The sequence below is a fragment of the Streptomyces pallidus (ex Mingjun et al. 2026) genome (assembly GCF_051550185.1).
Lineage (GTDB): Bacteria > Actinomycetota > Actinomycetes > Streptomycetales > Streptomycetaceae > Streptomyces.
The window spans coordinates 2206925-2264595 of record NZ_CP196181.1 but is presented as its reverse complement, the minus strand read 5'-3'; the positions used below and the strand labels follow the sequence as shown (position 1 = coordinate 2264595).

40 protein-coding genes (2 of these 40 running past the window's edge) are annotated in these 57671 nt (G+C 73.0%); 28 read left to right on the top strand and 12 right to left on the bottom strand.

Features of this window, described 5'->3' with window-relative positions:
- From ACSHWO_RS09560 to ACSHWO_RS09550, 3 genes are all read right to left on the bottom strand, one after another.
- Positions 1-792 carry the 5' portion of a TAXI family TRAP transporter solute-binding subunit gene (locus tag ACSHWO_RS09560; protein ID WP_438311159.1) on the bottom strand. The gene continues 204 nt to the left of window position 1, outside the view, so 792 of the gene's 996 nt are visible here — the first part of the coding sequence; its start codon is at positions 790-792; its stop codon lies off the left edge, out of view.
- Positions 793-967: 175 nt separating this feature from the next.
- Positions 968-1252, bottom strand: coding sequence for a DUF5132 domain-containing protein (locus tag ACSHWO_RS09555; RefSeq protein WP_438311157.1), 285 nt, complete (start codon positions 1250-1252; stop codon positions 968-970).
- A 189-nt stretch (positions 1253-1441) separates the two neighbouring features.
- Positions 1442-1684, bottom strand: coding sequence for a DUF5132 domain-containing protein (locus ACSHWO_RS09550; protein WP_385848760.1), 243 nt, complete (start codon positions 1682-1684; stop codon positions 1442-1444).
- A 448-nt stretch (positions 1685-2132) separates the two neighbouring features.
- Here ACSHWO_RS09550 and ACSHWO_RS09545 point away from each other — a divergent pair, with 448 nt between their 5' ends.
- From ACSHWO_RS09545 to ACSHWO_RS09535, 3 genes are read left to right on the top strand one after another with little or no spacing between them, the layout of a single operon-like run.
- Positions 2133-9893 (top strand): amino acid adenylation domain-containing protein, encoded by a 7761-nt coding sequence (locus ACSHWO_RS09545; protein ID WP_438311155.1) that lies wholly within the window; start codon positions 2133-2135, stop codon positions 9891-9893.
- An 8-nt stretch (positions 9894-9901) separates the two neighbouring features.
- A complete protein-coding gene (locus ACSHWO_RS09540) occupies positions 9902-12262 on the top strand; it encodes an ATP-binding cassette domain-containing protein (RefSeq protein ID WP_438311152.1) in 2361 nt (786 codons plus the stop codon).
- 33 nt (positions 12263-12295) lie between these two features.
- Positions 12296-13123 carry a methyltransferase domain-containing protein gene (locus ACSHWO_RS09535; RefSeq protein ID WP_438311150.1) on the top strand — a complete coding sequence of 276 codons (828 nt, stop codon included), beginning with the start codon at positions 12296-12298 and terminating at the stop codon, positions 13121-13123.
- Here ACSHWO_RS09535 and ACSHWO_RS09530 read toward each other — a convergent pair.
- Genes ACSHWO_RS09530 through ACSHWO_RS09520 form a run of 3 tightly spaced genes read right to left on the bottom strand, consistent with a single transcriptional unit; the run spans position 13117 to position 16908 of the window.
- On the bottom strand, positions 13117-14931 hold the full coding sequence (locus tag ACSHWO_RS09530; RefSeq protein WP_438311148.1) for a pyridoxal phosphate-dependent decarboxylase family protein: 1815 nt from the start codon (positions 14929-14931) through the stop codon (positions 13117-13119). The genes ACSHWO_RS09535 and ACSHWO_RS09530 overlap by 7 nt on opposite strands.
- A gap of 27 nt (positions 14932-14958) precedes the next feature.
- Complete coding sequence (locus tag ACSHWO_RS09525) at positions 14959-16041, bottom strand: cupin domain-containing protein (RefSeq protein ID WP_438311146.1); 1083 nt, start codon at positions 16039-16041, stop codon at positions 14959-14961.
- A 36-nt stretch (positions 16042-16077) separates the two neighbouring features.
- Complete coding sequence (locus tag ACSHWO_RS09520) at positions 16078-16908, bottom strand: pyridoxal phosphate-dependent aminotransferase (RefSeq protein WP_438311144.1); 831 nt, start codon at positions 16906-16908, stop codon at positions 16078-16080.
- Between the two features lie 675 nt (positions 16909-17583).
- Between ACSHWO_RS09520 and miaB the strand changes: the two genes are divergently transcribed.
- On the top strand, positions 17584-19104 hold the full coding sequence (gene miaB, locus ACSHWO_RS09515; protein ID WP_385844061.1) for a tRNA (N6-isopentenyl adenosine(37)-C2)-methylthiotransferase MiaB: 1521 nt from the start codon (positions 17584-17586) through the stop codon (positions 19102-19104).
- 128 nt (positions 19105-19232) lie between these two features.
- Entirely contained in the window at positions 19233-19952 is a 720-nt protein-coding gene (locus tag ACSHWO_RS09510; RefSeq protein ID WP_438311141.1) for a hypothetical protein, read from the top strand.
- Positions 19953-20018: 66 nt separating this feature from the next.
- Here the strand turns inward: ACSHWO_RS09510 and ACSHWO_RS09505 are convergent, their stop codons facing one another.
- Entirely contained in the window at positions 20019-20264 is a 246-nt protein-coding gene (locus tag ACSHWO_RS09505; protein ID WP_385844051.1) for an antitoxin, read from the bottom strand.
- Positions 20265-20402: 138 nt separating this feature from the next.
- Between ACSHWO_RS09505 and miaA the strand changes: the two genes are divergently transcribed.
- From miaA to hflX, 6 genes are all read left to right on the top strand, one after another.
- Entirely contained in the window at positions 20403-21341 is a 939-nt protein-coding gene (gene miaA, locus ACSHWO_RS09500) for a tRNA (adenosine(37)-N6)-dimethylallyltransferase MiaA (RefSeq protein ID WP_361093952.1), read from the top strand.
- Between the two features lie 131 nt (positions 21342-21472).
- Positions 21473-21985, top strand: a complete 513-nt coding sequence (locus ACSHWO_RS09495; RefSeq protein ID WP_438319028.1) for a hypothetical protein — start codon at positions 21473-21475, stop codon at positions 21983-21985.
- A gap of 82 nt (positions 21986-22067) precedes the next feature.
- Positions 22068-22943: a diaminopimelate epimerase gene (gene dapF, locus ACSHWO_RS09490; protein ID WP_385844045.1), complete on the top strand. Its 876-nt coding sequence runs from the start codon at positions 22068-22070 to the stop codon at positions 22941-22943.
- A gap of 140 nt (positions 22944-23083) precedes the next feature.
- On the top strand, positions 23084-25180 hold the full coding sequence (locus ACSHWO_RS09485) for a RelA/SpoT family protein (protein ID WP_438311138.1): 2097 nt from the start codon (positions 23084-23086) through the stop codon (positions 25178-25180).
- A 213-nt stretch (positions 25181-25393) separates the two neighbouring features.
- Positions 25394-26836, top strand: coding sequence for a M1 family metallopeptidase (locus ACSHWO_RS09480; RefSeq protein ID WP_438311136.1), 1443 nt, complete (start codon positions 25394-25396; stop codon positions 26834-26836).
- A gap of 212 nt (positions 26837-27048) precedes the next feature.
- Positions 27049-28557: a GTPase HflX gene (hflX, locus tag ACSHWO_RS09475; protein ID WP_361093940.1), complete on the top strand. Its 1509-nt coding sequence runs from the start codon at positions 27049-27051 to the stop codon at positions 28555-28557.
- Between the two features lie 130 nt (positions 28558-28687).
- On the opposite strand, the gene ACSHWO_RS09470 is transcribed toward hflX, so the two are convergent.
- Positions 28688-29863 (bottom strand): trypsin-like serine peptidase, encoded by a 1176-nt coding sequence (locus ACSHWO_RS09470; protein WP_361093937.1) that lies wholly within the window; start codon positions 29861-29863, stop codon positions 28688-28690.
- 451 nt (positions 29864-30314) lie between these two features.
- Between ACSHWO_RS09470 and ACSHWO_RS09465 the strand changes: the two genes are divergently transcribed.
- From ACSHWO_RS09465 to ACSHWO_RS09455, 3 genes are all read left to right on the top strand, one after another.
- Positions 30315-31574: a diaminobutyrate--2-oxoglutarate transaminase family protein gene (locus ACSHWO_RS09465; protein ID WP_438319026.1), complete on the top strand. Its 1260-nt coding sequence runs from the start codon at positions 30315-30317 to the stop codon at positions 31572-31574.
- Positions 31575-31589: 15 nt separating this feature from the next.
- A complete protein-coding gene (locus tag ACSHWO_RS09460; RefSeq protein WP_438311133.1) occupies positions 31590-32399 on the top strand; it encodes a GNAT family N-acetyltransferase in 810 nt (269 codons plus the stop codon).
- A gap of 271 nt (positions 32400-32670) precedes the next feature.
- Complete coding sequence (locus ACSHWO_RS09455; protein ID WP_438311130.1) at positions 32671-34641, top strand: ATP-dependent DNA helicase; 1971 nt, start codon at positions 32671-32673, stop codon at positions 34639-34641.
- 278 nt (positions 34642-34919) lie between these two features.
- Here the strand turns inward: ACSHWO_RS09455 and lexA are convergent, their stop codons facing one another.
- Positions 34920-35711 (bottom strand): transcriptional repressor LexA, encoded by a 792-nt coding sequence (lexA, locus tag ACSHWO_RS09450; RefSeq protein WP_179174036.1) that lies wholly within the window; start codon positions 35709-35711, stop codon positions 34920-34922.
- A gap of 483 nt (positions 35712-36194) precedes the next feature.
- Here lexA and nrdR point away from each other — a divergent pair, with 483 nt between their 5' ends.
- Both nrdR and ACSHWO_RS09440 read left to right on the top strand, forming a co-directional pair.
- Entirely contained in the window at positions 36195-36707 is a 513-nt protein-coding gene (gene nrdR, locus ACSHWO_RS09445) for a transcriptional regulator NrdR (protein WP_361093928.1), read from the top strand.
- A gap of 177 nt (positions 36708-36884) precedes the next feature.
- The gene (locus ACSHWO_RS09440; protein WP_361093925.1) at positions 36885-39770 is read left to right on the top strand and encodes a vitamin B12-dependent ribonucleotide reductase; all 2886 of its coding nucleotides are present in this window, start codon (positions 36885-36887) and stop codon (positions 39768-39770) included.
- Positions 39771-39880: 110 nt separating this feature from the next.
- Here ACSHWO_RS09440 and ACSHWO_RS09435 read toward each other — a convergent pair whose 3' ends face one another.
- Complete coding sequence (locus ACSHWO_RS09435; RefSeq protein WP_385844008.1) at positions 39881-40840, bottom strand: DUF1152 domain-containing protein; 960 nt, start codon at positions 40838-40840, stop codon at positions 39881-39883.
- 76 nt (positions 40841-40916) lie between these two features.
- Between ACSHWO_RS09435 and ACSHWO_RS09430 the strand changes: the two genes are divergently transcribed.
- From ACSHWO_RS09430 to ACSHWO_RS09400, 7 genes are all read left to right on the top strand, one after another.
- Positions 40917-41756, top strand: a complete 840-nt coding sequence (locus ACSHWO_RS09430; protein ID WP_438311127.1) for an arylamine N-acetyltransferase family protein — start codon at positions 40917-40919, stop codon at positions 41754-41756.
- 32 nt (positions 41757-41788) lie between these two features.
- A complete protein-coding gene (locus tag ACSHWO_RS09425) occupies positions 41789-42394 on the top strand; it encodes a YdbC family protein (protein WP_361093919.1) in 606 nt (201 codons plus the stop codon).
- A gap of 73 nt (positions 42395-42467) precedes the next feature.
- Positions 42468-43127 (top strand): histidine phosphatase family protein, encoded by a 660-nt coding sequence (locus tag ACSHWO_RS09420; protein ID WP_361093916.1) that lies wholly within the window; start codon positions 42468-42470, stop codon positions 43125-43127.
- A gap of 11 nt (positions 43128-43138) precedes the next feature.
- Entirely contained in the window at positions 43139-44056 is a 918-nt protein-coding gene (locus ACSHWO_RS09415; RefSeq protein WP_438311125.1) for an ADP-ribosylglycohydrolase family protein, read from the top strand.
- Positions 44057-44468: 412 nt separating this feature from the next.
- Positions 44469-46154, top strand: coding sequence for a DUF4153 domain-containing protein (locus ACSHWO_RS09410; RefSeq protein ID WP_438311122.1), 1686 nt, complete (start codon positions 44469-44471; stop codon positions 46152-46154).
- 435 nt (positions 46155-46589) lie between these two features.
- Entirely contained in the window at positions 46590-47300 is a 711-nt protein-coding gene (locus tag ACSHWO_RS09405; RefSeq protein WP_361093910.1) for a ribonuclease HII, read from the top strand.
- 38 nt (positions 47301-47338) lie between these two features.
- Positions 47339-47995: a hypothetical protein gene (locus tag ACSHWO_RS09400; protein WP_361093907.1), complete on the top strand. Its 657-nt coding sequence runs from the start codon at positions 47339-47341 to the stop codon at positions 47993-47995.
- A 209-nt stretch (positions 47996-48204) separates the two neighbouring features.
- On the opposite strand, the gene ACSHWO_RS09395 is transcribed toward ACSHWO_RS09400, so the two are convergent.
- Both ACSHWO_RS09395 and ACSHWO_RS09390 read right to left on the bottom strand, forming a co-directional pair.
- Positions 48205-48834, bottom strand: a complete 630-nt coding sequence (locus ACSHWO_RS09395; RefSeq protein WP_438311120.1) for a hypothetical protein — start codon at positions 48832-48834, stop codon at positions 48205-48207.
- Between the two features lie 214 nt (positions 48835-49048).
- Positions 49049-51208 carry a RecQ family ATP-dependent DNA helicase gene (locus ACSHWO_RS09390; protein WP_361093901.1) on the bottom strand — a complete coding sequence of 720 codons (2160 nt, stop codon included), beginning with the start codon at positions 51206-51208 and terminating at the stop codon, positions 49049-49051.
- A 122-nt stretch (positions 51209-51330) separates the two neighbouring features.
- On the opposite strand from ACSHWO_RS09390, the gene ACSHWO_RS09385 reads away from it, so the two are divergent.
- From ACSHWO_RS09385 to ACSHWO_RS09365, 5 genes are all read left to right on the top strand, one after another.
- Positions 51331-52593 carry a DUF4192 domain-containing protein gene (locus tag ACSHWO_RS09385; protein WP_385843988.1) on the top strand — a complete coding sequence of 421 codons (1263 nt, stop codon included), beginning with the start codon at positions 51331-51333 and terminating at the stop codon, positions 52591-52593.
- Between the two features lie 131 nt (positions 52594-52724).
- Positions 52725-54692, top strand: coding sequence for a glycogen debranching N-terminal domain-containing protein (locus ACSHWO_RS09380; protein WP_438311117.1), 1968 nt, complete (start codon positions 52725-52727; stop codon positions 54690-54692).
- A 69-nt stretch (positions 54693-54761) separates the two neighbouring features.
- Positions 54762-55508, top strand: a complete 747-nt coding sequence (locus tag ACSHWO_RS09375) for an NUDIX hydrolase (protein WP_361093892.1) — start codon at positions 54762-54764, stop codon at positions 55506-55508.
- A 143-nt stretch (positions 55509-55651) separates the two neighbouring features.
- Positions 55652-57475, top strand: a complete 1824-nt coding sequence (locus ACSHWO_RS09370) for an ATP-binding cassette domain-containing protein (protein WP_438311115.1) — start codon at positions 55652-55654, stop codon at positions 57473-57475.
- 137 nt (positions 57476-57612) lie between these two features.
- A protein-coding gene (locus ACSHWO_RS09365) for a FadR/GntR family transcriptional regulator (protein ID WP_385843978.1) crosses the window boundary here: on the top strand, positions 57613-57671 show its 5' portion. Its footprint extends 883 nt past the window's final position; only the first 59 of its 942 coding nucleotides appear in the window; it begins with the start codon at positions 57613-57615; the stop codon falls past the right edge of the window.

Below are 57671 nucleotides of genomic sequence, written 5' to 3'. Positions count from 1 at the left end.
CAGCGTCGCCACCGCCGAGGTGTTGCGTGCCCGCGTGTACGCGTCCTGCGGCATCACCGCCGCCCGGTAGTAGCGCGCCGGGCTGCCGCTGCCCTGCAGCGTCTCCACGAGGTCGCCGAGCTGCACCAGCCGGATGTCGTACCGCTCCGACAGCTCCCGCACCGCGTTGGTGGGCAGACCGCCGGACCAGAAGAACGCGTCGATCCGCCCGGCCTCCAGCTCCGCCGGCATCGTGTCGATGCCGATCGAGACCGGGGTGACGTCCCGCGACGGGTCCAGCCTGGCCGCCGCCAGCAGCCGCTCCGAGACCAGCCGCACACCCGACCCGGGCTGGCCGATCGCCACCCGCTTGCCGCGCAGGTCCCGCGCGGACTGCACCGGCGAGCCCGCCGGCACCACCAGCTGCACGTAGTCGTCGTACAGCCGTGCGACCCCGCGCAGCCGGTCCGCGCCCGGCTTCCCGTCGGCCCGGTACTTAGAGACCGCGTCCGCCGTCGCGACGGTGAAGTCCGCCTGACCGGTCGCCACCCGCGCCAGGTTCTCCTGCGAGCCCTGACTGGTCTCCAGCCGGACCCTGACCCTGGGGACGTCCTGCGCCAGCGCCTGTTCCAGCAGCTGGCCGTACCGGTGGTAGACACCCGTGCGCACGCCCGTGCTGAAGGTCAGCTCCCCCTTCAGCTCCGGCTCGCCGAAGGGGCGCAGCCACCACACCAGCAGGCCGAGCACGGCGAACACGGCCACCAGCCCCCACAGGGCGGTGCGCCTGCCGAAACGGGGCGGAACGTGAGCCATGGGCGCGATCCTGCCACCGTGGCGGCGCCCTGTCACGGCGCGCCCGGTCCGCGACGGCGGACTCGGGCGGAAAGGGACGCACGGCGTGACCGAGGTCACGCCGCGCCCTGCCCCGCGGGGCCACCGGGTGCCCGGCGCCGGTTCCCGACGGCAGGTCGGTGCCGGGTCGGTTGGGTCAGTGCTTTCCGGAGGGGCCGTGGGCGCGTGCGCCGTCGGGCCCGGCCTCATCGGTGTTGCCCGATGCGGCCAGCTCACGAGAGCCCTTGTACCGGGCTGCCTGGGTCGCCGCGTCCTTCACCTCGTCGCGTGCTTTGAGGGAAGCCTGTTTGGCGTCGTAGACGAGTCCTACGGAGGTCTTGACCGTACCGCGTGCGATCGGCTTGACGATCCTCTTCACGAGCGGTGCCGTGAGCAGTCCTGCGATGAAGGGGGCGCAGAACGGGGCGACGAAGGGTGCCATGGGGGTCTCTCCTGGTCCGGCTGCAGGTAAGCGGCTGTAAGAACGCCTACCCGTACCGAACGCGGGGCGGCGGGAAATTCCTTCGGACAAGCCGCACGGCTTCGTACCGTCACCCCGACGGGCGCGTACCGGCCCAGGTTCCGCACGGTCGGTGCGTTCGTTCCGATTCCGCCCCGTTCGCCTGCGAGGTCAGGCCTTGGCCGCCTTGACCCGGGACCGCTCGCCGTCCCGCAGTTCCGCGCCGATCCGTTCGGCGGTCACTTCGGCGGTGATGTCCTGGAATTCCTCGCCGACCTGGTGGGCGGCCTGCTTCATGTCTGCGGCGAGATTGACGGAAGCCGAGATGGTGCCGCGCACCATAGGCTTCACGATCCTCTTCACCAGCGGTGCCGCGATGATACCCAGCAGAAAAGGAAGGAAAACAGGGGGCATGGTCCGCGCCCTCTCTCTTTAGTGTCGCCAGCGGGATGGGATGCGGCCACTTGTGCAAAAAAGAAGGGGGTGTTTGGGTACGGCCCCTGTGCTGAGATTGCGCAGCCGGCGTGCGGCACGCTAGCCGATAAGCGCGTACCCCGGCCATGGCGTCCGGCCAACTTCCACCGCGGAGACGCGAAATCCCTGTTTTCGAGTGAACCCGCTGCGGGAGAACCGTTTGTGCCCGTCGGGCCTGTGGTAGAGCCAAAGGCCGTGCGGCCCGCGATTGCTTCCTCCGGGTGATATCCCGCCGTGCATAAGAGATGCTCGACTGCGGCCCGGCGTGCTCACCACGCAGGCGGGGGCCCCGATCGACTCGCCCTTCATTTTTTTACATTTATGCATTCCTCGTCCTGAATGCTAGAAAACCCCGAGGCATTCGCCGGTGTCTTCAGGAGGTTTCCCCTTGTCCCGTGCCGAGTTCTCCGATCTGGACGTGCCCGCCCCGGCCGGGGGGCACCCGGCGGACACACGGGCCGAGGTGCTGGCCGTGACGGCCGCGCAACGCGAGATCTGGATGGCGGAGCAGCGCACGCCCGAGGCGGGTGCGGGGCTGCGGATCGGCGAGTACCTGGACGTCCGGGGACCGGTCGACCCGGCCCTGTTCGAGTCCGCCCTGCGCCGCGTCGTCGCGGAAACCGATGCGCTGAGGGTGCGCCTGGTCCCCAGCGGGGACGGTCCGGTGCAGGTCCTGGAGCAGGACGTCCGCTGGGAACTGCCCGTGGTCGACGTCGGCGACGAGCCCGATCCGGAGCGGGCCGCACGCTCATGGACCGCCGCGGACCTCGCCCGGCCGATGGAGCTCTCCCGCGGCCCGCTGTTCAGCTTCGCCTTGCTCCGGCTGGCGCCGGACCGGTTCTGGTGGTGCCACACCTACCACCACGCCGCGGTCGACAGCTTCGGCTTCGCCCTCATCGCCCGCCGGGTGGCCGAGGTGTACTCCGCCCTGGCCTCGGGGCGGCAGCCCGCCCCCTGCCCCTTCGGCCCCTTGCGGGCCATGGTCGCCGCCGACCTGGACTACCGCACCTCACCGGCCGCGGCGGCCGACAGGGCGTACTGGTTCGAGCGGCTGGCCGGGTGGACGGGGGCGACCGCGATCCCCCGCCGGCCCGACGCGGCGCCAGCACGTACCGGCGCGGCGGCGGAGGAGGTCCCGCCGGGGGGAGTCCCCAGGGCCCGGACGACCGGCTCACGGGTGCTCCCCCGGCCGGAGGCGCTGCGAGCGGCGGCCCACCGGTCGGCCGTCACCTGGCCCCGGCTGGTGGTGGCCGCGGTCGCGCTGTACGCGTACCGGTTGACGGGAGCACAGGACGTGGCGGTCGGGCTGATCGTGGCAGCCCGACCCGACGAGGCCGCCCGCTCGACGCCCGGCATGTTGGCCAACGTCGTCCCCGTACGGGTGTCGGTACGGCCCGGCACCTCGCTGGGGGCCCTGCTGTCACAGGTCGCCGACCGGATGCGGGAGGCGGTGGCCCACCAACGCTACCGGGGCGAGGACCTGCACCGTGACCTCGGCCTGCCAGGCGGCGTCGACACGGCGTTCTCGCCCCTCGTCAACATCACGAGGTTCGACTACGACTTCACGTTCGCCGGCCACCGGTGCAGCGCGCACACCGTCTCGGTCAAGCAGGGCGCCAACCTGATGATCGCGGTACGGGACCGCCGCGACGGCGACGCCCCCCGGATGGAGCTGTACGCCGCACCCGAGGTACACGGCCGTGCGGACCTGGCCGACCACCAGGAGCGGTTGCTGCGCCTGCTGGCGGACCTCGCGGACCTCGACCCCGACACGCCGATCGGCCGTGTCGAGCTGCTGTCCCCGCAGGAGCGGGCGCACCTGCTCGGCGGCGACGCCGGCGGGACCCCCGCGACCCCCGTGGCCCGTCTGTTCGAGGCCCGGGCGGCCGGTTCCCGCGACGCGGTGGCGGTGGTGGCCGCCGGCACCACACTGACCTACGGGGAGCTGAACGCGCGGGCCAACCGCCTCGCGCACGCCCTGGCGGCCCGGGGCGTCGGGGCGGAGGACGTGGTGGCCCTCGTGCTGCCGCGCGGGGTGGAACTGGTGGTGGCGGTCCTGGCCGTGCTCAAAGCGGGCGCCGCCTACCTGCCGGTGGACCCCGAGTACCCGGCGGCGCGGATCGCGCACATGCTCGCCGACGCCCGCCCCGCCGCGGTGATCGACGATCCGCGGACGGTCGCGGACCCGGGTCCGGGCTTCCCCGACGGAGATCCCGGCATCGACGTCGACCCACGGCACCTCGCCTACGTGATCTACACCTCGGGGTCCACCGGCCGCCCCAAGGGAGTGGCGGTCACCCACTCCGGCATGGCCAACCTGGTCGCCGTCCAGGTCGACCGGTTCGCGATCGACGCCCGCAGCAGGGTGCTCCAGTTCGCCTCGCCGAGCTTCGACGCCTCCGTGTCGGAGCTGTTCACCGCCCTGCTGTCCGGAGCCGCGCTGGTGCTCGTCCCGGACGGCGACCCCCTGTCCGCCCTCACCGATCCGGAGCTGCGCATCACCCATGCGACCGTGCCGCCGTCCGCGCTGGCCGTCGTTGCGGAACCGGACGCCTCGCTCGCGACACTGGTGGTGGCGGGCGAGGCCTGTCCGCCCGGGCTGGTGGCGCGCTGGGCCCGCGGCAGGCACATGATCAACGCCTACGGGCCGACCGAGGCCACGGTGTGCGCGACGATGAGCGAACCGCTGACGCCCTCCGACTCCGCGCCCCCGATCGGGCGGCCGGTCGCGGGCGCGCGGGCGTACGTCCTGGACGGCGTGTTGCAGCCGGTGCCGCCCGGGGTGGTCGGTGAGCTGTACGTGGCGGGGGTGGGCCTGGCGCGGGGGTACCTGCGCCGGCCGGGGCTGACCGCGGAGCGGTTCGTGGCGGACCCCTTCGGTCCGTCGGGGTCCCGGATGTACCGGACGGGGGACCTCACCCGGTGGCGCGCCGACGGCCGGCTGGAGTTCGCGGGGCGCGCCGACGGCCAGGTGAAGGTGCGCGGGTTCCGTGTGGAACTGGGCGAGGTGGAGACGGTCCTGGCCGCGTGCCCGGGGGTGGCGCACGCCGCCGTGACCGCGGGGGAGGGGTCGTCGGGCGATGTGCGGCTGATCGGGTACGTGGTGCCGGCGGGTGCCGGGGCAGGTGCTGGGTCGGGTGAGGGGGCGTGCGACCCGGCTGCCGTGCGGGAGCGCCTCGGACGGGTCCTGCCGGCCCACATGGTGCCCTCGGCCGTGGTGGTGTTGGAGGCGTTGCCGCTGACGCCGAACGGGAAGGTGGACCGGGCAGCCCTGCCGGTGCCCGGGGGGCAGGGCACGGGGAGCGGCCGCGGTCCCCGTACGCCGGCGGAGCAGGTCCTCGCTGGGTTGTTCGCCGAGCTCCTGGGCGTGCCCGTGGTGGGCGCCGAGGACGACTTCTTCGCCCTGGGGGGCCACTCCCTGCTCGCGACCCGGCTCGTCAGCCGCATCCGGACCACTCTCGGTGCGGAACTGACCTTGCGTGACGTGTTCGAGGCCCGCACGGTCGCCGCACTCGCGACCCGCTCGGACCGTACGGCCACGGCACGGCCGGCCCTGGCCCCCCGGGAACGGCCCGACCCGCTGCCCCTGTCGTTCGCCCAGCGGCGACTGTGGTTCCTCCACCGGCTCGCGGGCCCGGGCGCCGCATACAACATTCCGCTGGCGTTGCGGTTGAGCGGTGATCTCGACCGTGGGGCGTTGGAGGCGGCGCTGGCGGACGTCGTGGCCCGGCACGAGGCCTTGCGGACGGTGTTCGGGGAGGTCGACGGGGTGCCGTGCCAGCGGGTGCTGCCGGTGTCGGGGGAGCCGTTCACGCTTGCGGTCACCCGTACGGACGGGGAGGGTCTTGGCGGGCTGTTGGCGCGGGGGGCCCGGTATCGGTTCGATCTGGCCGTGGAACCGCCCGTGCACGCCGAGCTGTTCGCGGTCGGTGCCGGTGAGCACGTGTTGCTGCTGGTCGTGCACCACATCGCCGCGGACGGCTGGTCGGTGGCGGTGCTCACGCGTGACCTGGCCACCGCGTACACCGCCCGGTGCGGGGGCGGGTCGCCGTCCTGGCAGGCGCCGGCCCTCCAGTACGCCGACTACGCGCTGTGGCAGCGGCAGCTCCTCGGCGACCCCGCCGACCCCGACAGCCTCGCCGCCCGCCAACTCGCCTACTGGACCAAGAGCCTCACCGGCACCCCCGAGGAACTCCGGCTCCCCTACGACCGGCCCCGGCCCGCCATGGCCTCGCACCGCGGCGCCTCCGTCGCCTTCGAGCTGGACCGGGAGCTCCACGCGCAGCTGGCCGAACTGGCCCGCACCACCGGGACCAGCGTCCTCATGGTGCTGCACGCCGCCCTCGCCGCCCTGCTCACCAGGCTGGGCGCCGGCACCGACATCGTCGTCGGCATCCCCGTCGCCGGACGCACCGACCAGGCCCTCGACGACCTCGTGGGCTTCTTCGTCAACAGCCTGGTGCTGCGGACGGACACCTCCGGCGACCCCGCCTTCGTCGAGCTGCTGGAACAGGTCCGCGAGACCGCCCTCGGCGCGTACGCCCACCAGGACCTGCCCTTCGAGCACCTGGTGGAAGCCCTCAACCCGGTGCGGTCGCCGGCCCGGCATCCCCTGTTCCAGATCATGCTCTCCGTCGACACCGCTGACGCCGGCGCCTTCGCGCTGCCCGGCCTGACCGTCTCCACCACGGCCGTGCCGACCGGATCGGCCAAGTTCGACCTGGACATCGCGCTGTCCGAACGACGCTCGGACAGCGGCGGGTGCCTCGGCCTGACGGGAACGTTCGGCTACGCCGGCGACGTGTTCGACGCGGCCACGATCGGAACCCTGGCCGACCGCTGGGTACGCCTGCTCACGGCAGCGGTGCAGGATCCGGACCGGCCCATCAGCCGCATCGACGTCCTGTCGGACGACGAGCGGCGCCACCTCCTCGCCGGCACCGGACCGTCCGCGCCGGCGCAGCAGCCCGCGCGCACCCTCCCGGAACTCTTCGCGGACCGGGTGCTGGCCGCCCCGGACGCGGTGGCGGTGGTCGCCGCCGACGCCACCCTCACGTACGCCGAACTGAACGCACGCGCCAACCGGCTCGCGCACGTCCTCACCGACCGCGGCGTCGGGCCCGAGGACGTCGTCGCCCTGGCCCTGCCGCGCTCGGCGAACCTGGTCGTGGCCGTCCTCGCCGTGCTCAAGGCCGGCGCCGCCTACCTTCCGCTGGACCCGGAGTACCCGGCGGCGCGCCTCACCGCCATGGTCGGGGACGCCCGTCCCGTACTGCTGCTGACGGACACCGCCGCGGCCGCCGCCGCCGACTTCGGGTCCGCCCTGCCCGGGCTGCTGCTCGACGCCCCGGAGACCACCGCGAAGCTCCGGGCGTTCCCGGCCTCCGACCCGGTCACGGGGCTGCTGCCCGGCCATCCGGCGTACGTGATCTACACGTCGGGCTCGACCGGCGAGCCCAAAGGCGTCGTCTCCCGGCATTCGAGCGTGGCCGCCCTGGCCCTCCAGTACCGGGACGAGGTCTTCGCCCCGGCGGCGGAGCGGGCGGGCGGGCGCCGGCTGCGCGTCGCGCTGACCGCCTCGGTGTCCTTCGACGCCTCCTGGGGCCAGTTGGCGGCCCTCATGGACGGCCACGAGCTGCACGTGCCCGACTCCGCCACCTGGGTGGACGCGGCCCGGTTCGCGGCGTGGCTGGTACAGCACCGGATCGACTCCGTCGACGTCACCCCCTCCTACATGCGCGTCCTGGCCGACCGGGGCCTGTTCACCGACGAGCGGTGGCGGCCGGGCGTGGCCGTGCTCGGCGGCGAGGCCCTGCCGGCCCGACTGTGGGAGGAGCTGCGGGCCGTGGAGGGCCTCGCCGCCCACAACATGTACGGGCCCACCGAGTGCACCGTGGACGCGGTGCGCACACGGCTCGACGTCAGCGCGGAGCCGGTCCTCGGGCGGCCGGTCGCGGGCGCGCGGGCGTACGTCCTGGACGGGCTGTTGCGGCCGGTGCCGCCCGGGGTGGTCGGTGAGCTGTACGTGGCGGGGGTGGGTCTGGCGCGGGGGTACCTGCGCCGGCCGGGGCTGACCGCGGGCCGGTTCGTGGCGGACCCCTTCGGTCCGGCGGGGTCCCGGATGTACCGGACCGGGGACCTCGCCCGGTGGCGCGCCGACGGGCAGCTGGAATTCGTGGGACGGGCGGACGGCCAGGTCAAGGTGCGGGGATTCCGCGTCGAGCTCGGGGAGGTCGAGGCGGCCCTGGCCGCCTGCCCGGGGGTGGCCCATGCCGCTGTCGCCGCACGGGAGGGGCGCTCCGGCGACGTGCGCCTGATCGGCTACGTGGTGCCCGCGGGGGCGGATGCGGGGCCGGGGACCTGTGACACGGCCGCCGTGCGGGAGCGGCTCCGGCGGTACCTGCCGGCCCACATGGTGCCCTCGGCCGTGGTGGTGTTGGAGGCGTTGCCGCTGACGCCGAACGGGAAGGTGGACCGGGCCGCGCTGCCCGCGCCGGACGGGGAGGGCACGACGGGTGGTGGTCGGGAACCGCGTACGCCCGAGGAGCAGGTCCTCGCGGGTCTGTTCGCCGAGGTGCTGGATGTGCCGGTGGTGGGCGCCGACGACGATTTCTTCGCCCTGGGAGGTCACTCCCTGCTCGCGACCCGGCTCACCAGCCGCATCCGCACCACCCTCGGCACGGAACTCACCGTGCGCACGCTCTTCGAGAGCCCCACGGTCGCCGCACTGGCGAGCCGGCTGGACAGCGCCTCACAGCGGGTCCGCTCCGCCCCCGTGCCGGGCCCGCGCCCCGACCCGATGCCGCTCTCCTACGGACAGCAGTGGCTGTGGTCCTTCTTCCGCGGAGAGGGGCCGACCGCCACGTTCAACATTCCGCTGGCGTTGCGGTTGAGCGGTGATCTCGACCGTGGGGCGTTGGAGGCGGCGCTGGCGGACGTCGTGGCCCGGCACGAGGCCTTGCGGACGGTGTTCGGGGAGGTCGACGGGGTGCCGTGCCAGCGGGTGCTGCCGGTGTCGGGGGAGCCGTTCACGCTTGCGGTCACCCGTACGGACGGGGAGGGTCTTGGCGGGCTGTTGGCGCGGGGGGCCCGGTATCGGTTCGATCTGGCCGTGGAACCGCCCGTGCACGCCGAGCTGTTCGCGGTCGGTGCCGGTGAGCACGTGTTGCTGCTGGTCGTGCACCACATCGCCGCGGACGGCTGGTCGGTGGCGGTGCTCACGCGTGACCTGGCCACCGCGTACACCGCCCGGTGCGGGGGCGGGTCGCCGTCCTGGCAGGCGCCGGCCCTCCAGTACGCCGACTACGCGCTGTGGCAGCGGCAGCTCCTCGGCGACCCCGCCGACCCCGACAGCCTCGCCGCCCGCCAACTCGCCTACTGGACCAAGAGCCTCACCGGCACCCCCGAGGAACTCCGGCTCCCCTACGACCGGTCCGGTTCCTCCGCCGTCTCCCACAGCGGCGACCACATCAGGGTGAGCATCGACGCCGCGTTGCACGCGCAGCTGGCCGAACTGGCCCGCACCACCGGGACCAGCATGTTCATGGTGCTGCACGCCGCCCTCGCCGCCGTGTTCACCGAGCTGGGCGCCGGTCCCGACATCGTCGTCGGCATCCCCGTCGCCGGCCGCACCGACCAGGCCCTCGACGACCTCGTGGGCTTCGTCGCCAACCTCCTGGTGCTGCGGACGGACACCTCCGGCGACCCCGCCTTCGTCGAGCTCCTGGAACAGGTCCGCGAGACCGCCCTCGGCGCCTACGCCCACCAGGACCTGCACTTCCTCCAGCTGGCGGAGGCGCTCGGCGCCCCCGGCGCCCTCTACCACGTCATGCTGATCCTGCAGAACACCCCCCAGGACCACTTCGACCCGCCCGGACTGCACGTGAGCGAAGTCGACGTGGGCACCGGCACGGCCCATGACCCGCTCTGCCTCGGCCTGACCGAACGAGAAGGGGCGGACGGGAGCCCGGCCGGCATGGACGGCCTGTTCCGCTTCAACACCGACCTGTTCGACCGGAGGACGGTCAGCGACCTCTTCGCCCGCTGGGTGCGGCTGCTGGCCGCGGTCGCACGCTCCCCCCACCTCCCGATGAGCCGTCTCGACCACCGCTCGGCGCCGCTGCGCCCCCTCCCCTCCGAAAACCGGTGACCGCCGCCATGTCCCTGCTGGTACCCCTGCCCACCGCCACCCCCACCGCCACGGCCACGCCACGTCCTCCCGACGTCCGGGGAATGCTCCGCGCCCGATCGGTGATCCCCGGCAGACAGCGCTGGGACTTCCCGGAGGTCACGGGCAGGCCCTCCCTCGCCCGCCTGATCGAAGACCTCCTCGCCGAGGACGACGGGATCACCGGAGCACGCGTGAACCCGGTCACCGGCCGGCTGCTCGTGGTGCACGACCCCCGCACCGCCGCCCGGCACATCGCCCTGCGCGTGCACGTGGCCGTCGCCCGCGGCCTGATGCGGGCCGAGGCGCACGCCGCCCGCGGCTCCTCACGCGCCGGCACGGCGGGCCGTCCGGGCCCGGACGGACGCGCCGCGCCGACCCGGCGCAGCGTCCCCTCCACGGCCGTGACCAAGGGCGCCGCCCTCGCGACCGTCGCCGGCCTCGCCGCCTTCGCCACGGCCGGGCTGAAGCTGCTCGCCAACCCCGTGGTCAGCCTGGGACTGGCCGCCACGGCGACGGCGATCGTGGTCAGACGGGCGTGGCGGCAGTTCCACCGCGCACCACGACCGGCGGGTGCACCTCCGCGCGAGCGTCCGTTGCGGCGCATCATCGGCAAGCACAAGCGGCAGCTCCGCGCGGCGACGTTCCTCTCCGTACTGGCCCAGTTCGCGGAGATGGCGATGTACGCCCTCGTCCCCTCGATCATCCTGGTGCTGGCCCGGGGCGGAAGCTCGACCCTGGCGCAGTGGGGCCTGGCGAGCACCGCGGCCCAGCTGTCGGCCCTCGCCGGCGCCGCCGGGCTGGCCTGCGCCGCCATGGCCGCCCTGGGCTACCAGGCCGACGTCAGCTGGCGACGGCTGGGGCAGACCGTGGAGGACGACTGGCGCACGCGCACCTACGACCACGTACAGCGCCTGGCGCCGGCCGATCTGGAGAACGAGCGCACCAGCCGGATCACCTCGGTGCTGACCGAGGACATCGGCCAGATGGGCTCCTTCGTCAGCACCAACCTGCACGAGGTCGTCCAGCTCGCGACCAGTTTCGCGGTGCTCGTCCCCGTCTACCTGCTGCTCGCCCCGAAGATCGCCTGGGTCGCCTTCGCCCCGGTCCCGCTCGTCACCTGGCTGTCCTTCCGGTTCCACAGGCGGGCGATCGCCGACCACGGTGCCTCCGGCGAGCGGCGCGCCCGGCTGAACGGCCGCATGGCCGAGAACCTCCAGGCCCACACCACCATCAAGGCCGCCTGCGCCGAGGACCACGAGCGGGGGCGCGTCGCCGAGCTGAGCCGTGACTACCGCGAGCTCAACCGGTGCACCGACCGCAGCGCGGCGGCCCGCACCCAGGTCCTGCGGCTGTCCGCCTGCTCGGCCCTGGTCGGAACCCTCCTGCTGGGAGGCAAGGCCGTGCTGTCGGGCACGCTGTCCGGCGTGGCGTTCGGCCCGCTGATCGAAATGCCGGGCAACGCCCTCGCGAAGCTGAACCGCCTCGGCAGCGTCACCGACCAGTACCAGCGCACCCTCACGGCCCTGGACCGCGTGCAGTACCTGCACGACCTGCCGCAGGAGCGCGCCGCCGACGGCGGCCGCCCGCTGCCCGCACAGCAGGTCAAGGGGAAGATCGAGCTGCGGAAGGTCGCGTTCGCCTACCCGGGACGCCCTCCGGCGCTGCGCGGCACATCCCTGACGGTCGGCGCCGGCCAGACCATCGGCATCGTCGGCACGACCGGCGCCGGCAAGACCACCATCGCCAAACTGCTGATGGGGTTCCGCCACCCCAGCCAGGGCGGGGTACTGCTCGACGGCACGGACGTCCGCACCCTCGCACTGCCCGATCTGCGCCGCACGATCGGCTACGTCTCCCAGGAGCCGTTCCTGTTCGACGCCACGATCGCGGAGAACATCCGCTACGGCACCTTCGACGCCACCGACGAGCAGCTCGCCGCAGCCGCCCGCACCGCAGGGGCGCACGACTTCATCGACGCACTGCCCCACGGTTACGACACCCCGGTCGGAGAACGCGGTGCCGCACTGTCCGGCGGGCAGCGCCAGCGCATCGCGCTGGCCCGGGCCGTTCTGCGCGACCCCCCGGTCGTGATCCTCGACGAGGCCACGTCCGCGGTCGACAACGAGACCGAGGCCGCCATCCAAGACGCCCTCCAGAAGTTCGGGGCCAACCGCACCCTGATCATCATCGCGCACCGGCTGTCCACCGTCCGGGGCTCCGACCGGATCTACGTCCTGGGCACGGGCGGCCGGGTGACCGAGCAGGGGACCCACGGCGAACTCCTGGCGCGCGACGGCACCTATGCCGGTCTCTGGAGGCTCCAGGCCGGCCGGCTCGTATCCGCCTGACGCAAGACCGCACCGCCCAGCGAACGGATGACCATGACCGCCCTGCACACCCACGAACCCCCACGGGCCGCCACCAGCTGGGACCCGCAGCTGTACCTGCGGTTCCCGGAACACCGGCTGCGGCCCGCCCTGGAGCTGCTGGACCGGGTCCGGTTCGACGCTCCCCCCTCCGTCGTGTACGACATCGGGTGCGGCCCCGGCACCATCACCCGACTCCTGACCGAACGGTTCCCCGGCGCCGAGGTGCACGGTGTCGACAGCTCCGCGGACATGCTGCGAACGGCGGCCGGAACGGCGCCCGCGGCGTTCCTGCACCGGGAGGACATCGGCTCGTGGCGCCCCGGGCGCCGTCCCGACCTGCTGTTCGCCAACTCCTTGTTCCACCTGGTTCCCGACCACGGCGCCGTCCTGCGGCGCCTGGCCGGCGACCTCGCCCCCCGCGGTGCACTGGCGCTGCAGATGCCGGTGTTCCACCACACGCCGTGGTTCCGCCTGATCCTTCGGACGCTGGAGGACGGAGGGCCGGGAGGAGCGCCGCTGGGTCCGCCCGAGCTGCGCGCGGCGCTCTCCCGGGTGCACACCCTGGACGCGGCGGGCTACTACGGCCTGCTCGCGGGTCCCGGCGTCGAACCGGACGTCTGGAGCACCGAGTACCTGCACGTGCTGAGCGGCCCCGACCCGGTGTGGAGCTGGGTCGAGGCCGCCGGTCTGCGGCCCGTCATCGACGGGTTGTCCGCCGCGGAGTTCGGTGCCTTCCGCAGCTCCTACCTGGACCGGTTGCGCGCGGCGTACCCGTCACTCCCCGACGGGCGCACGCTCTTCCCGTTCCGGCGCCTCTTCGTCGTCGCCCACCGTCACTGAACGGCGGGAACGCCAGGACGGTCCGGGCCCAGGGCCCTGGACACGGCGGCCTCCAGACTCCGCGCCACCGTGTCCAGGGCCCCTGACCCGAGCCCCTTCATCAGGCACAGCCGCAGCACCTGCTCCCGCTCTCCGGGCCGAGAGCGGCCGGTGAGGGTGTTCCCGGAGACGTAGAGGCTGGTCAGCGGTGCCGAGGCGGCCTCGGCGAGGATCGATTCGAGCACCCGGCGGCCGGCGGCGTCCGCCGGGGACCCGCCCCCGCCGCCGTCGGCGTCCACCGGACCGACCGCCAGGTTGATCATGTTCAGGTCCGGTGGGAAACAGCTGACGATCCGGGGGTCCGCGGCGGCCGTCCCGGAGGGCCGGGGCCGACGGGCCGGTGAGAACCGCTCGTGCAGGCGCTGCGCCGTTGCGATGCACCCGCCCAGCAGGCGGCCGTAACCGTCGGCGTGCAGCCCGATCTGCCGGTGCGCCGCCCAGACGGCCGCCGCCGCGGCTCCGGGCCGCGCCCCTTCGAGCGTGTGCGGACCGAAGGGGAGGCGGCTGCCGTCCCCGTGGCCGAAGTACGCCGATTCCCGGGCCACGAGGGCGACGGCCCGCCGGTCGCGCAGCACCAGGCTGCCCGCGGGGTACGGGGTGTGTCCGCTCTTGTGCGGGTCCACGGTGACCGAGTCGGCCCCGGGGAGCGCCCGGAACGCCGCGTGGACCTCCGGCTTCATACGGGCTCCGCTGCCGCCCAGCGGCCGATCGTCGTAGGGCGCCATCCCGCCGTCGGCTTCCAGCCACAGACTGCGGCAGTACCCGCCGAAGGCGGCGTCGACGTGGACGTAGAACGACGCCCCGAAGCGCCGCTCGCAATCGGCCCGCAGCCGCAGGACGGCGTCCAGGTCGTCGACGGCGCCCTCTCCGCTGCTCCCGCACATGGCGATCACCGCCAGGATCGGGCGGCCCCGCTCCAGCAGGTCCCGCACGCGCCGACCCAGCGCGTGCACGTCCAACCGGTGCTCGGGCGTCAGCCCCACCGGCTCCACGTCCTGCGGTCCCAGCCCGAGCAGGTCGGCGCACTTGTCCCAGGCGTAGTGGGCGCTGCGGGCGAGCAGGAGCGTGCCGGCGGTGTCCGCCTCACGCCGCCGTGCGGCGGCCAGCCGCGCGACCTCGGACAGGAGCCCGCGCCCGGCCAGGGCCTCGACGAGGTCGAGGACGCGGGGGACCGGCATGTTGGCCAGGACGACCGGGGGCACCCCGGCGACGAGGTCGCGGGCGGCGGGGTGGGCCGCCACCGCGGCGGGCAGGCTGCGCAGGTTCCGCGCGATCCACACGGCCTCGTAGTTGGCGGCGTGACCGCCGGACGACAGGTGCGCCCAACCGGTGCCCGGGGCGTACCCGATCAGGCGGCACAGGTCCGCGGACACCTCGTGTTCGAGCTCGGTGGTGACCGGGGCGACTTCCGGTGTGACGTTGTTGGGGTTGTAGAGCATCGCGCAGAGATGGGCCAGGCTCGCCGCCACCGGGAGGTCCGTGGTCATGTGGGCCAGGTACAGCGGTGAGGGGAACGGGGTCGACTCCCGCGCGAGCCGCCCCGAGAGCTCGCGGACCAGGTCGCCTACGGTCTTCATGCTCTCGGACGGCCCGGCGGAGCCGTGCCCGCCGGACCTGCCGTCGGGCACGGGCGGAGCCGGTGCGGCCGCTTGCGCACACCGGGTGTGCCAGCGGTAGTAGTCGTCGGTGACGTGCCGCAGCAGTTCGACGAACGTGTCGCGGTTGTCCGGGTGCGGGAACAGGCCCGCATCCCCGTGTGCGTGCCGCATCGGCTCCCCTCCGTCCGGATCGGCGGCTCAGCGCACCATGTGGGCGGCGATGCGGTCGAAGAGCAGGTCGAGCTGGTCCCACGCCTGGCCGCAGACCTGCCGCAGCCGGGCGTACTGGTCGGCGGACAGCCCGCGGAGGTGCTCGCGGCCGAGCTCCCGGTGGTCCTCGTCCACCTCCGAGTGCAGGTCGAAGTAGGAGGTGTCGGCCGCGGACCCGTCGGTGAAGGCCGCCCCGGTGCGCTCGCCGAACACCGCGCAGGACGACTCGATGACCATGTGGACGACCACGATCTTCGCCGCCTCGTCCGCGCCGTGCATCTGCATCACGAACCAGTTGCCGACGGCTTCCAGCATGGGGTCGTAGACCGTCTCGCTGATGCCGTTCTGCTCCTTCAGCAGCACGTCGTGGCCGAACTCCTCCCGCAGGTGGCCCGCGTAGACCTCGCGCAGCTGCGGGTCGGAGCAGACCGCCTGCCGTGCGTAGAGCATGCGCTGGAAGTACACCGCCCAGACGTAGAGCGCGGAGACGAAGCGGTCGCGCATCTCGGGGTCCGCCCCCACCCGACCGCTGTCGAACAGGTCGAACATGTGGTGCTTGCCGAACGCGTCCAGCCGCTCGGCGTTGTACTGCTCCAGGTCGACCAGGGACGCGGCCGCGCCGGTGAACTCGACGCGCGGCGCCGACTCCTCCTCGTAGAGCCCGCTGCCCTCGAACTGCACCGAAAGCCCCTGGAACTCCTCACCCGGCCTGGTGACGAACCCGTGCCGGGCGCCCGGGGGGACCACGACGGTGTCCCCCTCGGCCAGCTCTTCCTCCTGGTCCCCGAGGAGGCGCACCGAGCCCTTGCAGACCAGGATCATCGACTTGGTCGGATGCTGGTGGACGTCCAGCTGTTCGCCGTCGGCCAGGCGCACCCAGGCCAGCGACAGCCGGCCCGCCTCCGGGACGAAGCCGGCCAGGAGGTCGTTGCGCCGGAAGTCGCGCTGCTCCCCGAGATGGTGGGACTTCCCGTCGACCATGACGGAGGAGATCGCCCGGATGTCCTTGCGCCGGACGGTCACGACGTCGGTGTCCAGTCGTGGCCTGTCGAGGGTGAGCGCGTCGGTCATGTCTGCCTGCTTTCCTGTGGAGGGGGGACAGGGGAATCAGAGGTGGGAACGTCGGTCGCTGCGCCGGATGGCGGAAAGCAGCAGAGCGTTTTCCTGAGGTGTTCCGACGGAGATCCGAAGGAATCCGCGCCAGCCTTCCGGCTCGGCGTGCACGGCGATGCGGGAGGCGTCCAGTTCCGCCAGGACGGCGTCCTGGTCGGCCAGTCGGACGGTCACGAATCCGGCGTCGGCGAAAACGTCCCGTACGCCCGGGCAGTCGGCGAGCTCTCTCGCCAGCCGGTCGCGTTCCGCCACGCAGGAGGCGACCCGCGACACGAGCTGCGCGGGGTCGGCCAATTCCGCGGCGGCGGCCTCGGCCACCGGGCCGGGCACGGGAAACGGCGGCCGGACCCGGCGCACCGCCCCGATGAGGTCCGGTGCCCCGAGGACCGCTCCGAGCCGCAGGCCCGCCATGCCCAGCGCCTTCGACATGGACCTCACCGAGACCAGACCCGGATGGGAACCCAGCCGGTGGGCGAGGGAGGGCCGGCCGGTGAACTCGGCGTAGGTCTCGTCGACGATCACGATGCCGTCGAACCGGTCCAGCAGCAGGGCCAGGTCGTCCGCGTCCAGGCAGGTGCTGGTGGGGTTGTTGGGGTTGCAGAGGTAGATCCCCTTGACCGGGAGCGACAGCAGCCGATCGACGTCGAGCCGGTCGTAGCGCACGCCGCCCAGCGGCAGCCGGTGCCGCGTCACGCCGTGCAGCGCCGCGAACTGCTCGAAGGAGCCGAAGCTCGGCCACGTGACCGCCACGGCGTCCCTGCCCGGCTCGAACAGCGCCCTCAGGAGGAGGTCCAGCGCCTCCGTGGCCCCACGGGTGATGGCCACGTCCGCCTGCAGGTGGCGACCGCCGCCGTCCTCCGCGCGGGGCGGGGGCGGATCGAGGACCTCGAGCGCCGCCAGATAGAGGGGTGCGAGGAAATCCGGCGAGTGTTCCGGATAACGGCGGTACCGCCCGGCGAAGGGGTTCTCGTTGGAGCGGAGGTCGACGAATCCGAGGCTTTCCGGCCTTGGTCCGGACGGGCCCAGGAACCCCAGGGAAAGAACGGACTCCCTTGCCTGCCTGGGCATTCTACGAGGCATGGGGCAACCTATCTCGCATCACAGTGACGTCACGCCTGCCGATGGAGGCGGAATGGGGGTGCTCAATTTCTTGCACAGATCCACGCCGGTGCCGCCGAATTCAGCGCACTGCCGATTCGATGGGCCACCCGCGGCGGGGGTGTTGCGCACAGTGTTACGGGTCGGCGCCGAATTGCGCAACCTTCACACAACACCCCTGCGTGGCCGTGAACATCCTAAAATCCTCCAGGGTTTCATTTCGTGTGACGGGGAAAACGTTTCGGTCGGCGGAACGCATTCCGCGCATTCGGAAACCGCGCCGCGAAGGGAGTGCGCCGTGCGGGGCCCGCGCCGGTCGCGGGCGGCCTGCCCGCGCGGCTGCGCCGGGGCCGGGACGGGCTGCGGCAGTGGGCCCTCCCCGGCAGCACCTACCCTTGTTCCATGACCAGCAGCAGCGACCGGAGCACGGCAGTGGACGTCAAGGGAACATACGAGGTGCGCACCTACGGGTGCCAGATGAACGTGCACGACTCCGAGCGACTCTCCGGACTGCTGGAAGAGGCGGGCTACACCCGGGCCCCGGAGGGCTCGGACGGCGACGCCGACGTCGTGGTGTTCAACACCTGCGCCGTCCGGGAGAACGCCGACAACAAGCTCTACGGCAACCTCGGCCGGCTCGCCCCGATGAAGACCAAGCGCCCCGGCATGCAGATCGCCGTCGGCGGCTGCCTGGCGCAGAAGGACCGCGACACGATCGTCAAGAAGGCCCCGTGGGTCGACGTCGTCTTCGGCACCCACAACATCGGCAAGCTGCCCGTCCTCCTGGAGCGCGCCCGCATCCAGGAAGAGGCGCAGATCGAGATCGCCGAGTCGCTGGAGGCCTTCCCCTCCACGCTGCCGACCCGCCGCGAGTCCGCCTACGCCGCCTGGGTCTCGATCTCCGTCGGCTGCAACAACACCTGCACCTTCTGCATCGTCCCGGCCCTGCGCGGCAAGGAAGAGGACCGCCGCCCCGGTGACATCCTCGCCGAGATCGAGGCCCTGGTCGGCGAGGGCGTCTCCGAGATCACCCTGCTCGGCCAGAACGTCAACGCCTACGGATCCGACCTGGGCGACCGCGAGGCCTTCTCCAAGCTGCTGCGCGCCTGCGGGCAGATCGAGGGCCTGGAGCGGGTCCGCTTCACCTCCCCGCACCCGCGCGACTTCACGGACGACGTGATCGCGGCCATGGCCGAGACCCCGAACGTCATGCCGCAACTGCACATGCCGCTGCAGTCCGGCTCGGACCGGGTGCTGAAGGCGATGCGCCGCTCGTACCGCCAGGAGCGCTTCCTCGGCATCATCGAGAAGGTCCGCGCCGCCATCCCGCACGCCGCGATCTCCACCGACATCATCGTCGGCTTCCCCGGCGAGACCGAGGAGGACTTCGAGCAGACCATGCACACGGTCCGCGAGGCGCGCTTCGCCAGCGCCTTCACCTTCCAGTACTCCAAGCGCCCCGGAACCCCGGCCGCCGACATGGAGGGACAGATCCCCAAGGAGGTCGTCCAGGATCGCTACATGCGCCTGGTGGCCCTCCAGGAGGAGATCTCCTGGGAGGAGAACAAGAAGCAGGTCGGCCGCACCCTGGAGGTCATGGTCGCGGAGGGCGAGGGCCGCAAGGACGGCGCCACGCACCGCCTGTCCGGCCGCGCCCCCGACAACCGCCTGGTCCACTTCACGAAGCCCGACGAGGACGTCCGCCCCGGCGACGTCGTCACCGTGGAGATCACCTACGCGGCCCCGCACCACCTCCTCGCCGAGGGCCCCACTCAGTCCGTGCGGCGCACCCGCGCCGGCGACGCCTGGGAGAAGCGCAACGCCGCCCCGGCGCAGCCGCAGGGCGTCATGCTCGGCATCCCCACGCTGGGCGTCCCCGCCCCGCTGCCGGCGTCGACCCCGTCCTGCGGCGTCACCGGCTGAGCCCGTCTGCGGCGACAGCCGCCTGCAGCCGCCCCGCCCGGCAGTGGCGGGGCGCTGCCGACGGCTGGTGCCGCGCCGGACGTCGCGGGGTGGTGAACCTTTCCGGTCACAGCACTAGGCTGCGGATCATGCTCGTAGCCGCCGCCGTCTGCCCCGCCCCGCCGCTCCTCGTGCCCGAGGTCGCCGCGGGGGCCGCCGCCGAACTCGGCGACGCCCGCACCGCCTGTTCCGACGCCCTCGCGGTGCTCGCCGCTTCCCGCCCCGACCTGCTGGTCGTCGTGGGCGCCGCCGAGGAAGCGGAAGCCGGGGCATACCGGCAGGGTGCCCGCGGCAGCTTCCGGCGCTTCGGCGTCGGGGTCGACGTACGCCTCGGAGACGGGGGGCGGGACGGCGCTGCGGGTGCGCGGCAACTGCCACCGGCCCTGGCCGTCGGGGCCTGGCTCCTCGACCACGCACGCTGGGGCGCCGCACCCCTGGAAGCGCTCGCCGTGCCCGAGGCCCTCGACACCGCCAGCTGCCTCGACGCGGGCCGTGAACTCGCCGCGCGCGCCGACCGCGTCGCCCTCCTCGTCATGGGCGACGGCAGCGCCTGCCGGACCGTGAAGGCCCCCGGCTACCTGGACGAGCGCGCCGCCCCCTTCGACGCCTGCGCCGCGCGCGCCCTCGCCGACGCCGACACCGCCGCGCTCGCCGCCCTCGACGCCGGCCTCGCCCGTGAACTCCAGGCCGCCGGCCGGGCCCCCTGGCAGGTGCTGGCCGGCGCGGCCGAGGGCGCGGGCCTGGGCGGGCGACTGCTGTACGAGGACGCCCCGTACGGCGTCGGCTACTTCGTCGCCACCTGGTCCTAGCGGGCGCACCCGGCGGCGGGTGCGGGACAGGGGCGCCTCGGCCCGCGCCCCTCACCGGCACCGCGGTCAGGAGGCGGGCGGCGGCGTATGCCCGCCGGGGGCGTCCTTGTGCGCGATCTTGCCCAGGGCTTCCTTCGCCTTGCCCGTCCCGGACGCGAGCTTGTCGCTGTACTTGCCGTGCGTCTTCGAGTCCACGGCCTTCGCGACCTTGTCCAGACCCTCGCCGATCCTGCCCTCGTTCTTGTGGGCGAGGTCGCCGACCTTCTCCTTCGCCGGAGCGAGCTTGGCCTTCAGTGTGTCCAGCAGGCCCATGGATCACCTTCCCGTGGCGGTTGAAAAACCGGTCAAACACCCCCATCTTCATTTCTTCCAACGCTACTCGTGCGGGTGAAGTTCCGCCCGGACCGGCCGCGATCGGGTGGGAGCCGGACGGTTTGCGAGACTGGGGCGGTGAGCAAAGCAGCCCCCACCCCGCCGGTCATCGCCGTCGTCGGCCCCACCGCGGCCGGAAAGTCCGACCTGGGCGTGGCCCTGGCCCGCCATTTCGACGGCGAAGTGATCAACGCCGACTCCATGCAGCTCTACCGCGGGATGGACATCGGCACCGCCAAACTGACGGAAGAAGAGCGCGGCGGGGTTCCGCACCACCTCCTGGACATCTGGGACGTGACCGAGACGGCCAGCGTCGCCGAGTACCAGCGCCTGGCCCGCGCCGAGATCGACGAGCTGCTCGCGCAGGGCCGCACCCCCGTCCTCGTCGGCGGATCCGGGCTGTACGTCCGCGGCGCCCTCGACGCCATGGAGTTCCCCGGCACCGATCCCGACGTCCGCGCCCGGCTGGAGGAGGAGCTCGCCGAGCGCGGCCCCGGCGTCCTGCACGCCCGGCTCGCCGCCGCCGACCCGGCCGCGGCGCAGGCGATCCTGCCGAGCAACGGCCGCCGCATCGTCCGCGCCCTGGAGGTCATCGAGATCACCGGGAAGCCGTTCACCGCCAACCTGCCCGGCCACGAGTCCGTGTACGACACCGTCCAGATCGGCGTCGACGTGGCCCGCCCGGAGCTCGACGAGCGGATCGCGCGGCGCGTGGACCGGATGTGGGAGGACGGGCTCGTCGACGAGGTCCGGACCCTGGAGGCCCGCGGCCTTCGCGAGGGGATCACCGCCTCCAGGGCGCTGGGCTACCAGCAGGTGCTGGCCGCCCTGGCCGGGGAGTGCACCGAGGACGAGGCGAGGGCCGAGACGGTCCGGGCCACCAAGCGGTTCGCCCGCCGCCAGGACTCCTGGTTCCGCCGGGACCCCCGTGTCCACTGGCTCAGCGGAGCCGCCGCGGACCGCAGGGAACTCCCCGGACTCGCGCAGTCGTTGGTCGAACGAGCGGTTACAGCCTGATCACGTGATGGCATCGGGACGCCCCGCGCGCGCGTTCGGGGCCCCGGGCCGTGCCATCATCAAATTCCGCGGGTGTGGTCACCGGCGGTGAACGGCAACGTGCGAAGTCCGAGTGGGGAGGGCGCGTGGCGATGGAGGCCGGCCCTCGTGACACCGGGCGGGACGGGACGCGGGGGACGACGGACCCCGCGGTCCTCGGCGATCCCGCCGTCCCCGAAGAGCTCGGGCTGCCCGCCGACCCTGCCCGGCTGACCTCCGACGGCCCTGACGTCTCCGGCTCCGCCGAGGGCGAGGACCCCGGCGGCCCCGAGTTCGAGGTCGAGCTGCGCCCGCAGCGTCGGCTGCGGATCTGGCAGATCGCCCCGATCGTGATGCTGGCCGCCGCGGGCTCGCTGATGTTCGCCTTCCCCCTTGCCTTCGAGTTCGGCGACGGCGGAGCCGTGGTCGCCATGCTCGGCTTCCTGATCAGCTGCTGCGCGGCCGGCTGGGGCATGATGGCCGCCCGCCGCGTCGGCTACACCTGGCCCGGTCTCCCGCCCCGGGGCAGCGGCCGCCGCCCCGACTGGCGCATGGCCGCGCTGTACGCCCTGGTCGTGCTGGCCGTCGTAGGCCTCGCGGTCTACCGGGTGGCCCGGCTCCGGTAGCGCCCGGCTCCCGTGGCACCCGAGCGGCGTGTGGCGGCCCTGCCCGGCGGCCCGTAGGAAACCCCCTCGGTACGATGGGCACGTGACGCAGACCAGCCTCTCCTTCCTCAAGGGCCACGGCACCGAGAACGACTTCGTGATCGTCCCGGACCCGGACAACACCGTCGACCTGTCCGCCGCCGCCGTCGTGAAGCTGTGCGACCGGCGCGCCGGGATCGGCGCGGACGGAGTGCTGCACGTCGTCCGTTCCGCCGCCCACCCCGAGGCCGCGCACCTGGCCGACGAGGCCGAGTGGTTCATGGACTACCGCAACAGCGACGGCTCCGTCGCCGAGATGTGCGGCAACGGCGTCCGCGTCTTCGCCCGCTACCTGCAGTACGCCGGGCACGTCGAACCCGGCGACCTCGCCGTCGCCACCCGCGGCGGCATCAAGCAGGTGCACCTCGACAAGAGCGGCGACGTCACGGTCTCCATGGGCCGCGCCGCCCTTCCGGAGGAGCAGGTCACCGTCGTCGTCGGCGAGCGCGCCTGGCCCGCCCGCAACGTGAACATGGGCAACCCGCACGCCGTCGCCTTCGTCGACAGCCTCGACCACGCCGGAAGGCTGCTGGACCCGCCCCGGTACAGCCCCGCCGAGGTCTACCCGGCCGGCGTCAACGTCGAGTTCGTCATCGACCGCGGCCCCCGGCACGTCGCCATGCGCGTCCACGAGCGCGGCTCCGGCGAGACCCGCTCCTGCGGCACCGGCGCCTGCGCCGTCGCCGTGGCCGCCATCCGCCGCGACGGCGCCGACCCGGCCGTCACCGGGCAGCCCGTCACCTACACCGTGGACCTCCTCGGCGGCACCCTCCTGATCACCGAGCACCCCGACGGCCGGATCGACATGACCGGACCGGCCGTGATCGTGGCGGCGGGGGAGCTGGACCCCGCCTGGCTGACCGAAACGGTCTTCGCCTGAAGATTCCCTCTCATGGGTGATCCGTTTCACGCTCAGCGAGAGGCGGACTGCGCCACGTGGTGGGGCCGGTAGCATCAGACACCGGCCCTGAGGGCTCACCCCATGCCCACCGCAGCCGGTCGAAGCCGCCGGAGGTGCCCATGAGTGCAGAGGCCACGAACCCCGAAGCACGTCCCGAAGCGCGCCCCGAGCTCCGCAGACGGGGCCGGACCCGCATTGACCTGCGCCGACTCGGGCGCGCTGCCCTCCTCGGGCCAACGCCCCGGGACCGGCTGCCCGACGCCATCGGCCATGTGGCCGAGGCGCACCGCGCCCACCATCCCACCGCGGACCTGTCCGTCCTGCGCCGCGCGTACGTGCTCGCGGAGTCCTCGCACCGCGGCCAGATGCGCAAGAGCGGTGAGCCGTACATCACACACCCGCTCGCCGTCACCCTGATCCTCGCCGAACTCGGCGCCGAGACCACCACGTTGACGGCCTCCCTGCTCCACGACACCGTCGAGGACACCGACGTGACCCTCGATCAGGTCCGCGCCGAGTTCGGGGACGAGGTGTGCTTCATCGTCGACGGCGTCACCAAGGTCGAGAAGATCGACTACGGGGCGGCCGCCGAGCCCGAGACCTTCCGCAAGATGCTCGTCGCCACCGGCAACGACGTCCGCGTCATGTCCATCAAACTCGCCGACCGGCTGCACAACATGCGCACCCTCGGCGTGATGCGCCCCGAGAAACAGGCCCGCATCGCCAAGGTCACCCGGGACGTGCTCATCCCGCTCGCCGAACGGCTCGGCGTACAGGCCCTGAAGACCGAACTGGAAGACCTCGTCTTCGCGATCCTGCACCCCGAGGAGTACGAGCGCACCCGCGCCCTCATCGCGGCCCACGCCGGCGAGGCCGACCCGCTGCCCGGCATCGCCGAGTCCGTACGGGCCGTCCTGCGCGACGCGGGCATCGCCGCCGAGGTCCAGGTGCGGCCCCGACACTTCGTATCCGTCCACCGCGTCGCCCTCAAACGCGGCGAGCTGCGCGGCTCCGACTTCGGCCGCATCCTCGTCCTCGTCGGCGAGAACGCCGACTGCTACGGGGTGCTGGGGGAACTGCACACCTGCTTCACCCCGGTCATCTCGGAGTTCAAGGACTTCATCGCCGCCCCGAAGTTCAACCTCTACCAGTCCCTGCACACCGCCGTCGCCACCCCCGACGGGTACGTCGCCGAGGTCATCGTCCGCACCCGCCAGATGCACCGCGTCGCCGAAGCCGGGGTGATCGCACTCGGCAACCCGTACGCCACCGCCACCACCACCGCCGCGGCCGCAGTGGACGGCGGTGACGGCGACGAGGAACGCGTCGACCCCACCCGGCCCGGCTGGCTGGCGCGGCTGCTCGACTGGCAGCGCTCCGCCCCCGACCCCGACGCCTTCTGGAGCGGGCTGCGCGCCGAACTCGCCCAGGACCGGGAGATCACTGTCTTCCGCGCCGACGGCGGCACGCTCGGCCTGCCCGCCGGCGCCACCTGTATCGACGCCGCCTACGCCCAGTACGGGGAGACCGCCCACGGCTGTATCGGCGCCCGGGTCAACGGGCGCCTCGCCTCCCTGGGCACCCGGCTGTCCGACGGTGACACCGTGCAGCTGCTCCTCGCCCAGGACGCCTCCTCCGGTCCCGCCGCCGAATGGCTGGGACACGCCAAGACCCAGGCCGCCCGGATCGCCATCGGCAGCTGGCTCCGGGACCACCCCGACGGGGACACCCCCGCCCCCACCCCCGCCCGGGCCCCGCTGTCGGTGGTCGGGGTCCGGGGCGGCGGCGGCAACGCGGTGGCCGACCTGCCCGACGCCCCCGTGCGGCTCGCCGGCTGCTGCACGCCCGTGCCGCCCGACGAGATCGCCGGGTTCGTCGTCCGGGGCGGGGCCGTCACCGTCCACCGCGTCGAGTGCGCCTCCGTGGCCCAGATGCGCTCGCTGGGCCGCACCTCGGTCGCCGTGCACTGGCGGGCCACCGCGGACTGCCGGGTCACCCTGACCGCGGAATCGTTCGGCCGCCCGCACCTGCTGGCCGACCTGACCGAGGCCATCGCCCGACAAGGGGTCGAGGTCGTCTCGGCGACCGTGGAACCGCCCGTCGAGCAGCGGGTCCGGCACACCTACACCCTCCAGCTGCCGGACGCGTGCGTGCTGCCGGCGTTGATGCGGGCGATGCGGGACGTGCCGGGGGTCTACGACGTGGCCCGGGCGTAGGGCGGAGCCGGGAGCCGGGAGCCGGGAGCCGGGAGGCGGGGCCGGAATCGGAGCCGGAGTCGGCGCAGCGCGGGCCCGGCGAGTGACGGGGCGCGACCGCCGGGCGGGGGAGTCCGCCGCACGGCGGCCGGGCCGGGGCCGGAAGGCCCCGTTCGGGTGGACCCGTCGCGCGCCGTACCCGGGCGGGCGGCGCGCGCTGGTATGCGGTGGGGGATGCAGCTCACCTCCCCGCGCCTGCGCGCCGCCCTGCTCGCCGCGGCCTCCCTCACCCTCACCGCCGCCGCGCTGCCCCCGCCGCCGCTGGGCATCGGCGACGTGCTCTTCCCCCAGCTGGGCAACCCCGGGTACGACGTCCTCGCGTACGACCTGTCCCTCACCTACCGGGACAACACGACCCCCCTCGACGCGGTCACGACGATCGACGCCCGCGCCCAGGCGCCGCTGGAGCGGATCAACCTCGACTTCACCCACGGCACGGTCGCCTCCGCCGAGGTCAACGGGCAGCCGGCACGCTTCGAGAGCGCCGGGGAGGACCTCGTGCTCACCCCCGCCTCCCCGGTGGTCCCGGGCATCCCGCTGCACATCACCGTCAGGCACACCAGCGACCCGCGCGGCATCGCCGACGGCGGCTGGGTGCCCACCGAGGACGGCCTCGCCATGGCCAACCAGGCCGACGCCGCCCACCGCGTCTTCCCCTGCAACGACCACCCCGCCGACAAGGCGTACTTCACCTTCCGGATCACCACCCCGGCCGGGCTCACGGCCGTCGCCAACGGCCTGCAGGGCGCTCTCCCGGCCCGCAGCGCGACGGGCGGGACCACGTGGACGTACCGGACCCTGCACCCCATGGCCACCGAGCTCGCCCAGGTGTCCATCGGCGACTCGGCCGTCGTCGAGCGCACCGGGCCGCACGGACTGCCCCTGCGGGACGTCGTCCCCGCCGCCGACCGAGAACGACTCGAACCCTGGCTGAAGAAGACTCCGGGACACGTCGAGTGGATGGAGAAGCGCGTCGGCCGCTACCCCTTCGAGACGTACGGGGTGTTGATCGCCAAGGCCCGGACCGGCTTCGAGCTGGAGACGCAGACCCTCTCCCTCTTCGAGAGCGGCATCTTCTCCGGCGAGGGCTACCCCGAGTGGTACGTGGAGGCCGTCATGGTCCACGAGCTCGCCCACCAGTGGTTCGGCAACAGCGTCACCCCGCGCACCTGGTCCGACCTCTGGCTCAACGAGGGACACGCCACCTGGTACGAGGCCCTGTACGCCGACGGCCTCGGCACGTACTCCCTGGAGCGGCGCATGCGCGAGGCGTACCAGCGCTCTGACCAGTGGCGCGCGGCCGGCGGGCCCCCGGCGGCGCCCAAGCCGGCCGCCCCCGGCGAGAAGATCGGACTCTTCCGGCCCGCTGTCTACGACGGGGCCGCCCTGATCCTCTACGCGCTGCGGCAGGAGATGGGCGCGGCCGCCTTCGAGCGGCTGGAGCGGCGTTGGGTCACCGAGCACCGGGACTCCGTCGCGGGCACGCAGGACTTCGTCCGCATGGCCTCCGAGGTGGCCGGACGGGACCTGAAGGCCTTCCTGGAGCCCTGGCTGTACGGAAAGACGACGCCGGCGATGCCCGGCCATCCGGAATGGAGCGGACCGAAAAGCGTGTGACCCGGCAGGAGCGGGCATGTCACCATCGACAGGGCCGCCCGCCGGAGGGAATCTTCCGGTGACGCGACCCGTTGACCGTGACAGTACTGTGTGTCGCGTCGCGCGTGGCATGCACGGTCAGCGGAGCTGCGGCCAGGAGTGATGCCCCGGCCGTGCACCGCAGGCCGAAGGCCATCCGATGCGGGCCGAACCGACACCGACGTAAGGATCCCATGACCTCCTCTTCTTCCCCTTCCCAGGACGCGCGGGACGCACAGGACGACGTGCGCGCCTCGCAGAGCTTCACCGAGGGCCTCCGGGCCGACGCCCTGATGGAAGAGGACGTCGCCTGGAGCCACGAGATCGACGGAGAGCGCGACGGCGACCAGTTCGACCGCTCGGAGCGCGCCGCACTGCGCCGTGTCGCCGGTCTCTCCACCGAGCTCGAAGACGTCACCGAGGTCGAGTACCGACAGCTGCGCCTCGAACGCGTCGTGCTCGTCGGCGTGTGGACCTCCGGCACCGTGCAGGACGCAGAGAACTCCCTCGCGGAGCTCGCCGCCCTCGCCGAGACCGCCGGCGCCCTCGTCCTCGACGGCGTGATGCAGCGCCGCGACAAGCCGGACCCGGCCACCTTCATCGGCTCGGGCAAGGCCCAGGAGCTGCGCGACATCGTCCTCGAGAGCGGTGCCGACACCGTCGTCTGCGACGGTGAGCTCAGCCCCGGCCAGCTCATCGCCCTCGAAGACGTCGTCAAGGTCAAGGTCGTCGACCGCACGGCCCTGATCCTCGACATCTTCGCCCAGCACGCCAAGTCCCGAGAGGGCAAGGCGCAGGTCGCCCTCGCGCAGATGCAGTACATGCTTCCGCGCCTGCGCGGCTGGGGCCAGTCGCTGTCCCGGCAGATGGGCGGCGGCGGCGGTGGCGGCATGGCCACCCGAGGCCCCGGTGAGACCAAGATCGAGACCGACCGGCGCCGGATCCGCGAGAAGATGGCGAAGATGCGCCGGGAGATCGCGGAGATGAAGACCGGCCGCGACATCAAGCGGCAGGAGCGGCGCCGCAACAAGGTTCCCTCCGTCGCCATCGCCGGCTACACCAACGCCGGCAAGTCCTCGCTGCTCAACCGCCTCACCGGCGCGGGCGTGCTCGTGGAGAACGCCCTGTTCGCCACCCTCGACCCGACCGTGCGCCGGGCCGAGACGCCGAGCGGCCGGGTCTACACCCTGGCCGACACGGTCGGCTTCGTCCGGCACCTGCCCCACCACCTGGTCGAGGCGTTCCGCTCCACGATGGAGGAGGTCGGCGACTCCGACCTCATCCTCCACATCGTGGACGGCTCGCACCCGGCTCCGGAGGAGCAGCTGGCGGCCGTACGCGAGGTCATCCGCGAGGTCGGCGCGGTCGACGTGCCCGAGATCGTGGTGATCAACAAGGCCGACGCCGCGGACCCGCTGGTCCTCCAGCGACTGCTGCGCATCGAGCGGCACTCCATCGCCGTCTCGGCCCGCACCGGGCAGGGCATCGAGGAGCTCCTGCGGCTCATCGACGCCGAACTGCCGCGGCCCTCGGTCGAGGTGGAGGCCCTGGTGCCGTACACGCACGGCTCGCTGATCGCCAAGGCGCACGCCGAGGGCGAGGTGATCTCCGAGGAGCACACCCCGGAGGGCACCCTCGTGAAGGTCCGCGTCCACGAGCAGCTGGCGGCGGAGCTGTCCCCGTTCGTCCCCGCGAGCCGGTGACCTGCGCGCACCCGCGCTGACACCGGAGCACACAGTCGGCCCGGCACCGGAGCCGGACAAAGAGACCGGGGCCCCTGCACGATCGCCGTGCAGGGGCCCCGGTCGTCTCCGCGTCACGGGGACGCGCGGACTACTTGAACTTGGCGCTCACCGCGTCGAAGATCCCCTTGGCCTCGGGGCCGAGCCGCGGCCCGGCCAGCCAGCCCGCCTTCGCCGGGCCGATCGAGGTGTTCGAGATCAGCACCAGCTTGCCGTCGCTGCCCGTCGCCACCCAGCCGCCGCCGGAGGAGCCGCCCGTCATCGTGCAGCCGATGCGGTACATCACCGGGTCGTTCGCCTTCAGCGACAGCCGACCCGGCTTGTCCGTGCACTGGAAGGCCTTCTGCCCGTCGAAGGGGGCCGCCGCCGGGTAGCCCGTCGCCGTCATGCCCGCCACCTTCGGCACCGCCGGAGCGTTGAACTCCACCGGGAGCGCACCGCCGACCGTCTCCTCCAGAGACTTGCCGGTGCTCTTCTCCGGGGTCACGTGCAGCACCGCGAAGTCGTACGGGGCACCCGCACCGCCCGTCGGACCGCCCTGCGTGATCCACTGGTCCGAGGTCTGCGCCCAGTCGCTCCACCACACGCCGTACGGGGCCACCTCCTGCCGCGGCGCACCCTTGAGCTGCGCCGACGGCTTGCCCGCGTTGTTGTACGAGGGGACGAAGGCGATGTTGCGGTACCAACCGCCCGCCTTGCCCGCGTGCACGCAGTGGCCCGCCGTCCACACCATGTTGGACTTGCCCGGGTGGGCCGGGTCCTTGACCACGGTCGCCGAGCACACCATCGAGCCCTCGGGGCCGTCGAAGAAGACCTTGCCGGAGTACGGGACGCTCGAGTGGTACGGCGTGGCGGCCGGCTTCGCCGCGACGGGGGCCGGGGTCGGGTCGGTGACGCCCTGGTCCTTGCCCGCGTCCGGGTCGACGGCCGGCGGCTGCGGGGTCTTGCCGGCCTCGCGCATGCGGTCCGGGTCCCACAGGCCCTCGATGACCGGGTTGATGTAGTCGCCCGCCTCGCGCAGCCAGTCTTCCTTGTTCCAGTTCTTCCACTCACCTCCCCGCCACTTCTCCAGGTCGATGCCGTGCTGCTTGAGCTTTTCCTTGAGCTGGTCGGGGATCTTTATCCCGTCGGCTCCTGCCGGGACGCTCGCCGCCACGGTCGGCTTGGCGTCTCCGCCGGCCTCACCGTCGCCGGGTCCGCAGGCGGCGGCGGTCATCGCGAGTGCCGCCGCGCACAGAATCGCGGTGACCGGTCGGTTCGGTCGCATGTCGTCAATCCCCCTGGTGGTTCCGGGCGTGGGAGGCGGCCGCGGTGGGGTGCGGGCCGCCAAACGTGCAGCACCCCACTATGCCGCTGCTGTTGGGGACGGCACAGCCCGGGCCCGCGGTTCCCGAGCGGCGCAGCCCCAGGGCCGCCGCGCGGCGCCGCCCCAGTAAGGATCTTGGGCCCGCCCGTGTTCAGTCGCCGTCACCGTCGTTGGTACGTACGGGGGATGGGGCGCCGATCCCCTGTTCGAGGCGCAACCGGGAACAGCAGTCCGTGCGGGAGGTCCGACACTCGTGGCTTTGAGCGAGCATGGCGTGGCGTCGGCCACGCCGGCCGACCACCCGCCCGTGCCCTCCCGGCCGGGCACCGCCCCGGTGCAGGTCCCGGAACGCGGGGGAGCGGGGCGTCGTGGTGGCGGGGGCGGTGGTGGTGGCGCGGAGGCGGCCGAGGGCATCCTGCGACGCCAGGCAGTACGGGAGTCGGCCGCCCGGACGTACGCCCACTCCCTGCCGGTCGTCCCGGTCCGCGCCCGCGGCCTCACCATCGAGGGCGCCGACGGACGCCGCTACCTCGACTGCCTGTCCGGCGCGGGCAGTCTCGCCCTCGGCCACAACCACCCGGTGGTCCTCGAAGCCATCCGGGGCGTCCTCGACTCCGGTGCCCCGCTGCACGTGCCGGACCTGGCGACCCCGGTCAAGGACGCCTTCACCAGCGAGCTGTTCGCCACCCTCCCCGCCGAACTCGCCGCCGACGCCCGCATCCAGTTCTGCGGGCCCACCGCCGTGGACGCCGTCGAGGCCGCGCTCAAGCTGGTCCGCACCGCGACCGGACGCTCCGGGCTGCTCGCGTTCACCGGAGCCGACCACGGCACGACCCCCACGGCCCCCGACGCGCCGGTGACCCGGCTCCCTTACCCGCAGGACTTCCGCTGCCCGTTCGGCGTCGGAGGCGCCGAGGGGGCCCGGCTCGCCGCCCGCTGGACCGAGAGCCTGCTGGACGACCCCAAGGGCGGGGTCCCCGCCCCGGCCGGGATGATCGTCGAACCGGTGCAGGGCGAGGGCGGCGTCCTGCCGGCCCCGGACCCCTGGCTGCGCCGCATGCGCGAGATCACCGAGGCGCGGGGGATCCCGCTGATCGCGGACGAGGTGCACACCGGTGTCGGCCGGACCGGGGCCTTCTGGGGCGTCGACCACGCGGGGGTCGTCCCGGACGTGATGGTCATGTCCAAGGCGATCGGCGGCAGCCTTCCGCTCGCGGTGCTCGTGTACCGCTCCGGCCTGGACGTCTGGGCGCCCGGCGCCCACGCCGGGACCTTCCGAGGCAACCAGCTGGCCATGGCCGCCGGCACGGCCACCCTCGCCTTCGTACGCCGGAACGGTCTGGCCGAGCGCGCCGGGACCCTCGGCGCGCGGATGCTGACCGCCCTGCGCGGGCTGGCCGCCGACCACCCGTGCGTCGGGGACGTCCGCGGCCGCGGCCTGATGATCGGGGTCGAACTCGTCGACCCCGAAACCCGGGCCGCCGCCCCCGACTTCGCCGCGGCCGTCCGGCAGGAGTGCCTCAGGCGAGGCCTGATCGTCGACCTCGGCGGCCGCCACTCCGGCGTGGTGCGGCTCCTGCCACCGCTGACCCTCACCGACGAGCAGGCCGGAGCCGTCCTCGACCGCCTCGCCGACGCGATCCCCGCCGCCGCGTCCCGCCGCCCCCACTGACCCCGAAGGACCCCCGTGCCCGACCCCACCCCGGCTCCTCCGGAACCCACCGGATCCGATCCCGCCGCCGGCCAGCCGCCCACCACCCGACAGGCCGCACGAGACGCCGCCCCACCGCCGACTCCCATCCACCCCACCTCCACCGAAACCCGAGTCGAAGCCCGAACCGAAACCCCCGTCCTCTCCGGGCCCACCACCGCACACCCCGCCGCCCCCCGCTTCGCGGCCCGGCGGCTGCCGTTGCTCGCTGAAGCCGAGCTCCTCGACTCCCCGAACGGATGGGGCAGTGTCACCACGGCGGCGGGGGCCTTCCGCCTGGAATCCGTCCGCCTCGGCCGTGACCTGGAGCTGCTCACCCGGTGGATGAACGACCCCGAGGCCGCCGCCCACTGGGAGCTCGCCGGGCCCACCTCCGTCACTGCCACCCATTTGCGGGCCCAGCTCGACGGCGACGGAAGCAGCACCCCCTGCATCGGCTACCTCGACGATGTACCGATGAGCTACTGGGAGGTCTACCGGGCCGACCTCGCCCCCCTCGCCCGCCACTACCGGGCGCGCTCTCACGACACGGGTATCCACCTGCTCATCGGGGACGGCACGAACCGCGGCCGCGGTCTGGGCGCGACCCTCCTGCGCGCCGTCGCCAACTGGGTGCTCGACAACCGCCCCCGATGCACCCGCGTCATCGCCGAACCGGACGTGCGCAGCATCCCCTCCGTGTCGGCCTTCCTGGCCTCCGGTTTCCGCTGTTCCACCGAGATCGACCTCCCTGGGAAGCGCGCCGCCCTGATGATCCGGGAGCGGGCGCTGCGCAACCTCATCTAGCGGCGCCCTGGTGCTCCTCAACAGTCCTTTCACCCCGGAAAACTCTGCGCTGCGCAGCGAGGTTCCCGCGGTTCGGAGGTTCACCCGGGAGAGTGGGCAAGCCGCCCACCGGGGCCCCAGACCCCCACCCCCTCGTTCACCGCCTCGCCCTCTGCCCTCCCGGCCACCTCGCGAGCCCGCCGCCCCGGGGGGTCCCGCATGCCCTTGTATCGGCCATGCGTCCTCGCCGTGGCCGTCACTGTCGGTGGCGCCCCGTAGGCTGGTAGGTGCTATGACGAAGCCCTCCCTCACCGACCTGCTGCACGCCGCCGTCTCCGCCGTCGGCGGCACGGAGCGGCCCGGCCAGGTCGCCATGGCCGAAGCCGTCGCCGAAGCGATCGACGACAACACGCACCGGCTCATCCAGGCCGGCACCGGCACCGGCAAGTCCCTCGGCTATCTGGTGCCGGCCCTCGCGCACGGCGAGCGCGTGGTCGTCGCCACGGCCACCCTGGCGCTCCAGCGGCAGCTGGTCGAGCGCGATCTGCCGCGGACGGTGGAGGCGCTGCACCCGCAGCTGCGCCGCCGCCCGCAGTTCGCCATGCTCAAGGGCCGCTCCAACTACCTGTGCCTGCACCGGCTGCACGAGGGAGCGCCGCAGGACGAGGAGGAGGGCCTCTTCGACCAGTTCGAGGCCGCCGCCCCCACCAGCAAGCTCGGACAGGACCTGCTGCGCCTGCGCGACTGGGCCGACGAGACGGAGACGGGCGACCGCGACGACATGACGCCCGGCGTCTCCGACCGTGCGTGGAGCCAGGTCTCGGTCTCCTCCCGCGAGTGCCTCGGGGCGTCGAAGTGCGCCTACGGCGCCGAGTGCTTCGCCGAGGCCGCCCGCGAGCGGGCCAAGCTCGCCGACGTGGTCGTCACCAACCACGCGCTGCTCGCCATCGACGCGATCGAGGGCGCCCCCGTCCTGCCGCAGCACGAGGTGCTGATCGTGGACGAGGCCCACGAGCTGGTCTCCCGCGTGACCGGGGTCGCCACCGGCGAGCTCACTCCCGGCCAGGTCAACCGCGCCGTGAAGCGTGCCGCGAAGCTGGTCGACGAGAAGACCGCCGATTCCCTGCAGACCGCTTCGGAGACCTTCGAGCGGGTCATGGAGCTGGCCCTCCCCGGCCGGCTGGAGGAGATCCCGGAGGACCTCGGGTACGCGCTGACCGCCCTGCGGGACGCCGCGCGCAACGTGATCTCCGCGATCGGAGCGACCAGGGACAAGTCCGTCCACGACGAGGACGCGGTCCGCAAGCAGGCCCTCGCCTCCGTGGAGAACGTCCACGCGGTAGCAGAACGGATCATCGCCGGCTCCGAGTACGACGTCGTCTGGTACGAGCGCCACGACCGCTTCGGCGCCACCCTCCGCGTGGCCCCGATGTCGGTCTCCGGGTTGCTGCGCGAGAAGCTGTTCGAGGACCGCTCCGTGGTCCTGACCTCGGCGACGCTCAAGCTCGGCGGGGACTTCAACGGGGTCGCGGCCTCCCTCGGACTGTCCCCCGAGGGCGTCGAGGGCGACGACGCACCGGTCTGGAAGGGTCTGGACGTCGGCTCGCCGTTCGACTACCCGAAGCAGGGCATCCTCTATGTCGCCAAGCACCTGGCCACGCCCGGCCGTGAGGGCACCCGCGGCGACATGATGGACGAGCTGGCCGAGCTGATCGAGGCGGCCGGCGGCCGCACCCTCGGCCTGTTCTCCTCCATGCGCGGCGCCAAGGCGGCCGCCGAGGAGCTCCGAGGCCGGCTCGACCACCCGATCCTGCTGCAGGGAGAGGAAACCCTGGGCGAGCTGATCAAGACGTTCGCCGCCGACCCGAAGACCTGCCTGTTCGGGACGCTGTCCCTGTGGCAGGGCGTGGACGTGCCCGGCCCGAGCTGCCAGCTCGTGATCATGGACCGGATCCCGTTCCCGCGCCCCGACGATCCGCTGATGAGCGCTCGGCAGAAGTCGGTCGAGGAGCACGGGGGCAACGGGTTCATGGCGGTCGCCGCCACCCACGCGGCGCTGCTGATGGCCCAGGGCGCGGGTCGGCTCGTGCGGGCGTCCGGGGACCGGGGTATCGTCGCGGTCCTCGACCCCCGGCTGGCCACGGCCCGCTACGGCAGCTTCCTGAAGGCCTCGCTCCCGGACTTCTGGTACACCACGGACCGCAACCAGGTCCGCCGCTCCCTGGCAGCCATCGACGCGGCCGCCAAGGCGGACGGGAAGTAGGAGACGACCGCCCGACGGAGGGGGTGGCGACAGCAGCCGGACACGACGAAGCCGTCGGCACCCCACCCGACCCCGAAACAGAACTGAATCGGGCCGAGGACAAGGAGGTCGACGGCCGTGAGCTGGGCGGCTGCAAGCGCGGCACGTCCGCAGGCTCTGCGCCGGCAAGGGATACGAGACGGCTCCCGCCGAGGGGCTGCGAGACAGCTCCGGGAAAGGGATACGAAACAGCTCCGGGACCGGCGCAGTGAGTCCCGGAGCTGGACAGGGGCGCGGGCTCAGACCCGGCGCAGGACGGCGACGACCTTGCCGAGGATGGTGGCCTCGTCGCCGGGGATCGGCTGGTACGCCGCGTTGTGCGGGAGCAGCCAGACGTGGCCGTCCTCGCGCTTGAACCGCTTGACCGTGGCCTCGCCGTCGAGCATCGCGGCGACGATGTCGCCGTTCTCGGCGACCGGCTGGCGGCGGACGGTGACCCAGTCGCCGTCGCAGATGGCGGCTTCGATCATCGAGTCGCCGACGACCTTGAGGACGAACAGCTCGCCGTCACCGACGAGCTGTCGGGGGAGGGGGAACACGTCCTCCACCGACTCCTCGGCGAGGATCGGGCCGCCGGCCGCGATCCGTCCGACCAGGGGAACGTACGAGGCGGCGGGCTTGCCGGTGGTGTCGGTGGGCTGCGAGCTGGGCTGGTCGGAGGCGCGGACCTCGTACGCCCGGGGCCGGTGCGGGTCGCGGCGCAGGAACCCCTTGCGCTCCAGGGCCATCAGCTGGTGGGCGACGGACGAGGTGCTGGACAGGCCCACTGCCTGGCCGATCTCCCGCATCGACGGCGGGTAGCCCCGCCGCTGCACGGAGTCGCGGATGACTTCGATGACCCGCCGCTGCCGGTCCGTGAGCCCGGAGCTGTCGGCGCGGATGCCTGGAGGGCGCCCTGGCAGCGAGCGTGCGGGCCGGACGGACTCCGCCTCCGGGTTCAGGCTTGCTTCGTTCATGGCGTGCACCGGATCGAGTCGGCTCTGGGAGCGGTTCTGGGCAGTGATGGCGGCACTGTCTGCGGTCGTGGTCACGTCGGCGGCCCCTCTCGAAATGTTCTCCCTAGCTGGACAACGGTAGTAGCTTTCGAAAGGTTGCGCCAAACACACGTTCGAGTGAAAAATCGCAGATCGCCCGCCGTGACCACATCCGGAGGTGTATGGCAACTGTGCGGAGGGTGAGCGCTCCACCGAACGCGGGTTCGGTTCCGCGTCCGCTGTTCACGGTACCCTTCCCGCGCGGATCGGCGCCTTCCGGTCCCTGGCCAGTGTGGCACCGTGCACCTTTTCCACCCGGTCATCGGACCGCGACACGCGGTAGTGGCGTCAATCCGCCGCAACCCCATATCTAGTGGTTGGATGAGCCAGCTCACCCACAACTTGTGTTTCAGCGGGCTCGCGAGGCCTCCGGAATCGCATATGCTTGTGGCTGCTCCGCGAGCCCCCAGGGGGTGAGCCCCTGTCGTCCAGGGGTGGGCGGGGTGATTCAGTCGTGCCGAGAGGGAGGGTGAAGGATCCATGCACTGCCCCTTCTGCAGGCACCCCGACAGCCGCGTCGTCGACAGCCGCACCACCGACGACGGCACGTCGATCCGCAGACGCCGCCAGTGCCCGGACTGCTCCCGTCGCTTCACGACGGTGGAGACGGCCTCGCTGATGGTGATCAAGCGCAGCGGCGTCACCGAACCCTTCAGCCGTACCAAGGTCATCTCCGGCGTGCGCAAGGCGTGCCAGGGGCGGCCCGTCACCGAGGACGCCCTCGCCAAGCTCGGCCAGCGGGTCGAGGAAGCGGTGCGCGCCACCGGCAGCGCCGAGCTGACCACCCACGACGTGGGTCTGGCCATACTGGGCCCGCTCCAGGAGCTCGATCTGGTCGCGTACCTGCGGTTCGCGTCCGTGTACAAAGCGTTCGACACCCTTGAAGACTTCGAGACCGCCATCGCCGAACTGCGCGACCGGCGGCCTCGCTCCGATGAGTGCGAGTCCGCAGGGGCCGTCCCGGTCCCCGTGCCCGCCTCCGCCACCGACTGATCGGACGGCCGCGCGCCCGGCGCGGCCCGTCCGTTCGGCCTGGCGCCGTTCCCCGGCGGTAGCCGGGGGACTCCCGGTGTAGCCGGGAGCGAAGAAACGTAACAAGACACAGCACTGTGCCGCGGAATATCGCTGGCACTTTAGGGCGTTTTTGCCCGCATATGGGAGGCAGGCGGCATGACAGAGACGGCGAGCAGCTCGGCACGTGGTTCCCGCACCAAGGGGACCAAGGCGACCAAGGGCGGCCTGCGGATCGAGCGCATCCACACCACCCCGGGCGTGCACCCGTACGACGAGGTGAGCTGGGAGCTCCGTGACGTCGTCATGACCAACTGGCGCGACGGCTCGGTCAACTTCGAGCAGCGCGGCGTCGAGTTCCCCGACTTCTGGTCGGTGAACGCGGTCAACATCGTCACCAGCAAGTACTTCCGCGGCGCCGTCGGCACCCCGCAGCGCGAGACCGGCCTGAAGCAGCTCATCGACCGCATCGTCAAGACGTACACGAAGGCCGGCGAGGACTACGGCTACTTCGCGTCCCCCGCCGACGCGGAGATCTTCGAGCACGAGCTGACCTACGCCCTCCTGCACCAGATCTTCAGCTTCAACTCCCCCGTGTGGTTCAACGTCGGCACGCCCCAGCCGCAGCAGGTCTCCGCCTGCTTCATCCTGTCCGTCGACGACTCCATGGAGTCGATCCTCGACTGGTACAAGGAAGAGGGCATGATCTTCAAGGGCGGCTCCGGCGCCGGCCTGAACCTCTCCCGCATCCGCTCCTCCAAGGAGCTCCTCTCCTCCGGCGGCAACGCCTCCGGCCCGGTCTCCTTCATGCGCGGCGCCGACGCGTCCGCCGGAACGATCAAGTCGGGCGGTGCCACCCGCCGCGCGGCCAAGATGGTCGTCCTGGACGTGGACCACCCGGACGTCGAGGACTTCATCGCCACCAAGGTGAAGGAAGAGGAGAAGATCCGCGCCCTGCGCGACGCGGGCTTCGACATGGACCTGGGCGGCGACGACATCACGTCCGTCCAGTACCAGAACGCCAACAACTCCGTCCGCGTGAACGACGAGTTCATGGCGGCCGTCGAGAACGGCACCGAGTTCGGCCTGCGCGCCCGCATGACCGGCGAGGTCATCGAGAAGGTCGACGCCAAGGCGCTCTTCCGCAAGCTCGCCGAGGCGGCGTGGGCCTGTGCCGACCCGGGCATCCAGTACGACGGTGTGATCAACCGCTGGCACACCTGCCCCGAGTCCGGCCGCATCACCGCGTCGAACCCGTGCAGCGAGTACATGCACCTGGACAACACGTCCTGCAACCTCGCCTCGCTGAACCTGATGAAGTTCCTCGACGACGACGGCAAGGGCAACCAGTCCTTCGACGCCGCCCGCTTCGCCAAGGTCGTCGAGCTCGTCATCACCGCGATGGACATCTCCATCTGCTTCGCGGACTTCCCGACGCAGAAGATCGGCGAGAACACCCGCGCCTACCGCCAGCTCGGCATCGGCTACGCCAACCTCGGCGCCCTGCTGATGGCGACCGGCCACGCGTACGACTCGGACGGCGGCCGCACGCTCGCCGCCTCCATCACCTCGCTGATGACCGGCACCGCCTACAAGCGCTCCGCCGAGCTGGCCGCCATCGTCGGCCCGTACGACGGCTACGCCCGCAACGCCGACGCCCACAAGCGCGTCATGAAGCAGCACGCGGACGCCAACACCGCCGCGCCGCGCACCGAGGACCTCGACAACGCGATCTGGGCCGCGGCCACCGAGGCCTGGCAGGACGTCCTGCGCCTCGGCGAGAAGAACGGCTTCCGCAACTCGCAGGCCTCCGTCCTCGCGCCGACCGGCACCATCGGTCTCGCGATGTCCTGCGACACCACCGGTGTCGAGCCGGACCTGGCCCTGGTCAAGTTCAAGAAGCTCGTCGGCGGCGGCTCCATGCAGATCGTCAACGGCACCGTCCCGCAGGCCCTGCGCCGCCTGGGCTACCAGGAGGAGCAGATCGAGGCGATCGTCGCCCACATCGCCGAGCACGGCAACGTGATCGACGCCCCCGGTCTGAAGACCGAGCACTACGAGGTCTTCGACTGCGCCATGGGCGAGCGCGCCATCTCGCCGATGGGCCACGTCCGCATGATGGCCGCGATCCAGCCGTGGATCTCCGGCGCCATCTCCAAGACGGTCAACATGCCGGAGACGGCGACCGTCGAGGAGGTCGAGGAGATCTACTTCGAGGCCTGGAAGCTCGGCGTCAAGGCCCTCGCGATCTACCGCGACAACTGCAAGGTCGGCCAGCCCCTCTCCGCCAAGAAGAAGGAGCAGGAGAAGGCCGAGGTCACCGAGAAGGCCGAGGACACCATCCGCGCCGCGGTCGAGAAGGTCATCGAGTACCGCCCGGTCCGCAAGCGCCTGCCCAAGGGCCGCCCGGGCATCACCACCTCCTTCACGGTCGGTGGCGCCGAGGGCTACATGACCGCCAACTCCTACCCCGACGACGGCCTGGGCGAGGTCTTCCTGAAGATGTCCAAGCAGGGCTCCACCCTCGCGGGCATGATGGACGCCTTCTCCATCGCCGTCTCCGTCGGCCTCCAGTACGGCGTGCCGCTGGAGACCTACGTCTCGAAGTTCACCAACATGCGCTTCGAGCCCGCCGGCATGACGGACGACCCGGACGTGCGGATGGCACAGTCGATCGTCGACTACATCTTCCGCCGCCTGGCTCTCGACTTCCTGCCGTTCGAGACCCGCTCCGCCCTCGGCATCCACACCGCCGAGGAGCGCCAGCGCCACCTGGAGACCGGCTCGTACGAGCCCCTCGAGGAGGAGATCGACACGGAGTCCCTGGCCCAGTCCGCCCCGCTGGCGTCCGTCCCCGCGGCCCCGAAGGCGCAGGTCGTGACCGTCCCGGCGCCGAAGACGGCCCACTCCAGCGCCGAGCTGGTCGAGATGCAGCTCGGCGTCTCCGCCGACGCCCCGCTCTGCTTCTCCTGCGGTACGAAGATGCAGCGCGCAGGCTCCTGCTACATCTGCGAGGGCTGCGGCTCCACCAGCGGCTGCAGCTGATACCGGGCGGAACCGCGTCGGACGCACCATCCGACGTGATCCGCGCGGTTGGCTGACCAGCAGCTCACGAAGGGGACCGGCCTCAGGCCGGTCCCCTTCGTGGATCTCCGTCAGTGGGGGATGCGGCGGGCGGGGCGGGTGGTGATCTCGTCGCGGAACTCCGCGATCCGCGAGCTGACCTGTCGGATCAGCTGGGTGTCCTCGATCCGGTCCAGGTAGAGGCAGCGGGCCGCCAGGCCCGGCAGGTCGAAGACGAAGCACAGCGACATCAGCGGATTGACGAAGAGCTCGCTGTTCCTGGTCCGGTCCGTGAAGCGCACGTCGCCGAAATCACCGCGCACGGCCGCCGCGATCGACCCGTTCACGATGCTCGGGCGGTCGGGGGTCTGGTGCTGGGCGTGGGCCACCGCGTCCAGGTAGAGGGCGCCCTCCCGGGTGGCCCGCGGGATCGAGAACGCGCCCAGGTACGCTCCGTCGCGGTCCAGTGCGGCAATGTTCTCCAGGACCAGGGCGTGGCTCACCCCGTGGTAGGCGTCCACCCCGAAGCCGACCGACACCACGAGCCTTTCCGCGACGCCGTCCAGAGCGGCCAGCGCCGCGACGCTGGTCAGGTCCTCCTCCGGGGTGCCCAGTCCGGCCTCGTCCCCCCGCATCAGGATGTCCGTGCCGCCGTCGACGAGGACGACCGCGTCGATGCCGAGCCGGTCGACCAGCGCCCGGTAGGCGGCGCGCAGGGGCTGCACCCCGAGCTGGGGGAAGGCGTGGACGGTGGCCGGATAGCCGTGCAGTGCCAGCCACCGGGCCAGGGTCCGCTCCGGGAAGTAGGCCTGGTGGGGCGCGGTGTCGGGGGTGATGGCCGCGACGTCCGGCGCGACCCAGGAATCGCGGGGCAGGCCGGCGAGCGCACTGAAGGACAGGTTGGCCAGATGGACGCGTGTGCCCTGGTGGAGGAGCGAAAGGGCGATCGGGAGTCCCGAATAGACGTCGAAACCCCCGCCGGCGCCGGCGACCAGGACGTTCTCGGCGTCGGCGAGGCGGGCGAAGAGGGGGTTGGTGTGCAGGGCCGTCATGCTGATCATTGTGCGAGCGCGGCGCACGGGCGCCACGGACTTTTCGGGGCCGCGAGGCCGGAAACGGGGGAGCGTCATGTGGAGTGGTGACCGGCTGGATCTCGGGGCGTACCTCGCACGCATCGGATACGAGGGACCCGTCGCGCAGGACGGGGAACTCCGGCCCGACCTCGCGACGTTGTACGCAGTGCACCGGGCCCACGCCGGTGCCATAGCCTTCGAGAGCCTGGACGTGTTGTTCGGCCGCCCCGTCGAGCTGGACGTCAAGGCCATCGAGGACAAGCTCGTGCACGGCCGCCGCGGCGGCTACTGCTACGAGCAGAACTCGCTGCTGGCCGCTGCCCTGGAGCGGATCGGCTTCGAGGTGTCCGGGCGCGGCGCCCGCAACCGCACCCGGGGCGATGTCCTCCTCCCGGTGACGCACGCCGTCCTCGTCGTCGCCGTCGAGGGCCAACCCTGGCTGTGCGACGTCGGGTTCGGGCACCAGGGCCCCCTCGAACCGGTCCCGCTGGCACGGCCCGGAGCCGAGGTGCCGCAAGGGGACTGGACCTATGGCGTCCGTGAGGAGGAGGGCGGCGTCCTCGCCCTGTCCCTGCTGCGCGGGGACACCTGGCGCGATCTGTACGCCTTCTCCCCGCAGCGCTACCACCCCGTCGACTACGTCCTGCTGAACCACTACAGCTCCACACACCCCCGGTCCGCGTTCGTGGGACAGGTCATCGTGCAGAAGCCGGGCAACGCCGTCCGCACCGCGCTCGTCGGGCGGGAACTCACCCGTCTCCACCCGGACGGGAGCAGCGAACGCCGGTCCGTTTCCCCCGACGAACTGCCCGCCGTACTCGACCGCGAGTTCGGACTTCGTCTCGGTGAGCGAGATGTGGAGGAGCTGGACCGGGTGAACCGCGCCGGGGACTGACCCGGGCCGCGCCGGGCCCGTACCATGACGCCGTGCTGGTCAAGTGGATTCGCTGCACGGTGACGGACCGACGCGGGTTCGAGCGCGGGCAGCGCAAATGGGCGGGGCTGCCGGGGGAGCCGGGATTCCGGGGACAGGGCGGCGGTTGGAGCCGGGGGAGGCAGGGGGTCGCGCATGTTTTCGCGTTCTGGGAGAGCCGTTCCTTCTACGACTCGTTCATGGCCCGCTCGCACGACCGCCTGGCCGCGGCCCAGGCCGGCACGTACACCAATGCGCGGGTCAGCCTCTTCGACCACCGCTTCGACGTGAAGACCGGCTTCGAGCCGCGCTTCACCGATGCAGACGTCGTCCGCGTGGCCCACACCCGGGTGCGCGAGGGCCGCATGGACCACTTCGCGCTCATGCAGGAGAAGGTGTGGAATCCGGCCATGGCCGGGTCCCCCGGCATGATCCGCGGTCTGTTCGGGGAGGCCCCGGGCCGCGAGTTCCTGGTGCTGTCGATGTGGCAGGCGGCGGCCGAGCACGGCAAGTACCGCCAGGAGCGGGTCGAACGGCTCTCCTTGCGCGCCCAGACCGAGGCCGACGTCGAGGCGCTCACCGGAGACGTCGTCGACCTCGAAGCGTCCTGGACCGTATGACCGTACGAAGATCGGACGGGTGGACCGGCGCGCCCGGGTGTCGGGCGCGCCGCAGGCCGCATAGGGTCGAGGAATGGCAAGACCACGGCGCATCGTCCTCGTCCGGCACGGGGAATCCGAGGGCAACGTCGACGACACCGTGTACGAGCGGGAGCCCGACCACGCCCTCCGGATGACCGCGCTGGGCCACCAGCAGGCCACCGAGGCCGGTGCGCGGCTGCGCGAGCTCTTCGGTGACGAGCGCGTCAGCGCGTACGTGTCCCCGTACCGCCGGACCCTGCAGACCTTCCGGGACCTGAAGCTGGACCCGGCGCAGGTCCGGGTGCGCGAGGAGCCGCGGCTGCGCGAGCAGGACTGGGGAAACTGGCAGGACCGCGAGGACGTCCGCCTGCAGAAGGCCTACCGGGACGCCTACGGTCACTTCTTCTACCGCTTCGCGCAGGGCGAGTCCGGAGCGGACGTCTACGACCGCGTCGGCTCCTTCCTGGAAAGCCTCTACCGCAGCTTCGAGGCCCCCGACCACCCGCCCAACGTGCTCCTGGTGACGCACGGGCTGACCATGCGGCTGTTCTGCATGCGCTGGTTCCACTGGTCGGTGGCCGAATTCGAGTGCCTCTCCAATCCCGGCAACGGCGACCACCGGGTGCTCATGCTGGGCCCCGGCGGCCGGTACCGCCTGGACCGCCCGTTTGAGCGGTGGACCACACCCGAGCCTTATGACCTGGACGGCTAAAGTGACGCGCGATGACCGCTGACTCCTCTTCCGAACGGCGCCTCGTACGCGCCATGGCCAGCCTCCGTGGGCTGGCTCTGGGGGACTCCCTGGGCTCCCAGTACTTCGTCCCCGTCAACTACCCCCTGCTCAAGCGCCGGGAACTGCCCGCCGGCACCGGGTCCTGGCAGTGGACCGACGACACCGAGATGGCCTGCTCCGTGGTCGCGGTCCTCGCCGAACACGGCCGCATCGACCAGGACGCCCTCGCCAACTCCTTCGCCCACCACCACGACTTCGACCGCGGCTACGGTCCCGCGGTGAACCGGATGCTGCGCCTGATCCGGGAGGGCGAGGACTGGCGGACCCTCGCCGCCGCCCTCTTCAACGGGCAGGGTTCGTGGGGCAACGGCGCGGCCATGCGCATCGCGCCCCTGGGCGCCTGGTACGCCGACGACCCGGAGCAGGCGATCCACCAGGCGGAGATCTCCGCCTACACCACCCACCAGCACCGCGAGGCGGTGTGCGGGGCGATGGCCGTAGCCGCGGCAGCCGCACTGGCGGCTGACCCGCTGGGCCCGCCGACCGCCGCCGACCTGCTGGACAACGTCATCGCCCTGGTACCGCGTAGCGCCGTCGGCGCCGGGCTGCGGCGGGCGCGGGACATGCTGGACTACGGCGACGCGACGACGGTGGCCGCCGTCCTGGGCTGCGGGCGCCGCACCAGCGCGCACGACACCGTGCCGTTCGCCCTCTGGTCGGCGGCGCGCTCGCTGGACGACTTCGAGCAGGCGTTCTGGACGACCGCGCAGGTGGGCGGGGACGTCGACACGACCTGTGCGATCGTCGGCGGGGTGCTCGGCGGGCGCGGTGAGGAGGTGCTGCCGGCGGCCTGGCTGGCCCGCACCGAAGCCCTCCCGGCGTGGCTTCCCCAGGCGCCGGCGCACTAGTCGGCCCCGGTCGACCGCTTCCCGTGCGACAGCCGGGCAGGGGGCGGGGCGGTTTCCTCCGAGGACGGGGGAGACTACGTGCCGGAGCAGCAGGCCGGAGCGTCCGCCGCCCTGGCCCGCGCCCGCTCCGGGATTGTCACGGTCCTGCGACAGGCGTCCGTCGAACCCGGTAAAGCCGCACGTCGCAGGCCTACCCTGTGCGCTTCGCCGTCTCCGCAGCACAGCGGGGGCGGTCGACAGGGAGGGGAGCCCGATGGCAGAGAACGCCGACGCGGCCGCAGCGGGAGCGGCAGGAGCAGAGTCCGCAGACACCCACGCGGGGGCAGCGTCCGGAGACACCCACGCGGGGGCAGCGTCCGGAGACACCCACGCGGAAGCAGCCTCCGGGGCCGCGAACGCGCCCGCGGGAAGCGTGAGCGCGCAGGCGGCGCCCGGGGGTGCCAACCCGCAATCACAGAAGCAGAATCCGGCGACGGGCGGGCCCGGAGTCGCAGCCGCGGGCGCACCCTCGCAGGGCTCCGCCGGCCCGCCCCCGGGGTGGGACCCCACCGCCTGGCAGAAGTACCGGACCCGGCAGGACCGCAGACGCAGCGGCGCCTGGTCCATCGCCCCGCTCCCCTGGGCCGTGGCCGCCCAGCCAGCGGCGGCGGCGCCCGTCTCCACCGCCGTACTGGCCTCCGCCCTCGCCGCCGGCATCGCCGCCGCCCTGTTCCTCGGCGACGGCCTCGGCCCGGGCCTTCTGCTCGTCGCCCTGCCGGCGACGGTGGCCGCGTACGCCGCCGCTCGCACGGCCGGCCGTACCGCCCGCCCGTGGACCGTGGCCTGGGCGCTCGGCTGTGTGGCCCTCCTCGCCGTCCCCGCACTGCGCGACTCCGGGTGGCCCACCACCCTCGCGCTGCTCGGCGCCCTCCTCGCGGGTGCGCTCGCCCTGCACGGCAGCCGCACCTGGCACGGCACCCTCCTCAGCCCGCTCGGCCTCCTCGACGGGACCGTGACCGGGATCCGCTGGACCTGGGCCGGGCTGCGTTCGCGGACCAGCGGGGTCGACCGGGGCCGCTGGCTGCCCGTGATCAAGGCGGCCGGTGTGGCCGCGGTCCTGCTGGTGCTGTTCGGAGCCCTTTTCGCGTCCGCGGACGCGGCCTTCGCGGATCTGCTCGGCGGGCTCGTTCCCGACGTCTCGATCGGCGACGGCCCGGTGCGGCTGCTGCTCTTCCTGCTGGCGGCCGTCGTCGCGCTCGGCCTCGCCCGCACTGCTGCGGCGCCGTCACGCTGGGACCGGATCGAGATATCCGCCGGCAAGCCCCGCTCCCGCGTCGAGTGGGCGCTCCCGCTCATCGTGCTGAACCTGCTCTTCGCAGGCTTCAACGCCGTCCAACTCGCCGTGCTCTTCGGCGGCTACGACGAGGTGCTGCGCAGCACCGGGCTCACCTACTCCGAGTACGCCCGCCAGGGCTTCTGGCAGCTGCTCTGGGCGACCCTCCTCACCCTCGCCGTGATCGCGCTCGCACTGCGCTGGGCCCCGCGCTCCGGCCCCGCGGACCGGCGCCTCGTCCGCGCCGTCCTCGGCACGCTGTGTGCGCTGACCCTGGTGGTGGTCGCCTCCGCGCTGCGCCGCATGGACCTGTACGTGGACGCGTACGGCCTGACGCGGCTGCGGGTGTCGGTGGCCGCGATGGAGCTCTGGCTCGGCGTGGTCATCGTGCTGATCATGGCCGCCGGGGCGTTCGGTGCACGCTGGCTGCCGAGGGCGGTCGTCGGCAGCGCCGCGGCCGCCGCCCTCGCGTTCGGACTGGCCTCCCCGGACGCCCTGGTGGCCGAGAAGAACACGAACCGCTTCCAGCAGACCGGCAAGATCGATCTGGCCTATTTCCGCTTCCTGTCGGCGGATGCGGTGCCCGCCCTGGACCGGCTGCCCGAACCCCACCGCTCCTGCGCCCTGCGCGAGATCAACGACGAGCTGGCGCGCGCCGGCCAGGTGCCGTGGTACGCGATGAGCCTCGACGGGTACCGGGCCCGGAAGATCCTCGACGACCGTCCGGTGACCGCTCCGTACGAGGTGTGCCACCGCCTCGGCGCGTTCGCGAGCCGTTCCGAGTAGGAGACGCACCACACGCTACGAGAGCCCGGGCCCGGGACGGCATCCCGTACCCGGGCTCCGTGCGGTCGGCGGCCGTGAGCGGTGCTTCACGAATGCGATGTCCCGTCCGGGCGCCTGCTCCGTGGCCCGGTCCGGGCGGGGCGGGCGTACGTCGGATCACTGCCGGTCAGGAAACGTGCACCGGAGGTGTGAAACGGGATGGCAGGGGGTGCGGACGTTCGAGCTCCGTTTCGCTGGCGGGGATGCTGCGGCGAAACCGATGTACCGGACGAAGCGGTGTGCGGGAGCGAACGTGAGAGGGTGTGACATCGCAGAACCGACCGTTCGGTCGGTCACGTGGGGGGCGCGATGCGGGCCTTCGGGCGAGCCGTCGTGCCGACTCCACCCGGGCCGGGGTGTGCAGGCGGCCCGGGGCGGCGTAATCTTGCTGGCGCCATGGCCTACGAAGCACCCACCCACACCGTCGAACGCTCCCTCCGCGCAACCACCGGCGCCAAGGTCATCGCCGGGGTCGACGAAGTCGGACGAGGGGCCTGGGCCGGTCCGGTGACCGTGTGCGCGGCGATCACCGGACTGCGCCGACCGCCCGAAGGGCTCACTGATTCCAAGCTCCTCACGCACAAGCGGCGCGACGCCCTCCTCGACGTCCTGGAGGCGTGGGTCACCTCGTATGCCCTGGGGCACGCCTCCCCGGAGGAGATTGACGAACTCGGGATGACGGCCGCGCTGCGGCTCGCCGCGGAACGCGCCCTGGAGGCGCTGCCCGTGCGGCCGGATGCGGTGATCCTCGACGGCAAGCACGACTACCTCGGCACCCCCTGGCAGGTCCGTACGGTGATCAAGGGCGACCAGTCCTGCGTCGCCGTCGCCGCGGCATCTGTCATCGCCAAGGTCAGGCGCGACCGGATGATGGCCGAACTCGCGGTGCAGGGCGGCGGCTTCGAGGCCTACGCCTTCGGAGACAACGCCGGGTACCCCTCGCCCGTACACCGGGCCGCGCTCGCGGAACTGGGACCCACCCCGCACCACCGGCTCTCGTGGTCGTACCTCGACGCACTGCCCCGGTGGCGCCACCTGAAGAAGGTGCGCCGCAGCGAGGAAGCGATGGAGCTGGAAAACGGAGGCCAACTCGGCTTCGATTTCTGATCGCACCCAAGTGCCCCCCACCGATACGTTTCGTACCGGTGTTTGATAGATGTCAACTCACGCCTCTCATCCCCGAGGAGCCTCAGATTCACGAGAGTGCCCAGGGTCCCCGCGTAACGCCGGCCGCGAGCCGCGCCGCGCAGACCCCCCGCCCCGTACCTGGTCCGCGTCCCGCCGCCGTCCCGCGGCCCGGACGCCCCGGTCCCGCCGCCCGGCCCGCGCCGCCCGCCCAGCGTGCACCGCAGGCCGCTCCCGCAGCCGGGCCCGTTTCTCCCACCCCCACCGCACCGTCCGTCTCCACGGCGGTGCCGCAGATCCAGCTGATCCCGGCCTCCGCCGAGGGCGCGTTGGACGCGGCCGAAGAGGCCGTCGACCTGCTGCTCGACACCGGGCGCGCCCCCGGTGACATCCTGGTGCTCACCACGGGCGAGCTGCACCCGTGGGCCGCGCACGAACTGTCCTTCGGTGAGGCCGCTTACTGGGCCCTGCACGACGCCGCGGACGACGTGTTCTACGCGGACGCGGCGCAGGTCAAGCGTGCCGCCGCCCGTCCCGTCGTGGTCTTCGCGGCCAACGGCGGACTCACGGAGGCTGCCGCTGCCACCCTGCCGGTCGCGCTTGCGCGGGCAGGTGCGCTGCTGATCGTCTGCGGTGACCCGCAGCGGATCAACTCGGTGCTGGGCGCGGGCGTCTGACGCCCCGTACCCCGGTGCGGGCGAGGGGCGGGGCTGGCCGACGCCGGCCCCGCTGAAGCCAGCCCTCGAACCGCCGAACGCCCACCGGGTGTCCGGCCTTGAGGGTTGCCCGCACGCGGTTCCACGCAGGTGAGACCGCGGATGCGGGGGATCGGCCGTCGGCCGGACCGCGGGCAGGCGCCGTCGGACCGCGGACCGGCGGAGACGGGTCAGCGTGCGGCAGTGCGGCGCAGGGCCTCGGCCGCGCCGCCGCCGGTGCTCAGGTTCAGCGTGGGGAACTCGCCCACGGTGTCGCCGAGCCGCTCCGGTCGCGACTCCGAGCTGGGGCTCCTGCCGCCCCGGCCCTCACCGAGCACCTGCCAGCCGTTGCGGGTCAGCGTGATGTACGCGCCACAGCGCAGGCCGTGCAGGGTGCAGGCGTCCCGCAGGCCCCACATCCAGGCGCCGTCCTCCTCGGTCCACCGCTCGTCGCCGTCCCGGCAGTACATCAACACGGCCGTGCGGACCGGGGTGCGGCGCCGCAGGTCGTGGGGGATGACGCGGCGCAGGGCGGCCAGCAGTGCGTTGCGGTACTCCCAGCCGTCGGCCGATGCGGTCCGCTGGACGAACGACGCGCTCGCGACGAGCCGTTCCTCGGGGCCGAGGACGGCGAGCACCGCGGTCGACGGCCTGGGGTTGTGCCGGGAGTGCAGGCCGCTGACGACCTCGCGGGGATTGCTCAGCAGGGGGATGCCCGCCGCCGTCCACTCTGCGGGTTCCAGCAGTCTCCCGTGCCGGCTACCGCCGCGGGCCGCCGGTCCCAGTGACGATGTGGAGGGCGGGGCGAATCCGAAGGTCACGGTCCTCCCTTCGGGTACACGCCCGCGGACGGGCACAGCTGGGGTGCGGGCGCGCCGCAGCACGACCCAATGAGTGCCGTCGAGCCGAGCGGGAGCTCCCCAATTCTCGCGTGGTGCGCGAGTGCGCGGCAATGAGCAATTGATGCCGCCGACCGGAATTAGCCTGTATGCCGCTCATATCCTTGCCCCGCCGGGCCGACGGCGACCCATCCGGCTACGGCTGAACCGCGAGTACCAGCGGAAACACCCCCTTCGCGCCTTCCTGGCGGAGCAGTCGGGCGGCCACCGCGAGCGTCCAGCCGGTCTCCGCCCGGTCGTCGACGAGAAGCACGGGGCCGGCCGCCGCGGCCAACGCCGCAGCCAACTCCGCGGGGACTTCCAGGGCCTTGTGGAGGCCGCGTACCCGCTGGGCGCTGTTGGAGGAGGGCAGGCCGAACTCCGGGACCTGGTCGGTGTAGGACAGGGCCCCGAGCAGCGGGAGCCGGCCGACCTCCGCGATGCGCGCGGCCAGCGAGCCGACCAGCTGCGGGCGGCTGCGCGAAGGGAGGGACACCACTCCCACCGGCCGGGAGGGCGCGTCCGGGGCCCCCGAGGCCCAGCCGCCCGGGCCCCGGGCCCAGTCGGCGAGAACCGCCACCACGGCCTGCGCCACGTCGTCCGGGATCGGCTGGTCCGGGGCCCCCGCGCTGAGCATGGGACGCAGCCGGTTGCCCCAGCCGATGTCGGAGAGCCGGCCGAGCGCCCGCCCGGGAGCGGCCTGTTCCCCGGCGGGGATGCGGCCCTTGAGGTCGACGCCGACGGCTGCCAGCCCGGTCGGCCACATCCGGCGCGGCTCCAACTCCACCCCGGGACGGCCGAGCTCGCCCCGGGCGGTGTCCAGGGCGGCGCCGGAGACGTCCGCCGTGAAGCGGGCCCCGGCGCAGTTGTCGCAGCGGCCGCACGGCGCCGCCGCCTCGTCGTCCAACTGCCGGCGCAGGAACTCCATGCGGCACCCCGTGGTCGCCGCGTAGTCCCGCATGGCCTGCTGCTCGGCGGCGCGCTGGCGGGCCACCCAGGCGTAGCGCTCGGCGTCGTATACCCACGCCTCGCCCGTCGAAGTCCAACCGCCCTTGACGCGGTGCACCGCACCGTCGACGTCCAGGACCTTGAGCATCGTCTCCAGGCGGGTGCGCCGCAGGTCCACCAGCGGCTCCAGGGCGGGCAGCGACAGCGGCCGGCCCGCCCCGGCCAGCACGTCGAGGGTGCGGCGCACCTGCTCCTCCGGCGGGAAGGCCACCGAGGCGAAGTACTGCCAGATGGCTTCGTCCTCGCGGCCCGGCAGCAGCAGCACCTCCGCGTGCTCCACGCCGCGGCCGGCACGGCCGACCTGCTGGTAGTACGCGATGGGCGAGGACGGAGAGCCCAGATGGACGACGAAGCCCAGGTCGGGCTTGTCGAAGCCCATGCCCAGGGCCGAGGTCGCGACCAGGGCCTTGACCCGGTTGGCCTGCAGGTCGTCCTCGGCCTGCAGTCGGTCGGCGTTCTCCGTCTTGCCGGTGTACGAGGCCACCGTGTGCCCGCGGTGGCGCAGGTACGCGGTGACCTCCTCGGCCGCGGCCACCGTCAGGGTGTAGATGATCCCGGAACCGGGCAGCTCGCCCAGGTGGTCGGCGAGCCAGGCAAGTCGGTGCGCCGCGTCGGGCAGGGTCAGCACGGCCAGGCTCAGGCTCTCCCGGTCCAGCGGGCCGCGCAGCACCAGAGCGTCGCTCCCGGCACCCGTGCCCAGCTGTTCGGCGACGTCGGCGGTCACCCGGGCGTTGGCCGTGGCGGTCGTCGCCAGCACCGGGACGCCGGGCGGCAGGTCGGCCAACATCGTGCGCAGCCGTCGGTAGTCGGGGCGGAAGTCGTGCCCCCAGTCGGAGATGCAATGGGCCTCGTCCACCACGAGCAGTCCGGTCGCGGCGGCCAGCTTGGGCAGGACCTGGTCGCGGAAGTCGGGGTTGTTGAGCCGCTCGGGGCTGACCAGCAACACGTCCACCTCGCCGGCCGCCACCTCGGCCTGGATCCCCTCCCACTCCTCCGGGTTGGCCGAGTTGATGGTGCGGGCGCGGATGCCGGCGCGGGCCGCCGCCTCGACCTGGTTGCGCATCAGCGCGAGCAGCGGGGAGACGATCACGGTGGGCCCGGAGCCGGCGGCCCGCAGCAGCGAGGTGGCCACGAAGTACACCGCGGACTTGCCCCAGCCGGTGCGCTGCACCACCAGGGCGCGCCGCTTGTGCGCGACCAGCGCTTCGATCGCGAGCCACTGGTCCTCGCGCAGTCGGGCGGTGCCCGTGGTGTCACCCACGAGACGGGCCAGTACGGAGTCGGCCGAGGACCTCAGGTCTGCGTTCATGCCCCCATGCAACCCGATGCCTCCGACATCGCGCCAACGACGGCCCGCACCTGTGGATGTTGAACGATCAATCGTTATCCACAGGGCTTTCGGGATCGGACCCTGCGCGGGACCGTCGGGGCATGACGAACGACCACGCTTCGCGCACCCCGTCCGGCCGGCCCTCCATCAGCCCGTCCGGAGCTCCCACCGACCCCCAGATCACGCTGCGCAGCCCCGCCGAACTGGCGGACGCGCTGCCCTACCTGGTCGGGTTCCACCCCACCGACTCCCTCGTCATGGTCGCCGTGCACGGCGAGGGCGGGCGCTTCGGCGGCCGGCTCCGACTCGGCATCCCCACCGCGCCCGCCGAATGGGAGGACACCGCCCGGCTGGTCGCCGACTGCCTCGTCCAGGGCAGCGAACGGCGCGCCGGCAAGCCCGACGGCATCATCCTGTTCCTGTGCCAGGACCCGCGCGTCGGCGAGAGCGGCCAGCGGGTGATGACCCGGCTGCGGCCCCTGGCCCAGCGGATCAGGCTGGCCTGCGGCGCGCTCGACGTACCCGTCCTGGAGGCCCTGTGCATCTCCGGCGGCCGCTACTGGTCCTACTGCTGCCCCGACGAGCGCTGCTGCCCGGCCGAGGGCAGCGTCCTGGCGGCCCCCGGCACCTCGGTGGCAGCGGCCGCCGCCACCTTCGCGGGCCTGCGGATCCGCGGCTCCCTGCGGGAGATCGAGGCGCGCCTCGCACCGCTGCGCGGAGCCATCGCACGGGAGATGGAGCGCGCTCTCGACCAGGCCGCCGCCACCCTCGTACCGAAGATCCTCGACGGGGCGAGCCGCGAGGACATCGGCACCGAGACCATCACGCTGGCCCGCACCCTCATGCGGCGCCTCACCCTCGCCCCACCCGTCGAGGGCGGACCGGGGGCCGACGACTGGGACGACGCCCTGCTCGGGCACGACGAGGCCGCGACCCTCATCCTCGGCCTCCAGGACCGCGAGACGAGGGACATCGCCGCCGAATGGATGGAGGACGAGGAGGCCGCTCCCGCGCTGCGCCTGTGGCGGGCCCTGGCCAGGCGCTGCGTCGGCGCCTACGGCGAGCACGCGGCCGCCCCGCTCACCCTCGCCGGCTGGGTCTCCTGGTCCACGGGGGACGAGCCGACCGCCCGCATCGCCCTGGGGCTCGCCCTCCAGGCGGACGCCGATTACCGCTTCGCCCAGCTCCTCCACCACGCCTGCAACGAGGGCATCGACCCGGAGGGGCTGCGGGCCTGCCTGCGGGCCGAACGGCGGCGCAGGGAACCCCGCCGCAAGCGCACCGCGGCCCTCACCCGCCCGCCGGGCCGCAAGGACCGGGGAGGCCGTCGCGAGGGCCGCCGCACCACCGGGAGCGACCGGTGAGCCGGGGCCTGCCCCGGCGCTGCACCGTGACCCGGGCGGGGGCGGGGGCGTTCCCCAGGAGGGTGACGGGGGCCCGGTCCCGCCGCCCCGCGGAACCGACCGGAGCGCAGCGCGCCCAGACAAGGCGGACCATGGCCACCTCTGCAATCCCAGCCCCCAGACCCGAACTGCCGCCCGTTCACGGGGCCGTCATCTGCGTATCGGCACCCTGCCTGGTCATCTCGCCCGAGCACGGCCAGCTCACCGGCCGCGGGATCGACGGGATCTACCGGTCGGGGCGGCGGCTCCTGTCCCGCTGCGTGCTCAGGGTGGGCGGCCGGGAACCGGTCGCGGTCCAGGGGCGCAGCCTCGGCTCCGACCGGGCCTCCTTCACCGCCACCGTCCGCACCGGCACCGAGGCCGGCCCCGATCCCGACATCGGCGTCGAACGGGTGCGGCACGCGGACGGCACCGAGCGGATCACCCTGCGCAGCTTCACCGCCCGCCCGGTGCGCCTGCCCGTGGAGGTCCTCCTCGGCACGGACCTCGCCGAACTCGCCGCGGTGGCCGCCGGACGGGCCGGACCGGAACTGCCCGCCGGGGTGCACGCCGCCGGGCTGCGCTGGAGCACGGGCGACGCGCAGGCCGTCACCGCTGCCGAACCGGCCCCCGACGACGCGCTCGCCTCCGCGGGGCTGCTGCGGTGGCAGCTCGAACTGGGGCCGGGGGAATCCCGGACCATCGAACTGCGGACCACGGCCGCCCGCACCTCCCGGGCACCGGCCGGACAGGTCGCGAACCCGCTGTCCGACGCCCGGGCCGAGTGCGACGACCCGCGGGCCGGGGCCTGGTTGCGGACCAGCGTCGAGGACCTCGGCGCGCTGCTCCTGCGGGACCACGAGGAGCCGGCCGACGCCTTCGCCGCCGCCGGAGTGCCGTGGCGGCTCGGCCTGGCCCCCGCGGAATCCCTGTGGGCCGCCAGGATGGCACTGCCGCTCGGGACCGGGCTCGCCGCGGCCACCCTGCGCACCTTGGCCCGGAGCCAGACCGGCGGCCCCGGCCCCGACGCCGGGAAGATCCCGGGCCCGCTGCGCGGCGCGGGCCCGCAGCTCCCGCCGGGCTGCACCGGCACCGAGGCCACGCTCGCCTTCCCCGCGGTGCTGGCCGAGGCGCGGCGGTGGGGGATGCCCGAAGGCGAGGTGGCCCGGCTGCTCCCGGCCGCCGAGCAGTGCCTGGGTTGGCTGCGCGGAGCCCTCGGGGAGGACGGGTTCGTCGCGGATCCGGATCCGGGGCCGCGCCGCTGCGAGACCCAGGCGCACGCCCACCGCGCCGCCCTCCTCGGCGCCGACCTGCTGGACGGGTGCGGGCGGGCCGGCGCCCAGGAGTGGCGCGACTGGGCGGAGGCGCTGCGCAGCCGCTTCCGGGACCGCTTCTGGATCGACGGGCCCGACGGCGGCAGGCCGGCAGCCGCCCTGCACCCCGACGGGCGGCCGCTGCCCCGGCTCACGGGAGCCTGCGCGCACCTCTTCGACACCGGCCTGCTCGGAGGCGGGCTGTTCGCGCCCGGCCTGCTGGACCGCGTCCGCGCGGAACAGCTCGTCCGGCTCCTCGCGGCACCCGCCATGGACTCCGGTTGGGGGCTGCGGAGCATGGCCGCGCGGGAGCCCGGACACAACCCCTTCGGCCACCGCGCGGGCTCGGTACGGGCGTACGAGAGCGCCGTGGCGGTCGCCGGCCTGGCCCAGGCGGGCTTCGCGGAGGAGGCCGCCGCACTGCTGCGGGGGCTGCTGGACGCCGCGGAGAGCTTCGGGTTCCGGTTGCCGGAGATGTACGCGGCCGAGCAGCGCACCGCGGGCAGCGCGCCGCTCCCGCACCCGGCGGCCTGCCGTCCCGCGGCGGTGTCCGCGGCGGCGGGAGTCCACGTCCTGGCTGCGCTCGCCGGCATCCGACCCGATGCCCCGGCCGGCACGGTCGCCCTCGTCCCGTTGCCCGGCGCCCCGCTCGGTGCCCTGCGGCTGTCCGGCCTACGGGTGGCGGGCGAGCCCTTCGCCCTGCGGATCAGCAGGCTCGGCCTCGGCATGGTCGAGGAGGCGGCCGATGCGCTCCAACTGGGCGGGTAGGCTGCCCGTCGTCGTCTTCAGGATCACGAAAGCCCTGTTTATCGTCAGGAAGACGACTATGATCGCGGCATGTCTCCCTACGACCCGTCGGCCTATCCGCCGTTCGCCGTCACCGTCGACCTGGTCGTGCTCACCGTACGGCGCCATGCCCTCTGCGCACTCGTCGTCCGGCGCGGCGAGCAGCCGTTCCAGGGACGCTGGGCCCTGCCCGGCGGCTTCGTACGCGGGGACGAGGACCTGGCGGCCGCCGCGGCCCGGGAGCTCTCCGAGGAAACCGGGCTGTGCGCGCACGACCCCGCCGAGCCGGGCGCGGGCAGCGGCGCCCACCTGGAGCAGCTCGCGACGTACGGGGACCCGAAGCGGGATCCGCGGATGCGCGTGGTCAGCGTCGCGCACCTCGTCCTGGCTCCGGACCTGCCCGCGCCCCGGGCCGGCGGAGACGCCAACAGCGCGCGCTGGGCCCCCGTCGACGAGCTCCTCGCAGCCGAGGAGGAAGCGTCCTCCGGACTCGCCTTCGACCACACCCGGATCCTCGCCGACGGTGTCGAGCGGGCCCGCTCGAAGATCGAGTACTCGTCCCTGGCCACCGCCTTCTGCCCGCCCGAGTTCACCGTCGGTGAGCTGCGCCGGGTCTACGAGGCCGTGTGGGGCGTGGCCCTCGACCCCCGCAACTTCCACCGCAAGGTCACCGGGACCCCCGGGTTCCTCGTGCCCGCCGGCGGGACGACGACCCGTCAGGGCGGGCGGCCCGCCCAGCTGTTCCGGGCCGGCGGTGCCACCCTGCTCAACCCCCCGATGCTGCGGCCGGAAGCCTGAGTTCCCGGTCGGGGAACCGAGAACTCTGCTGCCGACACGGGTGTGCACACGCCCAAGATGCGGCGAAAATCGGACATATCTCGTTATCTTGTATGGGGTATTGACCCTGCCGCAGAGCGGTCTCACCCCCCGCGAGAGAAGCGATGCTCCAGGCCATCGGACTCACCAGCATTCCCCGTCGAGACCTCCTGCCCCGCGTGGACGACCTCACCTTCGAGGCCCCCCCGGGGGCCGTCACGGCCCTTCTCGGCGAACCGGGTTCGGGCAAGACCACCGCCCTGCGCCTCATGCTGGAGCTCGAACCAGGCCGCGGAATCACCTACTTCCGCGGGCGCCCGCTGCACCGGATCCCGCATCCCGGCCGAGAGGTCGGCGTCCTGCTCGGCGATGTGCCCGGCAACCCCTCGCGGACGGTCCGCGGCCAGCTGCGGATGCTGTGCGCGGCCGCCGGAGTGTCCGCCTCCCGGGCCGATACCGCCCTCGAGGTCGTCGGCGTCGCCGGCCTGCGCGACCAGCGGCTCGGCTCCCTCTCGCGCGGAATGGAACGCCGCGTGGCCCTGGCCGCGGCCCTGCTCGCCGACCCGTGCACCCTGCTCCTCGACGAGCCCTCCGCGGGACTCTCGCCCCGCGACCGCGACTGGCTCCACGGCCTGCTGCGCCGCCACGCCGCCCTCGGCGGGGCGGTCCTGTTCACCACTGACGACGCGAAAGAGGCCGCACGCTGCGCGGACCGGGTCGTCAGCATCGCCGCCGGCCGGCTCGTCGCCGACCTGGACGCCGCCGCGTTCGCCCGCACCCGGCTGCGGCCGCGGGTCGCCGTGCGCACCCCGCACGCCGCCCGCCTGGCCGACGTGCTCGGCCGCGAGGCCCGGGACGCCCAGCGCGCGGTGGAGATCGTCGAGGAGAGCGGCAACCTCCTGTCCGTGTACGGGACGAACTGCGCCGAGGTCGGTGAGGCGGCCTTCCGCCACGGCGTCCTCGTCCACCGGCTCGCCGACGAGACCGGCGACGCCAGCACCCTCGTCGCGCCGGAGGAGGCGCCGGTCCCGCAGGCCCGGACCGCGTCCGACGTCGAGGCCTCCGCCGGAGCGGCCGCAACCGCTGACCGCTCCTCCCCCGGAGCGGCGGCCCCGTCCCCGGCCGGGAGCCGCCACCCGCGGTCCCCCGTCCGGCCGCCGGCCTCGCCGGTGCGCAGGGTGGGCGGCCCGCTGCGGCCCCTGCGCTACGAACTGCTGCGCGTCTGCGGAACCGCCACGCCCGCCCTCACCGCCGGCCTCGTCGTCGCCGTCTCCGTCCTGATCGCCCTGGTGCTGGCGCGCTCCGGCCACACCCCGCAGAACCGCGTGCTGGCCGCCTGGCCCGAGCTGCTGCCCCTGCCGCCCGCAGCCCTCGGGGCCGGCCTCCTCGGTGCGCTGGCATTCGGGGAGGAGTACCGCTACCCCGCCCTCGCCGCCCATCGCGGCACGGTGCCGCGCCGGGTGGGACTGCTCGCGGCCAAGCTCGCCGTCTGCGCAGCCCTCGCCCTGCTGCTCGGCGTGCTCGCCGTGGCCGCCGATGCCGCGGCCCTGCACCTCGTCTTCGGCAGCGGACCGCGGGGCACCCCCGACCGGTGGGTCTCCGCGGTGAGCTGGGCCGGTCTGCTGGTCGGGTGCGCCTGGGCGGGGGTGCTGGCCTCCGGGGTCTTCCGGTCGGCGACCGCCGGCCTGGCCGCAGTGCTCGCCGTCCCCGTGGGGGTGGTACCGCTGGTGCGCGAGGTGCTGGAGGGGCCGTCTGTCCGTTCGGTGGCCGGGGCTGCGGTCCGGCTGCGCGGGCTGGCCTGGGGGCAGTGGCCCCCGGAGGCCGACCGCCTGGTCCTGGGGGCCCTCCGGGTGATGGCCCAACCCGTGGGCACCGCATTGGTGTTGTCGTTGATGGTCCTGTTGTGCGCCTATGGGTTCACAGGACTGCGCGGTCGAGTGCGTTGGTGATCGATGTGGTCCCGTTCGCGGTCGCCGGACGACCGGAGACGCCCACATCAGGTGAACGGGACCGCAACTCCCCATGAAGAGCCCGGTTCTTTACGATAAGTCGTCAATTGCGCAGGTGACGCCTATCACCCTTTCGTGTGCTTTTCACCAAAGACCTCAAGGGTCATGAGGGTGCGGCCGACAAAGGATTCGTGAG

What these genes read in the sequence shown, in the direction of transcription:
- ACSHWO_RS09555 (WP_438311157.1), bottom strand. Translation starts at nt 1,252, where the DNA reads ATGGCACCCTTCGTCGCCCCGTTCTGCGCCCCCTTCATCGCAGGACTG.
- ACSHWO_RS09550 (WP_385848760.1), bottom strand. Translation starts at nt 1,684, where the DNA reads ATGCCCCCTGTTTTCCTTCCTTTTCTGCTGGGTATCATCGCGGCACCG.
- ACSHWO_RS09540 (WP_438311152.1), top strand. Translation starts at nt 9,902, where the DNA reads ATGTCCCTGCTGGTACCCCTGCCCACCGCCACCCCCACCGCCACGGCC.
- ACSHWO_RS09535 (WP_438311150.1), top strand. Translation starts at nt 12,296, where the DNA reads ATGACCGCCCTGCACACCCACGAACCCCCACGGGCCGCCACCAGCTGG.
- ACSHWO_RS09530 (WP_438311148.1), bottom strand. Translation starts at nt 14,931, where the DNA reads ATGCGGCACGCACACGGGGATGCGGGCCTGTTCCCGCACCCGGACAAC.
- ACSHWO_RS09525 (WP_438311146.1), bottom strand. Translation starts at nt 16,041, where the DNA reads ATGACCGACGCGCTCACCCTCGACAGGCCACGACTGGACACCGACGTC.
- miaB (WP_385844061.1), top strand. Translation starts at nt 17,584, where the DNA reads ATGACCAGCAGCAGCGACCGGAGCACGGCAGTGGACGTCAAGGGAACA.
- ACSHWO_RS09510 (WP_438311141.1), top strand. Translation starts at nt 19,233, where the DNA reads ATGCTCGTAGCCGCCGCCGTCTGCCCCGCCCCGCCGCTCCTCGTGCCC.
- ACSHWO_RS09505 (WP_385844051.1), bottom strand. Translation starts at nt 20,264, where the DNA reads ATGGGCCTGCTGGACACACTGAAGGCCAAGCTCGCTCCGGCGAAGGAG.
- ACSHWO_RS09495 (WP_438319028.1), top strand. Translation starts at nt 21,473, where the DNA reads ATGGAGGCCGGCCCTCGTGACACCGGGCGGGACGGGACGCGGGGGACG.
- ACSHWO_RS09485 (WP_438311138.1), top strand. Translation starts at nt 23,084, where the DNA reads ATGAGTGCAGAGGCCACGAACCCCGAAGCACGTCCCGAAGCGCGCCCC.
- ACSHWO_RS09480 (WP_438311136.1), top strand. Translation starts at nt 25,394, where the DNA reads ATGCAGCTCACCTCCCCGCGCCTGCGCGCCGCCCTGCTCGCCGCGGCC.
- hflX (WP_361093940.1), top strand. Translation starts at nt 27,049, where the DNA reads ATGACCTCCTCTTCTTCCCCTTCCCAGGACGCGCGGGACGCACAGGAC.
- ACSHWO_RS09470 (WP_361093937.1), bottom strand. Translation starts at nt 29,863, where the DNA reads ATGCGACCGAACCGACCGGTCACCGCGATTCTGTGCGCGGCGGCACTC.
- ACSHWO_RS09455 (WP_438311130.1), top strand. Translation starts at nt 32,671, where the DNA reads ATGACGAAGCCCTCCCTCACCGACCTGCTGCACGCCGCCGTCTCCGCC.
- nrdR (WP_361093928.1), top strand. Translation starts at nt 36,195, where the DNA reads ATGCACTGCCCCTTCTGCAGGCACCCCGACAGCCGCGTCGTCGACAGC.
- ACSHWO_RS09440 (WP_361093925.1), top strand. Translation starts at nt 36,885, where the DNA reads ATGACAGAGACGGCGAGCAGCTCGGCACGTGGTTCCCGCACCAAGGGG.
- ACSHWO_RS09435 (WP_385844008.1), bottom strand. Translation starts at nt 40,840, where the DNA reads ATGACGGCCCTGCACACCAACCCCCTCTTCGCCCGCCTCGCCGACGCC.
- ACSHWO_RS09430 (WP_438311127.1), top strand. Translation starts at nt 40,917, where the DNA reads ATGTGGAGTGGTGACCGGCTGGATCTCGGGGCGTACCTCGCACGCATC.
- ACSHWO_RS09420 (WP_361093916.1), top strand. Translation starts at nt 42,468, where the DNA reads ATGGCAAGACCACGGCGCATCGTCCTCGTCCGGCACGGGGAATCCGAG.
- ACSHWO_RS09415 (WP_438311125.1), top strand. Translation starts at nt 43,139, where the DNA reads ATGACCGCTGACTCCTCTTCCGAACGGCGCCTCGTACGCGCCATGGCC.
- ACSHWO_RS09405 (WP_361093910.1), top strand. Translation starts at nt 46,590, where the DNA reads ATGGCCTACGAAGCACCCACCCACACCGTCGAACGCTCCCTCCGCGCA.
- ACSHWO_RS09390 (WP_361093901.1), bottom strand. Translation starts at nt 51,208, where the DNA reads ATGAACGCAGACCTGAGGTCCTCGGCCGACTCCGTACTGGCCCGTCTC.
- ACSHWO_RS09385 (WP_385843988.1), top strand. Translation starts at nt 51,331, where the DNA reads ATGACGAACGACCACGCTTCGCGCACCCCGTCCGGCCGGCCCTCCATC.
- ACSHWO_RS09380 (WP_438311117.1), top strand. Translation starts at nt 52,725, where the DNA reads ATGGCCACCTCTGCAATCCCAGCCCCCAGACCCGAACTGCCGCCCGTT.
- ACSHWO_RS09375 (WP_361093892.1), top strand. Translation starts at nt 54,762, where the DNA reads ATGTCTCCCTACGACCCGTCGGCCTATCCGCCGTTCGCCGTCACCGTC.
- ACSHWO_RS09370 (WP_438311115.1), top strand. Translation starts at nt 55,652, where the DNA reads ATGCTCCAGGCCATCGGACTCACCAGCATTCCCCGTCGAGACCTCCTG.